We start from the raw sequence: 57,671 nt of genomic DNA on the forward strand, positions 1-57,671 counted from the left end.
GCGCGCGGGCTGCGGGGGTCTCGACAGGCTCGACCACCGGAAGCGCGCGGGCTGCGGGGGTCTCGACAGGCTCGACCACCGGAAGCGCGCAGGGTTGCGGGGGTCTCGACAGGCTCGACCACCGGAAGCGCGCAGGGTTGCGGGGGTCTCGACAGGCTCGACCACCGGAGGCGCGCGGGCTGCGGGGGTCTCGACAGGCTCTGACCACCGGGGGAGCCCGCCCAGCGGACGTGCGGAGACGCGGTGCGGGCGGGTGGGCTATCGTGAACGCGTCATGATGCGCCAGCTTCTCCTTCGCTGCCGCAGCGAGGTCTGAGCCAGAGCCGGACCCCCTCGCTGCGGAGTGATCGCGTGCGCCGGCCCCGCACCCACCAGTGACCCAGCGAGGATCCTGATCATGACCGACCAGCCGAACCTGGCCCCGCAGAAGCCTAGCGGGATGCCCATCGAGCGCTACCGCCCGTTCCCGCCGATCGACCTGCCCGACCGCACCTGGCCGACCCGCACGATCACCGAGGCGCCGCGGTGGCTCTCCACCGACCTGCGTGACGGCAACCAGGCGCTCATCGACCCGATGAACCCCGCCCGCAAGATGGCGATGTTCAACCTGCTCGTGAAGATGGGCTACAAGGAGATCGAGGTCGGGTTCCCGAGCGCGAGCGAGACCGACTTCGCGTTCGTGCGCCAGCTCATCGAGGGCGGCCACATCCCCGACGACGTGACGATCTCGGTGCTGACCCAGGCGCGCGAGGACCTCATCGAGCGGAGCGTGGAGTCGCTCGTCGGCGTACCCCGCGCCAACATCCACCTCTACAACGCATTGGCGCCGCTCTTCCGCCGCGTGGTCTTCCGCGCGAGCAGGGACGAGATCAAGGACATCGCGGTGCGCGGCACCGAGCTGGTCATGAAGCACGGCGAGGCGCGCCTCGACATGACCGTGATCGGCTACGAGTACAGCCCCGAGATCTTCACCAGCACCGAGCTGCCGTTCTCGGCCGAGGTCTGCGAGGCCGTCAGCGACGTCTGGCAGCCCGAGGACGGCCGCGAGATCATCCTCAACCTGCCGGCGACCATCGAGGTCGCGACCCCCAACGTGTACGCCGACCAGATCGAGTGGTTCGGGCGGCAGCTGACCCGGCGTCAGAACACCGTGATCTCGCTGCACCCCCACAACGACCGCGGTACGGCGGTCGCGGCGACCGAGCTCGCGATGATGGCCGGGGCCGACCGGGTCGAGGGCTGCCTGTTCGGCCACGGCGAGCGCACCGGCAACGTCGACCTGGTGACGCTGGGCATGAACCTCTTCAGCCAGGGCGTCGACCCGATGATCGACTTCTCCGACATCGACGAGATCCGCCGCACGGTCGAGTACTGCACCAACCTGCCGGTGCACCCGCGCCACCCGTACGCCGGCGACCTGGTCTACACGGCGTTCTCCGGGTCCCACCAGGACGCGATCAAGAAGGGCCTGGAGGACCTCGAGCGCCAGGCGGCCGAGCAGGGCGTCCCGGTCGAGACGCTGCCCTGGGAGGCGCCGTACCTGCCGATCGATCCGAAGGACGTCGGTCGCACCTACGAGGCGGTCATCCGGGTCAACAGCCAGTCCGGGAAGGGCGGCGTCGCCTACATCCTCAAGGCCGAGCACAAGCTCGACCTGCCGCGCCGTGCGCAGATCGAGTTCAGCCGCGTGGTGCAGGAGCGCACCGACACCGAGGGCGGCGAGATGACGCCGGAGGCGATCTGGGAGGTCTTCTCGTCCGAGTACCTCGACCGCGAGACGCCGCTGCGGCTCAACTCCGTGCACACGTCGTCCGCGGCCGGCGAGAAGGACGCCCTCGACGTCAACGTGTACGTCGACGGCGAGCTCACCAGCCTGCACGGCGAGGGCAACGGCCCGATCGCGGCGTTCGTCAACGCGATCAACGAGCTCCCGCACGACTGGGACGTCCGCGTGCTCGACTACGCGGAGCACGCGCTGTCGGCCGGCGGCGACGCGCTCGCGGCGGCGTACGTCGAGTGCCTCGTGCGCGACCAGGTCTACTGGGGCGTCGGGGTCGACGCGAACATCGTCACCGCGTCGCTCAAGGCCGTGATCAGCGCCGTCAACCGCGCCTAGGGCGAACCGTTCAGCGGCTGAGCTCCACCTCGGAGTCAGAGGAGACGGGCGCGGCGCCGAGGTCGCCGACGACCAGGTTCTCGAGGGTGACGAGCGCGGCGTCGGCAGTCCGCTGGGCACGTCGTTCGGCCTTCGGCCGGCCCCGGCGCGAGACGGGTGCCGGCGGCTCGGTCGTGTCGTCGCTCGGCGACGTGGACGGTGACGGCGTCGCCGGAGCCGGCGTCGGCTCGGTGGTGGGCTCGGGAGCCGGTGCCGGTGTCCGCAGGGCTGCGACCTGTTCGGCGACCCAGGCCCGCAGCGCCGCCACCGCCTGTCGCGAGAGTCGACCGGAGCTCCGGGAGGAGACGACCACCTGGTAGGCGACGCCGGTCGCCCGGCACGATCCGCACGCCGCGGTGACGGCGAGGGCCCGGTTGTTGGGCACGACCGCCGACACGCCGCGGAGGACGACCACCTGGACCGACAGCGCGGTCGCGGTGCAGTTCGCGCACGCCTGGGTCCACGCAGTGGCGGTGTTGTCCAGGCCTGCCTGCCGGGCATGGCTCACGTAGAGGACCTGCACGGCGGTGCTGGCCGCGTCGCAGCCGTCGCACGCGGCCGACCCGGTCGCGGTGACGTCCGACTTCACCGTGCGGAAGTACGAGACGACATCGGCGAACGCCTGGTCCGTCACGACCGGCTGGGCTGCGGACGGGTTGGCGCTCGCCACCAGATCGAGATCCCGCGTCAGGGGGTCCGGGTGGGCGGCCGGTGCCGACGTGCTCGCCGTCGTGCCGACCAGCACGGCAGCGAGTGCAGCGGCGGTCGCGGCGCGGTGGCGCGTCGGAGCCCCGCTCATGGCCGGTCGCCCATCTGGACGAAGTTGTCGGCCACGGCGGCGGCGATGTCCACCAGGCTCTCGCGGGTCTTGCGGTGCAGTGATGACATGTCGGTCAGTGCTCCTTGCTCGAGGGCGTCGTCCCACGGGACGGTCACCACGTGTTCGCATCGCTTCTCGAAGTGCCGCCGCATCAGGTCCGGCGGCGCGGCACCGTTGCGTTGGGCGTTGACGACGACGACCGCCCGGGAGACCAGGTCGTCGAAGCCGTGCTCGTCCATCCAGTCCAGGGTGAGTGCGCCGGCGCGGCCGCCGTCGATCCCGGAACGCACCACCAGCACGATCTGGTCGGCTTCGGTGAGGAGCCCCTGGTTGGCGCTGTCCAGGATGCCGGTCCCGGTGTCGAGCACGATCAGGTTGTAGAACCGGTCGAGCATCTCGACCAGCCGGTGGTAGTCGTTGCGGTCCAGCGCCACCCAGATCCGGGGGTCGTCGTCCGAGGCGAGCACCTCGAGGCGTGACTCGAACGCCTGCGCGGTGTACGACCGCAGCGTGGCGTAGCTGGTGATGGTGTCGAGGTCGCGCAGCACGTCCGTGATGGTGCGGTCGTGCGGTGGTGCCACCCGGTGGGCGAGGTTGCCCGCATCGGGATTGGCGTCGACGGCGATGACCCGGTCACCACGCAGCATGGCGAACGTGCTCCCGAGTGCCAGCGCGATCGTGGTCTTGCCGACGCCGCCCTTGCGGCTCATGACCACGACTCGGCGGGAGCCCGTGATCGGCGTGCGCAGGCGCCGCTCGAGCTCGCGTCGGCGCTGCTCGACGGCGCTGGGCCCGGGGTTGAGCAGGTGGCCGCTGCCGTCGTAGACGGCGCGGCGCCATCCGCGGCCCGGGACGGGCGCCAGCGGTTGGTACATGATCGCGTCGGTGAAGTCGGCGGCGGAGAGCACCGGAGGCGGCTCGGCGGGAAGGGCCGGGCTGTCGGTGTCCAGGCCCACCCGGTCATCCCAGCTCCCGATTCGTGCGGTGATCCGGGCGTGCACGAACGCGATCAGCGAGGTGGCGAGCCGCCACAGCACGACCGAGACGCCGACCAGCGGGACCAGGATCAACGCGATCGAGATGACCGCGAGGACCATCGCCGCCCAGTCGCGCACCTGCCACGCCAGGTCGAAGACCTGCTGCTGGAGGTGGATGCCGGCGCGCCCGCGGGCGATGAACTCGGGCAGGTTCCACAGCGTCCAGGCGACGGCGCCGGTCAGGAGCGGGACCACCACCAGGACCCAGGCGGCCACGAAGCGCCGCGCATACGGTCGAAGCTCGGTGACCCGGGGGTCGACGGGGTGGCCGGGCCGCAGGCTCCGCAGCACCGGACCGACCCTCGCGAAGAGATCCGGTACCCCCGCGACGTCGGACACGACGTAGTACCCGTCGAACCGGACGACGGGAATCAGCTGCTGCAACATCTGCACCTGGAGCACGAACGCGGCGAGGAGCAGCAGGCCCTCGCCGGTGGCGACGTACGCCGCCGCCAGGACCAGCACGGTCAGCACGTTGAAGTACAGGCCGCCGAGGTCGGTGCGCACCCGTCCGCCGCGGCTCAGCCGGTAGGAGTCGGTGACGTCGGTGTAGAAGGCCGGGAAGACGATGTAGATGCCGACGCCGATCTCGCCCGGCCGGGCTCCGCCGTAGCGGCACGCTGCCGCGTGACCCAGCTCGTGAACGACGGCGGCGAGGGTGAGCACGGCGTAGATCACCAGCGCCAGCGTCGGCTGGAGGAACACCTCGGTGACGGCGGGCCAGAATCCACCGCTGGTGACCAGCGCGACGTCCGCGACCACCAGGCCCATCAGCGCGGCGAGGATGAAGGGTGGCCACAGCAGCGCGCTGAGTGGCCCGGCGACCCGCCGGGTCCACCGCGCCGGCAGCAGGGTCGCCTTCACGGTCAGTGCCAGCAGCGGCCGGGCGCGCACCGGCCGGGCGACCTCCTCCGACTCCTCGGGCAGCACCAGTCCGAGGGGTTGCAGCTGGGTGGTGATCACGTGCTCGAGTCCCTCGACGGTCAGGGTGCGTCCGTACGACGCACTGACCGCCTCCGCGACGTCGGCCGCCGGACGGGGCGGTTCCACGTGGACGACGACCAGGTGGAGCAGCTCGGACAGCTGCACCACCTGGTCGTCGCTCCGTCGGACCAGGTAGGCCACGTCGCGCAGGCCCGATCCCTGGACCGGCCCGAGGAGCTGCAGACCCAGCGCGCGACGCCACCGCTGCTCGGCGGCGGGCAGCGTGTCGGCGTACTGGTCAGCAGTCCTTGGGTTCATCGCTCTGGTGTGCTCTGGGGTGGTGAGGCTGGAGACGGCGGGTGCGCCAGAGCAACACACCCACCGCCTGGTCGTGGTCGAACGCTGAGGTCCGACGCTGCGATCGGCGGGGCCCGGGTCAGTGCATCTGGACCGAGGACAGGTACTGCATCGCGAGCGCGTTCGCCTGCGAGTTGATGGTGGCGGCGTTGATCGCGATCGCGAGGTTGACGCCGACGACGTTGCTGACGTTGACGCACGCGAACTGGCAGCTCATCGTCTCCCGGCGGGGCAGCGGCACGGCTGTCTGCGCGTCGAGCTCGGCAAGGGCCATCTCTGGACGACGGGACATCCCGGTTCACCCCCTTTCGGGTCTCGGGTGTGAGGGATCGGTGCCGGCGTGACCTCCCGGTGTCCGGGAGGTCACGCGTCGTACGTCAGCCCTGGGTGACGGCGATCTGCTGGACAGCCGTGCTGTTGGCCACGGCGTACAGCGACGCCGCGTTCAGTGCCAGCGAGGAGTTGGACGCGAAGACATTCGCCCAGTTGGTGTTGCCGAACGTGAGCGTCTCCCGGGTCGGAAGCAGCTCGGTGTGCTCGGACTCGAGCTCTGCGATGGTCAGTTCCCTGCGCATTGGTGTTCACCTCCCCCGTGGCGCGATGGAATGAGGGGGACAGGAGAGCGAGCCCCGCGTGACACCAGCGTGACCGCGGCGTGACAGCGCCCTCCGGTCGTCGGTGGTGCCCGGCCCGCCGCCCAATGTTGGGTATGTCCCGGGCGCGTTCGACATCGGGCCAGCCGTTCTTGTCACTCTGGACGATCCCGTCTTGGCAGGAGTCGTGAAGTGTGGCGCCGCCGGGGGCCTCGCCGGCCTGGCCGCGAGGTCTCGGGCTCGGGGAGGCAGAGATGCCGCAGGACAGCAGAGCAGGGGGGCTGTACGCCAGCCTGCACTTGTTGGGCCGCTGGCAGCTGGTCGCCGACGGGAAGGACGTCGAGCTGGGCCACCGCGAGCAGCGCCTCGCGGCGCTGCTCGGCCTGGTCGGGCAGAGCGGCCGGCCGCACGTCGCCGGCATCCTGTGGCCCGAGAGCACCGATGCGCGAGCGCTGGCGAGCCTGCGCCGTGCCGTCCTCCAGACGCGGAACCGAAGTCCCGGCCTGCTCCGGGCCGACCGCCTCAGCGTCGGGCTGGACGCCGGCGTCGAGGTCGACGTGGACGAGGTACGGCGCGCCGCCGCTGCGACCGAGGGCGCGATGGCCGAGGGCGAGGCCGCGGCGCTGCTGGTCCAGCTGGTGGGGGAGGAGCTGCTCCCCGGGTGGTACGACGACTGGGTCCTGCCCGAGCGCGAGCGCCTCGAGCAGCTGCGGGTGAAGGCACTCCAGCGGATCGCGCGACACGCTCTCGAGGCACGGGACCTGGCGCTGACCATCGATGCAGCGCGCGCGGCCACCGACATCGATCCGTTCCTGGAGTCGGCCAGCGAGCTGGCCATCCGCGCCCACCTTGACCGCGGCGACCCCGGCAGTGCGCTGCGGGAGTTCGACCGCTACCGCGACGCCGTGAGGGACGAGCTCAACGCCCCGCCGTCGCGCACGATCCAGGAGCTGGTCGAGCCCCTCCTCGCGGTGGACGGCGCGGCCGCGCCGCTCCGTCGTCCCGCAACGCCGCCGCGGATCCGGGTATCGCTGCCGGCCCGAGCTCCGGTCCCTCGCAGGTCGCGGATCGTGGTGCCGGAGCAGCGCGGGGCGTCGCCGGAGGTCGCTGCCGCGACCCCGCCCGAGCGGTCGAAGTCCGTCCCGGTTCCGCCGCACGAACCACAGGAGTCGACCGGCACCCGGGGCGCGGTGGTGCGGCTCCTGGCCGTGGCGGCGCTGGTCCTGGCCGCCGCTCTCGCGGTCGTCGGAGTAGGTCCCGACCGCGATGGCGACGCGGGCGCCCCTGGCGACGCGACGCACGTGCCGATGCGGGTGCTCCCTGCCGACGGTGTGGTCCAGGCAGGCCAGATGGTGGTGCGCCCCGTCGCCGCCGCCGGTCGCGCTGCCTTCCTGGTGCGCGCCACGCAGCGGCCCGCCCGGGTCCGCCTCGAGGTGCGCGGACGCGCCGGCACCAACGTCGTCCGCAGCCTGCTGGTGCGCAGTCCCCAGGGTCGCCGCCTGGAGCTGAACGGCCTGGACCCCGGCACGTACCGGTGGCTGGCGACCTCGCCCGTCGCGTCCGCGGTGAGTGGTCGGCTGCGGATCCCCGACCCGCCCCTCGCGGACGACCCGGATGTCGCGCTCGAGGCTGCCGCCCCGCCACCGACGGCCACCGGGTCGACCGAACCTGCGCTGCCGCCCCCGAGCCCCAGCCAGTCTGCGGCCCAGCAGCCGAGCACGACCGGCCAGCCCGGTCCCAGCCACACCCCGGAGCCCCGTCCCACTCACGATCCCAGTCCCACCGGCCAGCCGAACGACCCCGGCGCGGAGCCGCCGACTCTCGTGGGCTGAGGAGGCAGCCATGTCGCAGATCATCACCACCACCCGCCGCGGTTCTGCCCTGCTCGTCGCCCTCGTCCTGAGCGTGGTCCCACTCGTCGCCGTGCCCGCCGTCGCCGTCGGGGCGCCGTCGAACCCGTCCGAGACGGCCGCTCGGTGGGCGGGCTACGAGATCCCTCGCACGGGACGGGCGGGCGGCGGCTGGATCGGCGGCTACCACCTCGGTGGCACGTCGCTGTTCCTGACCACTCCCACCAAGGAGCCCAACAGTCACGGCTACCGGCGCGCCCGCATCGTCGACGACCTCGGCGGTCGGCGCGGGTCGACGCACGGAGAGACCGAGCGCGCGGCCTGGATCCTGTCGAAGTACGGCGGCTACCGCGACGCCGCCCAGGCCGCCGCCGTCGACGCCAGCGTCTACGCCCTCGTGGTCGGTGGACCCTGGCGGACGACGGGCGACAGGGGCGCCCGCCGGATCCGCCAGGCGTCCGAGTCGGCGACCGTGCGTCGGTTCGCGCGGATCATGCTCGACCAGTCCCGCCGGCACGCCGGGAAGTACCGCGCGCGGGTGCGGGCCACGAGCGCCGACGTCGGCGGCACGATCGAGGCCAGGGTCACCGTCACCGACGGCGACGGCCGGCCGGCCGCCGGCCTGCCGGTGACCTTCCGCACCGCCGGTGAAGCGGCGGTCGACGCCGTCACCGCCGACGACGGGAGGGCGGTGGCGCGGTTCGCCGCTTCCCAGCCGGGGTGGCACCGGGTCATCGCCACCGTCCGGAAGGTCCCCGAGCACCGCCTGCACCTCCGCCCGCCGGTTCGGCACGGTCAGGCGACCGCCGCCGAGGGAGGCGTCCGGAGGACGCTCGTGGCCCGGACGCAGGCCGCCGTGCGAGGTCCGCAGGCGCTGGCGCTGGCCGCCAGCCCGGCCACCGTCCTGGCGGGTTCCCCGTCGCGGGTCACCGCCACCGTGACGGGCGACGGCACGGCGCGGGCCGCCGCCGCGACCCTGTACGGGCCCTTCACCTCGGCCTCGGCGACGCGCTGTGCGGGCGCGGCGGTGGGGACCGTCGGGACGACCGTGAGCGCGGACGGCGGGTACACCCTGCCGGCGCTGGCTCCGACGGCGCCCGGCTACTACGCGTGGTCGGCGGCGGTCGACGGGACGGCCACGTCCCTTCCCGCCTCGGCTTGCGGGGCGGTCACCACGGTCAAGGCGGTGGCCCGGGTCTCCGTGACTGTCGTGAGTCCGATGGTGCCCACCAACGCGGACGTCCGGCTGGGCCTGTCGGGCCTGCCCCGATACCCCGCCGTCACCGTGACCCTGAACGTGTGGGGCCCGTACCCCGACCCGGCGGCCCGGACCGCAGGACGGTGTTCGGGGGCGCCGGCCATGTCCGAGAGCAAACTGATGAACGGTGACGCCACTGGGGTGCCGCTGTCCCCCTACCTCAGCGCGGGGTATTACGCCCTGCAGGCGACCCTCCCGTCGGGCGAGCTCCACCAGGGCGCGCAGTCCACCTGCCTGGCACCCGGCACCGTGGTCGACGTCTCTGCGCCGTGATCAGCGCAGTGAACCGGAGCCGGCCCGCGCCAGGGGGAGCCTGACGGTGAACGTGGTGCCCTCGAGGTGGGCGGACCGTACGTCGATCCGCCCGCCGTGGGCCGCCACGATCGCGGCGACGATCGAGAGCCCGAGACCGGTGCCCTGGATCGCGCGCTCCTGGGCCGTCGACGAGCGGAAGAAGCGGTCGAACACCCCCGACTGCTCACCCTCGGGGATGCCGATGCCGGTGTCGGCGACGGCCAGCACCGCCTCGCCGTCCCGCTGGTCGACGGTGACCTCGATGCGGCCGCCGTCCTCGGTGAACTTGATGGCGTTGCTGAGCAGGTTGGTCAGCACCCGCTCGAGCTGACCGCGGTCGCCCAGCACCGGCACCGGGTCGTCGGCGGTGGTGACGACGAGCTCGAGGTCGCGCCCGACCAGCTGGGCGCGGACGGCGTCCTCCGCCCCGGCGACGATCGAGGCCAGGTCGAGGCCGCCGCGGTCCCAGGCGACGGCGCCCGAGTCGAGGCCGCTCAGCGTGAGCAGGTCGTCGCAGAGCAGGATGAGCCGCTGCCCGTTGCGGGCGATGCTGCCCAGCAGCGGGAGCTGCTCCGGCGCCGGATCGATGAAGGAGCCGTCCTCGAGCAGTTCCGTGTAGCCGACGATGCTGGTGACGGGCGTCCGGAGCTCGTGGCTCACCGTGGAGACGAAGTCGTTCTTGGCCGCGTCGAGCTCGCGCATCCGCTGCACCGCGAGCCGCTCCTTCTCGAGCGCCGCGATGAGCATCTCCTGGGCGGCCCGCGCCTCGGTGACGTCGCGTCCGATGCACAGGAAGCCGTAGCGCGCGTTGACGGTGTCGGTGACCGCGCTGAGCGTCATCGAGACCGTATGGCGCTGGCCGTCGGCAGCGATCCAGGTCCAGTCCCGGGCGGCGGTCCCGCCGCTGGCCTCGGCGTCGGCGGCGAGCTGGGCGAAGGCAGTCACGCCCGACGCCCCTCCCGTGCGCTCGGCGAGCTCGTCAGGGTCGAGCAGGTCGGTGAACGGCGTGCCGACGATGTCCTGCTGGTCGTGGCCGAGCAGGTTGACCGCGCCCGCGTTGAAGACCGTGATCCGGCCCTCGGCGTCCAGGCCGATCAGCGCTGTCGTGATGGCCGCCTCGAGGATGTGCCGGTTCAAGCCGGCGGCGCGGCGTTCCTCGGTCAGGTCGGTGCCCGTGATCACGACGTGGGTCGGCCGGTCGTGCTCGTCACGCACGTAGCCGGTGTTCCAGAGGATCCGCCGGCGCCTCCCGAGGTTGGTGATCAGGTTCGTCTCCCGGCTGACCTGGCCGTCGGGCTCGTCGGGCAGCCCGGCGGGGTACCCGGTCGACCCCGGCCCGGCGAACGGCATCTCCCAGATCGGGCGACCGACGAGGTCGCCCTCGACGTACCCCGTCACGGCCGCCACGCCGCCGTTGACGCGCACGAGCTCGCCGTACAGGTCGGTCACGAGGACCATGGTCGGGATCGTGTCGAGCGTGGCGTTGGTGAGCTTCTCGCTGCGGACCAGCTCGGTGATCAGCCGTCGGCGCTGGGCGGAGGCGACCGCGAGCGGGATCGTCAGCAGCGCCGCGCAGAGCAGGTAGCCCTGGACCAGGGTGCCCAGCGCCGAGGCCTCGATCGCGCCGCGCTCGTAGTCGAAGCCGAAGGGGCCCCAGCCGTTGGCGCTGAAGAGCGTGACGGCGACGCTGAAGGCGACGAGCTCCCACGTCAGGACCCACAGGTCGAGTCGCAGTGCCGCCCAGATCAGCACCGGCAGCGGGAGGTACGACAGCGACAGGTCCTGCGACGGCGCGAACACCACGAGGGTCAGCCCGGCCAGCAGGGCGGCCTGCCCGGCCAGCTCGGCCGGCCTCGACAGCGGCCGGTGTCGTTGAGGGAGGGTCAGCAGCGCCGAGACGATGATGAGGGTCGCCGCGGTGTGGCTGATGATGAAGGTCCGCGCGACCGGCAGCGGGTCGGCGCCTCCGGCGACGACCGTCGAGAGGGTCGCCGCCGCCGTGGCGGTGGCGCCACCCAGCACGGCGGCCACCAGCAGTCGGAGGACGACGTCGGTCGAGTCCAGCGCCGGCACCCGGTCACGGTCGCGGCCACGACGTACGACGCTCGCCGCGACGAACGCCTCGGCTGCGTTGCCGATCGCGAAGAGTGTCGTGATGCCGACGTCCCGACCGGCGGTGAGGCTCGCCAGGATGGTGACCACGACGACGGCGAGCGCGAGGACCGGCCACCGCCGGCGCGGCTGGACCACCAGGAGTCCCACCGACAACCCGGCAGCCGGCCACCAACCGGAGACACCTTCGGCCTCCGGTGCGAACGCGACCGCGAGGACGCCGGCGGCGTACACCAGCGCGAGCAGCGCGGCGGCGGCCGGCCAGCCGGCGAGGCGACCCGAGTGCGACATGCCGCACAGTCTCCGACACGCGGCCGCCTACCGGCGAGTACACGCCGGGCTACGGTGGTCCCATGCTGGTGTCGGAGCGGATCGGGCAGCTCTTCGTCGACAGCGACGCCGGGCGCGACCGCCTGGAGTTCACCGAGTACGGCGCGGGCGACGCGTGGGTGGTGCTCCTGCCGGCCGAGCTCATGCCGCGGCGGATGCTGCAGCCTCTCGGCCGGGCGCTGGCGGGCGCCGGCTTCCACGTGCTCACGCTGGACCCGCTCGGCCACGGCCGGTCGGACCGGCCGGCCGACCCGCAGGCGTACTCCGTCACGGCCTTCGCCGAGCAGGTCGTCGCGCTGCTCGACCGCGTGGGCGCTCCGCAGGCGGTGGTCGGCGGGGTGTCGCTGGGCGCCAACGTCGCCCTCGAGACCGCCGCGATCGCGCCCGGGCGGGTGCGCGGGCTGATCCTGGAGGCACCCGTGCTCGACAACGGCGTCGAAGCCGGGATCCTGACCTTCGGGCCGCTCCTGCTGACCGCCCGGTTCCTGCCGCTGGCGGTCACCGCGCTGCGGCGGACCACGAGGCCGGTGCCCCGCGGGCTCGTGCCCTTCTGGGCCGGCATCGCGCTCGACGCCTGCGACCAGCGCGCCGACGCCGTGGCGGCTCTCGTGCACGGGCTCTTCTTCGGGCGGGCGGCGCCGTCCGCCCGGGAGCGCCGGCGGATCGCGGTGCCGGCCCTCGTCGTCGGACACCCGCTCGACCCGCTGCGGCCGATGGCAGACGCGGAGATGCTGGCGGCTGAGCTGCCGCACGCGACGCTGCTGCGAGCGCACACGCCGCTCGAGTGGCGGCTGCGCCCGGGTCGCCTCGACGCCGCGGCGGTCGAGCTGGCCGAGCGCTGCTGGCGCGCGCCGCGCCGCCGCCGACGTACCGGTTCCTGACCCCGGCGCGGCAGAATGAGCACGTGCTCTACCGTGACGAGGCGATCGTGCTGCGCACCCACAAGCTGGGTGAGGCCGACCGCATCATCACGCTGCTGACCCGCAACCACGGCCGGGTGCGTGCGGTCGCCAAGGGAGTACGCCGCACCACGTCGCGCTTCGGCTCCCGGCTCGAGCCGTTCACGCACGTCGACCTGCAGCTCGCCGAGGGTCGCAACCTCGACACGATCACCCAGGCCGAGACGCTCACGCCGTACGCGAAGGGGCTGGGGCTCGACTACGACCGCTACACCGCCGGCACCGTCATGCTCGAGACGGCCGACCGGCTGGTGCCCGAGGAGCGGGAGCCGGCGCTCCAGCAGTTCCTGCTGCTGGTCGGTGGCCTCCGCGTGCTGGTCGCGGGCGAGCACGGGCCGGGCCAGGTGCTCGACTCCTACCTGCTGCGCTCGCTCTCGGTCGCGGGCTACGCCCCGTCCTTCGACCACTGCGCCCGCTGCGGCACCTTCCCGCCCGAGGACGGCCGGCACCGGTGGTTCAACCCCTCGATGGGCGGCGTGCTCTGCGCGACCTGCCGGGTCCCCGGCTCCGCCAACCCCGCACCGGAGACGGTCGGGCTGCTCGGCGCGCTGCTGACCGGCGACTGGGAGGTCGTCGACGCCGCTCACCAGCGCCACCTGCGCGAGGCGAGCGGCCTGGTCGCGGCGTACCTCGCCTGGCACCTCGAGCGGGGCCTGAAGTCGCTGGAGTACGTCGAGCGCTGAGCACCCGGCCTGACACCTCGCCCTGATTTCCCACTCAGGTCCGTCCGGAATGTGCCGATCGTGGCCACTGGACAGCTTCAGGAGGCGACGTTGCGCGGGTTCGGCCGACGGGTGAGGTGGGTGATCACCCATCTCTGCTGGCAGGGAGACGACCACGACCTGCGCGTGTTCCAGGTCGCCTTCGCGCTGCTCGTGGGCGGAGCGATCGCGGCCCGGGCGCTCGGCGGTCGCGCGGCCGATCTCGGTGCGTGGCAGGTGGCCGGCGTCGCCGTGCCCATCGCGGCAGCGGTGGTCGTCATCGTCGTCCCGTCGCACCGGCGGAGCCATGCCCTGACCCGCACGACGGCCGTGCTCGACATCGCCGCGCTCGGCATGCTCGGGGCGGGGGCCGACCTCGGCATGGCCGCTCCGCTCGCCGTGCTGCCCGCGCTCTGCCTCGGCGTCGACCTCGGCGTGCGCGGCGCCGTGCTGGCCGTCGGCGCGACGCTCGTCTTCATCACCGGCCCGGAGCTGGTCGCCCACGGCGTCGACGCGGTGCGGATCGAGCAGCTGGTGATCCTCCCCGTCATCGTCGGCATGGGCGCCCTCGCGATCACCTCCGGCGTGACCGCGGCCCGCAAGGCCCAGGCGCGGGCCGAGGCCAGGGAGGCCGAGCTCGAGAAGGCGATGTGGTCGATCGAGCGCAACCGGCGCTCGGCGCACGCGATCTTCGAGGTCGTCGACATCGGCCTCTCGCTCATCGACCGGCACGGCGAGCCGTTGCTGGCCAACCAGCGCCTCATGGAGTTCGCCGAGCTCGCCTACCCGAACGGCAACGTCGCCGACGGGTGGGTCTTCGACGAGCGCGGATCGACGCGGCTCGCGGTCGAGGACATCCCGACGACGCGAGCCTGCCGCGGTGAGGAGTTCGACGACGTCCGCGTGTGGATCGGGGAGGAGCCCGACACGCGCAAGGCCATGTCGATCTCGGCGCGGCGCGTCGACGACCAGGAGGGCGAGCTGTGGGGGGCCGCCATCTCCTACAGCGACATCACCGAGCTGATGCGCGCGCTCCAGGTCAAGGACGAGTTCGTGGCGCTGGTCTCCCACGAGCTGCGCACCCCCCTGACCTCGATCATGGGGTACGTCGCGGTCCTGCTCGAGCGCGACGACCTCGACCCCGCGCTGCGGCGGCACCTCGAGGTCGTCGCGCGCAACGCGCGTCGACTGCACCGGCTCGTGCGCGACCTGCTCGACGAGGCCCAGCTCACCTGTCGCACGGAGCCGCTGGTCGAGCGGCCGACCGACCTCGCGACGATCGTGCAGGAGTGCGTCGACGCCGCGCGGCCGCACGCCGATCGCGCCGGGGTCGTGCTGCAGATGGACGCGCCGGGCTCGCTGGCCTACGCCGGCGACGCCCAACGGCTGGGGCAGGTCGTCGACAACCTGGTCTCCAACGCGATCAAGTACACCGCTGCCGGAGGCAGCGCCACGGTCCACCTGGAGGGCAGCGACGGCTCCGCCGTGCTGCGCGTCCGGGACACCGGCGTGGGCATCTGCCCCGAGGACCGGGAGCAGCTCTTCAACCGCTTCTTCCGCACGCGTGAGGCGACCCTGGGCGCCATCCCGGGCGTCGGGCTCGGGCTCTCGATCGCCAAGGCGATCGTCGAGAGCCACGGCGGCGTGATCGAGGTCGAGAGCGAGGTCGGGCGCGGCAGCGAGTTCCGCGTCGTACTCCCCATCGAGGCGGACCGACTCGCCTCCTGACACCCCTCAGGACGCCGCCGGATCGGTCGATCTCCCCGACGAAACGTGCATGGGAGGTGCTCAGGTGGGACGACGGCACACGTCGGCGCGAGCCCTGAAGCGGTTGTTCTGGCTGAACGGTGAGCCGGACCCGCGTCTCCTCCAGCTCGAGTTCGTGCTGCTGATCGCCCTGGCCGGTCTGGCCGCAGTCCCGTTCGGGGGCTGGTCGGCGGTATCGGTCGCCGAGCAGGTCGCGCTCGTGCTCGCGCTGCTGACGCTCGTGGCCACGATCGTCGCCACCCACCACGTCGCGGACCCGCTGCGGACGACGTTCGTGCTCTCCATCATCGACCTCGGGATCGTCGGCGTGTCCGCGCAGAGGCTCGACGTCGGAACGCTGCCGTTCGTCGTGATCCCCTCGCTGTGGCTGGGCCGCCAGCTGCGGTGGCGGGCGATCCCGGTCGCCGGGCTCGCCACCCTGGTGCTGGTGACGATCCCCGCGCTGCTCGCGCACGGCAACGAGGACGGGACGGTCGCCCAGGTGGTCCCGCTGCCCCTCGTCGCCATGCTGGCCGCCCTCGCGATCGCCGTCGGGCTCGACGTCGCGGCCTCCGCGCAGGCGGAGGCCGAGCGCGCCCTTGCCGAGCTCGCCCGCCAGCGGAGGTCGTCCCAGGCGATCTTCGAGGCCGTCGACATCGGGCTGGCGCTGGTCGACACCGACGGCGACCCGACCCTGATGAACCGCAGCATGCGGCGCAACGCGGAGATGGCCTACCCGAACGGTGTCCGCGAGGCGCGTCGCGTCATCGCCGCCGACGGCGAGACCGTGCTCGCCATCGACCACACCCCGAGCAAGCGGGCCGGCCGCGGCGAGGAGTTCGACGACCTGCGGGTCTGGGTCGGCGACGACGTCGCCACCCGGCGAGCGCTGTCGGTCTCGGCCCGCCGCGTCGAGGACGACGACGGGACCGTCGTGGCCGCCGCGCTGGCCTACAAGGACGTGACCGACTACATGCGGGCTCTCGAGGTGAAGGACCAGTTCATCGCGCTGATCTCCCACGAGCTGCGCACGCCGCTCACGCCGATCTACGGCTACGTGACGATGCTGCAGGAGAACGACGACCTCCCCGAGCTCGCCCGCAAGCAGCTCGCGGTGGTCGCACGCAGCACCGACCGGCTGCGGGGGCTCGTCGACGACCTGCTCGAGGCGGCGCAGGTGGCCAGCGGCGGCCTGAGCCTCGCCCCCGGACCGGTGGACCTCGCGGCGATCGTCGCGGAGTCGCTGTCCTCCGCCCAGGTGCAGGCCGAGGACGCCGGGATCGTGCTCGAGAGCGCCGTCCCGCCCGCGGTGCCGCTCGTCGGCGACCCGGTCCGGCTGGCGCAGGTCGTCGACAACCTGCTCTCCAACGCCGTCAAGTACACCCCGCGCGGCGGCACGGTGCGCGTCGACCTGGTCCGCCACGACCGGTCCGTCGAGCTGCGGGTCCGCGACACCGGCCTGGGCATCCCCGCCGACGACGTCGCACACGTCTTCACGCGGTTCTTCCGCACCAAGGAGGCGACGAACCTCGCGATCGGCGGCATCGGCCTGGGCCTGTCGATCACCAAGGAGATCGTGGAGGGGCACGGCGGCGCCATCGCGGTCCACAGCGAGGTCGGTTGCGGCAGCGAGTTCCGTGTCAGCCTCCCTTCCTCCGGCGTGGCCTGACTAGGCTCCCCACCGTGAGACGCGCCGTACGCCGACCGACGCCCCACCCCTCGGGAGCGCGACCGCCGGCGATCCCGCGGTCGCTGGTCCCCAAGCACGTCGCGATCGTCATGGACGGCAACGGGCGCTGGGCCAAGGAGCGCGGACTGCCCCGCACGAAGGGCCACGAGCAGGGGGAGCACTCGCTGTTCGACGTCGTCGAGGGCGCCATCGAGATCGGCGTGAAGGCGATCTCGGCGTACGCGTTCTCGACGGAGAACTGGTCGCGGTCGCCGGACGAGGTGAAGTTCCTGATGGGCTTCAACCGCGACGTCATCCGGCGCCGCCGCGACGAGATGCACGAGCTCGGCGTCCGGGTGCGCTGGGCCGGGCGCGCGCCGCGGCTCTGGAAGTCGGTGATCGAGGAGCTCCGCATCGCCGAGGAGCTGACCCGGAAGAACGACGTGCTCACGCTGACGATGTGCGTCAACTACGGCGGGCGGGCGGAGCTCGCGGACACCGCCCGGAGCATCGCGCGCGAGGTCGCCGCCGGGCGGCTCGACCCCGAGAAGATCACCGAGAAGACCTTCGCCCGCCACCTCTACGTGCCCGAGGTCGCCGACGCGGACCTGGTCTGGCGGACGTCGGGGGAGCAGCGGCTGTCGAACTTCATGCTCTGGCAGGCGGCGTACTCCGAGCTCGTCTTCACCGACGTGCTCTGGCCCGACGTCGACCGCCGGAACCTCTGGGACGCGATCGACCTCTACGCGCGCCGCGACCGGCGGTACGGCGGCGCCGTACCGAACCCGGGATGAGCACCGCGGCGCGGTTCGCCCCGCGGTGGCGCCTGGGCACGTTCATCGAGCCCGCCACCTTCCAGATCGCGTTCACGTGCTTCTACGCCCTCGACGCGGCGCTCCGCTACCTGGCCGGGGTCCGCTTCGAGCTCGTCAGCGGTCCCGGCCTGGCCGCGGTCGCCGCCATCGTCCTGCTCATCGCGGCGCTCGCCCTGCCCTGGGAGCGGCTGGACCCGCGGGCCAGCCTGCTGCTGGCGGTCGCCGACTTCGCGATCATCGGCGTGACCCGGCTGAACCCGGAGGGCGGCAACGGCCTCCTGGTGATCTTCCCGGCCCTGTGGCTCGGCCGCACCTGGGGGCGGACCGGGGTGTGGACGACGGCGATCTCCACGGTGCTGCTGGTCACCGTCCCCGGGATCGTCCACGACGCGGGCGACGGGATCCTGATGGGCCGGGCGATCTTCTTCCCGATCGTCGCGACCGCCGCGGCGCTCGTCATCGCCGACGGCATGGAGCGGGTCCGGCTCGAGCGCGCCGAGGCGGAGCAGCAGCGCGACCGGCTGGCCGAGGCGCTGGACACGATCGACCACCAGCAGCGGGTCAGCCAGGCCATCTTCGACACGACCGACGTCGGCCTGATCCTGCTGGACCGCACCGGCGAGTACGCCGGGATGAACCGGAAGCACCAGGAGTTCCTCGAGCTGGCCTTCCCGGACGGCCACCGCGGCCGGGCCGGCCAGCTGGGCAACGTCTTCGCCGCCGACGGCAAGACGCCGCTCGAGATGGAGGACATGCCGAGCTACCTCGCCAGCCGGGGCCAGGAGTTCGACGACATCCGCATGTGGGTCGGCGACGACCCGGCCGAGCGGCGGGCCCTGTCGGTGTCCGCCCGGACCGTGCGCGCTGAGGACGGCTCGTTCGCCGGGGCCGCGCTCGCCTACACCGACGTCACCGACTTCATGCGCGCGCTGCGCGTGAAGGACGAGTTCGTGGCGCTGGTGTCCCACGAGCTGCGCACCCCGCTCACCTCGATCGTGGGCTACGTGCAGATCCTCGAGGAGGACCCGTCGCTGTCCCGGCGGGCGCTCGACCAGCTCCAGGTGGTGCACCGCAACGCCGACCGGTTGCGGCGGCTGATCGCCGACCTGCTCGACACCGCGCAGCGTGATGGCCGGCCGATGCCGATCAAGCGGACCGCCACCACCGACCTCGCCGCGATCGTCGCCGAGGCGGTCGAGGCAGCACGACCCGCGGCCGACCGGGCCGGCGTGAAGCTCACGCTGTCGGCCCCGGACCGGCTCCTGCTGGCCGCGGACCCGCAGCGGATCGCCCAGGTCGTCGACAACCTGGTCTCCAACGCCGTCAAGTACACCGAGGCGGGCGGCGTCGTCGAGGTCCGGCTGTCGATGGACGGCGAGCGCGTCGAGCTCGAGGTGGTCGACGACGGCATCGGCATCTCGGCCCAGGACCGGGAGCGGCTCTTCACCCCGTTCTTCCGGACCGCCGACGCCGCGAGCCGTGCCGTCGCGGGCGCCGGTCTCGGGCTCAGCATCACGAAGGCCATCGTGGAGAGCCACGGCGGCCGGATCGAGGTCGACAGCGAACCCGGCCGGGGGAGCGTCTTCCGGGTCCGCCTGCCGCTGGCCTGACGGCGTACGCCGTCCTCAGGCGCAGGCCGGGCAGGTGCCGAAGATCTCGAGCGTGTGGCTGACGTCGGCGTACCCGTGCTCCGCCGCGATGCTCCGGGTCCACCGCTCCACGGTCGGCCCCTCCACCTCGACGGTGGCCCCGCAGGAGCGGCAGACGAGATGGTGGTGGTGGCTCTCCGAGCAGCGCCGGTAGATCGCCTCGCCGTCCTCGGTGCGCAGCACGTCGACCTCGCCGGCCTCGGCCAGCCGCTGCAGGGTGCGGTAGACGGTCGCCAGGCCGACCTGCTCGCCGCGCTCGCCGAGCAGCTCGTGGATGTCCTGGGCCGAGCGGAAGTCGGCGAAGGAGGACATCGCGTCGACGACGGCCCGGCGCTGCCGGGTCGGTCGCATGCCGGGCTGGTCAGTGCTCGTCATAGTGCCTCCCGTGAGCGGCGTGCCGGTGGCCGTCGTGGACGTAGTCGACGTGGTCGCCGTGGGGCACCGCCATGTGGCCGCAGTCCTCGCCGTGCTCGTGCGGGTGCGGGTCGGTCTCCTGATGCGCGACGGCGGGTACGACGGGGAACGGCTGCCGCAGGCGCTGCCGACGGCGCACCCAGATGCCGGCCGGCCAGGCCAGGACGAAGCCCCCGAGCGCGAGCAGGACGATCGTCGGGCCGGAGGCCACGCGGGCGTCGTAGGAGAGGTACGCCGACAGCAGCAGTCCGCCCACGGAGGCGGCGGTGCCGAGCGCCATCGCCGCGCCGAGCGTCGTACGGAACGACCGGCTCAGCTGCTGCGACGTCGCGACGGGGACGACCATGAGCGCGGAGACCAGCAGCAGCCCGACGGTGCGCATCGCGACCGTCACGGTCACGGCCGCGAGCACCGCGATCAGCAGGTTGTACCCGCGGATGTTGAGGCCGGCGACGCGGGCGAACTCCTGGTCCTGGGCGACCGCGAACAGCTGCGGGGCGAGGCCAACGCAGATGAGCACGACCACTGCCGCGAGGATCATCGTGACGACCACGTCGGAGTCCGAGATCGTGGTGATGGAGCCGAACAGGAACTGGTTGAGCCGCGAGCCGGTCTCGTTCGCGAGCCCGGTGATCAGCACACCGCCGGCGAGACCGCCGTAGAACAGCAGGGCGAGCGCGACGTCGCCGTTCGCGTGGCCGCGCTCGCGGATGACCTCGATCGCGATGGCCCCGGCGATCGCGACGATCACTGCGGTCCAGGTGGGGGAGGCGCCCGTGAAGAGCCCGATCGCCACGCCGGTGACCGCGACGTGGCCGATGCCGTCACCCATGAGCGCCATCCGGCGCTGGACGAGGTACGTCCCGATCGCCGGTGCGGCCAGGCCGGTGAACACCGCGGCCAGCAGGGCGCGCTGCATGAACTCCATCGAGAGGAGGTCGAGGTACGCGCTGAGGCTCATCGCTCACCGTCCAGCAGGGAGGAGACGTGCGGCGCGTGGTCGTGGTGCGCCGGCTCGCGGTGGTGATGGTGGTGGTGCCCGTCGAGATGGGCGGTCGCCACCTGGTCGCTGGCGAGCGGCGGACCGTCGTACGCGATCCGGCCGTCGCGCATCACCACCGCGCGGTCGATGAGCGGCGCCATCGGGCCGAGCTCGTGGGCGACCAGCACGATCGTGGCGCCGCGCTCCGACATGGTGCGCAGGGTGTCCGCGAGCACCTGCTGGTTCGGCAGGTCCACGCCGGCGGTCGGCTCGTCGAGGAAGAACAGCTCCGGCTCGCCTGCGAGCGCGCGGGCGATGAGCACCCGCTGCTGCTGGCCGCCGGACAGCGAGGAGACGCTCTCCTTGGCGCGGTGCCCGAGCCCGACCACGTCGAGGGCGTCGGCGATCGCGGCGCGGTCGGCGCGGCCGAGTGGCCGCAGCAGCTTGCGCCTGGTCAGCCGGCCGGACGCAACGACCTCCCACACCGAGGCGGGTACGCCGGACGCCGCGCTGCCGCGCTGCGGCACGAACCCGACCCGCTCCCAGTCGTGGAACGACCCGAAGGGCGTGCCGAACAGGCTGAGCGAGCCGGTCGTCAGCGGCCAGAGGCCGGTCAGCGCGCGGACCAACGTCGACTTGCCGGAGCCGTTGGCGCCCATGAGCGCCACGAACTCACCGGACCGCACGGTCAGGTCGATGTGCCGCAGGATCGGGCGGCCGGCGATCGCGACGGCGCCGTTCTCCAGCTCGACGACCGTGTCAGTGGGGGAGGTGGTCAACAGCCGTTCGCCTCCTCGAGCGCCGCCAGGTTCTGCTCCATCAGGGAAAGGTAGTCCTCGTCGGCCGTCTCGTCGGTGAGGCCCTCGATCGGGTCCAGGACGCCGACCTTCGCCCCGGTGTCGTTGGCGAGCTGCTCGGCGATGTCCGGGCTGACCAGCGACTCGTAGAAGACCGTCGTGACGCCCTCGTCCGCGATGACCTCCTGGAGGTGCGCGAGGTCCGCCGGTGTGGGCTCGGCGTCGGGGGAGAGGCCGGCGATCGGCTCGAACTCCAGGCCGTAGCGGCCGAGGTAGCCGAACGCGTCGTGCGCCACCACGACCGTGTGCCGCTCGCAGTCGGCCAGGCCGTCGGCGTACGCCGCGTCGAGCGCCTCGAGGTCGCCGCGCAGGTCGGCCGCGTTGTCGCGGAACTCGTCGGCGTGGTCGGGGTCGATGTCGGCGAGCTGCTCGGCCATCGCGTCGCCGAGGTCGGCCATCAGCAGCGGGTCCTGCCAGAAGTGCGGGTCGGTGTCCCCGTGGTCGTGCTCCTCCTCGCCCTCCTCCTCGTGCGCGTGGTCGTGGTCGGCCTCCCCGGCGGGGCGCAGCTCCACGGCCTCCGACACGTCGAGCGCTGCGCCCTCGGCGACCGTCTCGACGGCCTCGTCGACCGACGGCTGGAACCCGTCCAGGTAGACGACCAGGTCGGCCTGCGCGACCTGGGCGGTCTCCTTCACGGTGAGCTCGAGGTCGTGCGGCTCGCCGCCCGGGGCGGTGAGGTTCGCGACGGTCGCGCGGTCGCCGGCGACCCGCTCGGCGACGTACTGGAGGGGGTAGAACGCCGCCGCGACCTCGACCCCGTCGGCGGAGGAGCCGGAGTCGTCCTGGAACGCTGCGCACCCGCTGACGACCGGGAGCAGGAGCGCGGCACCGACGGCCGCGACGGCGAAACTCTTCATGAGAACCATTCTCAGGTCAGTTGAGAACGGTTGTCAACTGACGGCGCCGCTACGATCGGGGCGTGCTGGTGGTGAACAGGTTCCGCGTGCCGGCGGATGCGGCGGACGGGTTCCGGGTCGACCTCGAGACCGCGCGCGAGGCGCTGGCCGCGTGTGCGGGGTACGCCGGGGGCGAGATCGGCCGCAACGTCGACGATCCCGAGCTGTGGGTGCTCAGCACCCGCTGGGAGAACGTCGGGAGCTACCGGCGGGCGCTCTCGTCGTACGACGTGAAGCTGCGCGCGGTCGCGGTCCTGTCGCGGGCGATCGAGGAGCCGTCGGCGTACGAGCGGGTCGAGCCGGGAGGCGCCCTCAATATCGCGTCGCACCGGTCGTTAGGCTGACGTCTTCAGACCAGACCGGCAGCCAGCCGGCCGACCAGCAGGAGCTCCATCGTGGCCAAGCCGCCGCCGTCCACCGTCGACCACGTCGTCTCCCTCGCCAAGCGCCGGGGCTTCGTCTACCCGTGCGGCGAGATCTACGGCGGCACCAGGTCGGCCTGGGACTACGGTCCGCTCGGCGTGGAGCTCAAGGAGAACATCAAACGCCAGTGGTGGAAGTCCATGGTCACCATGCGCGACGACATGGTCGGCCTCGACTCCAGCATCATCCTGCCCCGCCAGGTGTGGGAGGCCAGCGGCCACGTCGACACCTTCACCGACCCGCTGACCGAGTGCCAGTCCTGCCACAAGCGGTTCCGCGCCGACCACCTCCAGGAGGAGGTCGCGGAGAAGAAGGGGATCGACGACCCCGACGACGTCGACTTCGCGACCGTTGCGTGCCCCAACTGCGGGACCCGCGGCGCCTGGACCGAGCCGCGCCAGTTCTCCGGCCTGCTGAAGACCTACCTCGGCGTCATCGAGAACGAGGAGGGCCTGCACTACCTCCGCCCCGAGACCGCCCAGGGCATCTTCATCAACTTCCAGAACGTCGTGACCTCGAGCCGGCAGAAGCCGCCGTTCGGCATCGCCCAGATCGGCAAGAGCTTCCGCAACGAGATCACGCCCGGCAACTTCATCTTCCGCACCCGCGAGTTCGAGCAGATGGAGATGGAGTTCTTCGTCAAGCCGGGCGAGGACGAGGAGTGGCACCAGTACTGGATCGACGAGCGCACCAGGTGGTACGTCGACCTGGGCATCGACCCCGACAACCTGCGTCACTACGAGCACGCGCAGGAGAAGCTCAGCCACTACTCGAAGCGGACCGTCGACATCGAGTACCGCTTCCGGTTCGCCGGCTCGGAGTGGGGTGAGCTCGAGGGCATCGCCAACCGCACCGACTTCGACCTCTCGACCCACGCGAAGCACTCGGGCCAGGACCTGAGCTACTTCGACCAGGCCAACAACGAGCGCTACACGCCGTACGTCATCGAGCCGGCCGCCGGCCTCTCGCGCAGCCTGATGACCTTCCTCGTCGACGCGTGGACCGAGGACGAGGCGCCCAACACCAAGGGCGGCGTCGACAAGCGCACCGTGCTGCGGCTCGACCCGCGCCTGGCGCCGGTCAAGGTCGCGGTGCTGCCGCTGTCGCGCAACGCCGACCTGTCGCCCAAGGCGAAGGACCTCGCGATGCGGCTGCGCACCGCCGGCTGGAACGTCGACTTCGACGACTCCGGCGCGATCGGCCGTCGCTACCGTCGCCAGGACGAGATCGGTACGCCGTACTGCGTGACGGTCGACTTCGACACCCTCGACGACCACGCCGTGACCGTCCGCGAGCGCGACACCATGCAGCAGGAGCGGATCGGTCTCGACGGGGTCGTGTCGTACTTCGCTGAGCGTTTCGTCGGTTGCTGACGCCCCGGCGAATGCACAATGACGGCATGATCCTGCGTCGGCTCGGATCCCTGGCGCTGAGCGCCGCGCTCGTCGCGGCGCTCGCCGCCTGCTCGGGCGACGACGACCCGGCGGCCTCGGGGGAGACCGACGCTCCGGCGGGGACGGAGAGCGCCTCGCCGTACCTCCCCGTGCCCGACGGCGTCGCGCTGACCCCGCAGGGCACCCACCTCGAGGTCGGCGACCAGGGCGTGGTGGCGTGGGAGCCGCGTCAGGACGAGGTCGGCGTGCTCGACCTGACCGTGACGAAGCTGGAGCGCACCACGACCGCAAAGGCGCTCTCGGCCTGGCAGCTCACCAAGGAGCAGGAGCGCTCCACGCCGTACTTCGTGCACGTCACGGTCGAGAACGTCGGCGAGACCGACCTCGGCGGCCGCCGGGTGCCGCTGTACGTCGTCAACGAGGACGACCTGCTCCTCGAGTCGACGCCGTTCGCGAGCTCGTTCACGCCGTGCCCGAGCACGCCGCTGCCGGAGAAGTTCCGCCCCGGCGCTCGCAAGGACGTCTGCCTCGTCTACCTCGCCCCCGACCGCGGCTCCCTCGAGGCCGTCAGCTTCCGTCCCGACGAGACCTTCGACCCGATCATCTGGACCGGCGAGGTCGAGCGGTACGTGCCGACGAAGCCGGAGAAGAAGCCGAAGGGCAAGAACGACGGCAAGGGCCCCAACGACTGATTCAGTGGTCACCACTGGGATAGTCCGTCACGGAATGGCCGCCCGAACGGCCGGGACGGCGGCCAGAACGTGACGGACTATCATCCCCGGGTCACCAGAGGACGGAATTTGGGCCGCCCGGCACCGCTCACGGACAATGACGGCATGACCACGCTGCCGACCTCGCTGACCCTCGGGTCGCTGACGGTCGACGTCCCGGTGGTGCTGGCGCCGATGGCGGGCATCACCAACGCGGCGTACCGCCGCCTGTGCGCCGAGCAGGGCGCCGGCCTCTACGTGTGCGAGATGATCACGAGCCGCGGCCTGGTCGAGGGCGACCAGCACACCCGCGACATGCTCGTCTTCGACGAGCTCGAGACCACGCGCTCGGTGCAGCTCTACGGCACCGACCCCGTCTACGTCGGCAAGGCCGCCGGGATCCTCTGCGCGGAGTACGGCGTCGCGCACATCGACCTGAACTTCGGCTGCCCGGTCCCGAAGGTCACCCGCAAGGGCGGCGGCGGGGCGCTGCCGTGGAAGCGTGGGCTGCTCGCCGAGATCCTCGAGCACGCCGTCGCCGCGGCCACGCCGTACGACGTGCCGGTGACGATGAAGACGCGCAAGGGCATCGACGACGACCACCTGACCTACCTCGACGCCGGCCGGATCGCTCAGGAGGCCGGCTGCGCGGCGATCGCGCTGCACGGCCGCACCGTGTCGCAGGCCTACTCCGGCCGCGCCGACTGGGACGCGATCGGCGAGCTGGCGGCGAGCGTCGACATACCGGTGCTCGGCAACGGCGACATCTGGGAGGCGGCCGACGCGCTCCGGATGGTCGAGCAGACCGGCGCCGCGGGCGTCGTCGTGGGCCGCGGCTGCCTGGGCCGCCCCTGGCTGTTCCGCGACCTGGCCGCCGCGTTCCGCGGCGAGGAGGTCGCCACGCTGCCGACGCTCGGCGAGGTGACCGCGATGATGCGCCGGCACGCCGAGCTGCTCTGCCAGCACATGGGGGAGGAGCGGGGCTGCAAGGAGTTCCGCAAGCACGTCACCTGGTACCTCAAGGGCTTCGCCGCCGGTGGTGAGATGCGCCGCTCGCTGGGGCTCGTGCACACGCTCGCCGACCTCGACCGGCTGCTCGCCGAGCTCGACCCGGACGAGCCGTTCCCGGTCAGCGAGCTGGGCGCCCCGCGGGGGCGCCAGGGCTCGCCCCGCGACCGGGTCGTGCTGCCCGAGGGCTGGCTCGACGACGCCGACGGCGCCGGCTGCCACCTCCAGGAGGACGCCGACGAGACCACCGGCGGGTGACCGGAAATACTTCCCGCAGACCGTTTGAAGATTGCACCACCGCGGGAAGCGTGTGGTTGACTCGACCGTCGTTGCCGATCCGTGACCTACCCCGAGCGGTCCGGCGACAACCGACCTGACAGCAACCGCAAAGGATCAGCGCTGTGGCAGAACACCGCCACAAGCGGGAGACCAGCGCCCGCCGCCCACCCAGGGCCGCCTTCGTGGCGGCCCCCATCGCCCTCCTGGCGACCGGCTCCGCGGTGACCCTCGGTGTCGTGTCCAGCGACCCCGTGCGGGACCTCCCGGTCGCCCAGGACGCCTCCAGCATCTCCGGCGTGACGCGCGGCGCGACCACCTCGCGCAGTGAGTCCCGGCTCGACCGCAAGGAGAGCAAGAAGGACCGCCGCAAGGACGACCGCAAGGAGAAGGCGCTCCAGAAGGCCGTCGAGCGCAGTGCCCGGCTCGTCGCGACCCGCGCCGCGGTCCGCGCCGCCGACACGCGCCTGTGGACGACCGAGGTCCTCAACCTCTGGTCCGGCTCCGGCGAGGACGCCGAGAACACCGGCGAGATCGACGCCGGCAAGCGCGTGCTCGTCACCGGTCGCGATGCCTCCGGCCGCGTCGAGATCGTCGTCGACGGCGAGTCCCGGTGGGTCACCGAGGGCTACCTGAGCGAGGAGAAGCCGGTCGCCGCCGCCGCCGGGCTCTCGATGGCGCCCTGCCCCGACCCGGGCGTCGAGAGCGGCCTGACAGACGACGCGGTGTACGTCTACCGCTCCGTGTGCAACGCGTTCCCGCAGATCACGTCGTACGGCGGCTGGGACGGCCACGGCGAGCACGCCTCCGGCCGCGCGCTGGACATCATGACCAGCGACGTCGAGCTCGGCGACGCGATCGCGGCGTTCCTCCAGGCGAACGCCGCCGAGCTCAACCTCTACGACATCCTCTGGCGGCAGCGGATCTGGACCCAGGAGCGGTCCGGCGAGGGCTGGCGCTTCATGCCCTCGCGTGGCTCGGCCACCGCCAACCACTACGACCACGTGCACGTCGCGACCAACGGCTGATCCTCCCGCGGTCAGGCGACCGGTGTGAACTGGCGCGCCACCACCCACCAGCCGTCGGCTTCGCGGAGCAGCGTCCAGGTGACGACCGTCGGCGGGCGCTCGAGGTCGACGGCGACGCCGGGCGCAGCCCGGTAGGCGCCCGTGGTGGCGATGGCGAGGCCCGGCCGCGGGAGCGCAAGGTCGAGCAGCTCGAACCGGGCGGTCGGCGGCGGGCCGCCGGCGGCGAACGCCCGCACGTGCGCCTCCCGGATCGCTGCGCGGCCGTGGGCTCGCGACCCGTTGGCCACCACGAAGACGGCGTCCGGAGCGACCCGGGCGACGCAGCGGTCGGGGTCGCGGGTGGTCACCCCTGCCGCGACGTCCTCGATGACGGCGCGGATCTCGTCGCGGACCTCGATGTCGATGTGGTCGGTGGTCATGGGACTCGTCTGTGTCATGGGAGAAGCAGACGACTTCAAGCACGCTCGAGGTCAAGCGCCCGGCTGGCCGTGTCGCGACGACCCGGGGTGGCACCACCTAGGCTCGCCCTGCGATGGAGATCCAGGACCTGTACGACGACCTCGCCCGCGAGCGGATCGTCGAGGAGCCGCCCAAGCGGGTGGACGCGCCGATCCGCACGCCGTTCGAGCGCGACCGGGCCCGGCTGGTGCACGCGGCGTCGTCGCGGCGGCTGGCGGCGAAGACGCAGGTGGTCGGCCCGCAGAGCGACGACTTCGTGCGCAACCGGCTCACCCACAGCCTCGAGGTCGCCCAGGTCGCCCGCGACCTGTCCCGGGCGCTGGGCAGCCAGCCCGACATCGCCGAGACGGCGGCGCTGGCCCACGACCTCGGCCACCCGCCGTTCGGCCACAACGGCGAGCGCGCGCTCGCCGAGCTGGGGGAGTCCTGCGGGGGCTTCGAGGGCAACGCGCAGACCCTCCGGCTGCTCACGCGCCTCGAGGCCAAGACGGTCGACGCCACCGGGGCCTCGGTCGGCCTCAACCTGACCCGCGCCACGCTCGACGCCTGCACCAAGTACCCCTGGCCGCGCACCGCCGCCGGCGAGCCGCGCGGCGTGCACGCGGACGGGTCACCCCGCACGGTGCTCAAGTTCGGCGTGTACGACGACGACCGGCCGGTCTTCGACTGGATGCGGCGCGGCGCCGACGGCACCCGGCAGTGCCTCGAGGCGCAGGTGATGGACCTCGCCGACGACGTGGCCTACTCCGTCCACGACGTCGAGGACGGCATCGTCGCGGGCCGGATCGACCTGACGGGTCTCGACGGCGCGGCGGTGTGGGAGACCGTCCGCGACTGGTACCTCCCCGACGCGACCGACGACGCCCTCGACGCCACGCTCGCCGATCTCCGGCGCGTCGGCAGCTGGCCGGCCACGCCGTACGACGGCAGCCGGCGCTCGCTCGCGGCCCTGAAGAACCTCACCAGCGACCTGATCGGGCGCTTCTGCGGCACCGTGCAGCACGCGACGTTCGCCGCGGGCGACGGGCCGTTCGTGCGCTACCGCGCCGACCTGGTCGTGCCCGAGGCGACCCGCCTCGAGATCGCCGTGCTCAAGGGCATCGCGGCCCACTACGTGATGCGGACCGACGACCGGGTCGCGCTCATGGAGCGCCAGCGACAGCTGCTCGGCGAGCTGGCTACGGTCCTGGCCGATCGCGGGCCGGACGCCCTCGACCGGCCCTTCGCCGACGACTGGCACGCCGCGGCCGACGACGCGGGCCGAATGCGGGTCGTCATCGACCAGGTCGCGTCGCTCACCGACGCGAGCGCGGTCGCCTGGCACTCCCGGCTCTGCGGCTGAACCCGAGGGTCAGCGCTGCAGGGCGACCTCGAGGGCCTGGTCGGCCGGGCACGGGAGGTCCGGGACCACGCCCGTGCCCTCCCAGTTGGTGCCGGTCACCGCGTTGACCGACCGGGCAGTCGGGATGTGCAGCTGGAGGTGGGGCGTCAGGTCGAAGGCCTTCCGCGGGTGCGCCCCGCCGCCGGTCGTCTCGCCGACCACGCGGGCCCGGCGGAGGGACTGCAGGTCGTAGGTCAGCTCCTCGCCGCCGCTGAACGTCCGGGGGCTGGTGAGCACATCCACGGGCACGTCGGCCGGGACCTTGGGCGAGACGTCGGGGGTCGTCCACGACGGAGTGACGGTGCCGTCGCGTTCGACGAGGTCCTGCAGATGGACCGGTTCCTCGCCGGTGAAGTGGCTGACGAGCAGCGCGACCGACTCCGGGACGCCGCCGACGCAGCCCCGCAGGTCGAGCACCATGCGCCGTATGCCCGAGAGGAGCGTGAACGCCGCCGCGGCGGCCGGGGTGAGGTGGTCCGGCGTCAGGATGATCGGGCCGAGGACGATCAGGCCGGTGTTGTCCTCGAGGCGTCGCACCTCGGCGATCCCGGCGCCGTGCCGGCGCGCCTGGTCGGCGAACCACGCCTGGACCGACACCTCGTCGTCCTCCGGCGGAACGCCGTCCGGGTAGTGCCGCACCCGCAGGTGCAGGTCGCGGTTGACCGACTGCAGCATCTTCGTCAGCTGGGCGGCGGCCGTGGCCGGGTCCTCGTCGAGATGGAGGTCGTCGAGCGCGTCGGCGATCTGGTCGGCGACGTCGGCGAACACGTAGTGGGTGCGGACGTGGTCCTGGACGCGGGTGATCATGCGAGGAGTGAATCCGGGGGCTTGACCAAGCGTCTACTTCTCTTGACGCTTGATTCATGGATCCGGACCAGAGCGCCACCGACGCCCAGCTGCGCGCCTTCGCCCACCCGATGCGGCAGCGGATCTGGCGTGAGGTCGGGCGGGACGGCGCCACCGTCAGCCAGCTCACGCACCGGCTCGCCACCAACAAGGGCAACGTGGCGCACCACGTGAAGGTGCTGGTCGCCGCGGGCCTCCTCGCGCCGGGACGCACCCGCACGGTCCGCGGCGGCACGGAGCAGTACTACGTCACCACCGCGCGGCGCATCCGCCTCGGCACTGGTGCCGGCGCGGCCAGACGGGCGATGTTCGCCGTGGTCGCCGACGAGGTCGAGGCTGCACGCGACCCGCTCCTCAACCACCGCACGATCCGCCTCACGCGGGCGCAGGCGGAGGCGCTGGCCCGCCACCTCGACCGCGTCGTCACCGAGCTCGAGCCGGCGAGCGACCGCGAGACGTCGTACGGCGTGCTGGTCAGCGTCTACCCGCGCTGAGCCGCCACTACGGTGGGGACCGTGAGCGACCGACTCGTCTGGCTGCCCTTCGACCCGTCCGAGATGGGGGATCCGCCCGACGGCCTGCGCTACGAGGTGGTCGACCCCACCGAGCACGTGCCGGACGGCGTCGGCGAGGTCCGGTTCTACGTTCCGCCCTACCAGGTCGGCCCGCGGGTCGCCGAGGTGCTGCCCCGGATGACCGGCCTCGAGGTGATCCAGACGCTGACCGCCGGCGTGGAGAACATCCGGCCGCACGTCCCCGACGGCGTCCTGCTCTGCAACGGCCGCGGCATCCACGACACCTCGACCGCCGAGCTCGCGCTCACCCTGATCCTCAGCAGCCTGCGCGGCGTGCCCCGCTTCGTGCGCGACCAGGACTCACACCGCTGGCGCCCGGGCTGGCGCCCGGCGCTCGCCGACAAGCGGGTGCTGATCGTCGGGTACGGCGCGGTCGGGGAGGCGATCGAGCGGCGGCTGATGCCGTTCGAGACCGCGGTCGTGCGGGTCGCCCGCAGCGCCCGTGACGGCGTGCACGCGATCGACGAGCTGCCCGGGCTGCTGCCGGAGGCGGACGTCGTGGTGCTCGTCGTACCCCTCACCGACGAGACCCGCGGCCTGGTCGACGCCGGGTTCCTGGCCGCGATGAAGGACGGCGCGCTGCTGGTCAACGTCGCCCGCGGCGCCGTCGTCGACACCCCCGCACTGATCGAGGCCCTCGACAGCGGGCGCATCCACGCGGCGATCGACGTCGCCGACCCCGAGCCGCTCCCCGAGGACCACGCGCTGTGGGACGCACCGCACCTGCTGGTCACCCCGCACGTCGGCGGCGCGAGCAGCGCGATGTGGCCGCGCGCCCACCGGCTGGTGCGCGACCAGCTGCACCGCTACGCCGCCGGCGAGGAACTTGTGAACGTCATGTCCGGCGACTACTGACCGGACCGTAGGATCGCCGCGTGGCAGGACGGATCCGCGAGGAGGACATCGCCGAGGTGCGCGACAAGGCGCGCATCGACGACGTGGTCTCGCAGTACGTCACGCTCCGCAACGCCGGCGGCGGCTCCCAGAAGGGCCTCTGCCCGTTCCACGACGAGAAGTCGCCGTCGTTCAACGTCAATCCGGGCCGGGGATTCTTCCACTGTTTCGGCTGCGGAGAAGGCGGCGACGTCATCACGTTCCTGATGAAGATCGACGGCCTCAGCTTCGGCGAGGCGGTCGAGCGGCTGGCCGACAAGGTCGGCGTCGTCCTGCGCCGCGAGGACGACGACGGTCGGGAGGAGCGCCCCCAGGGGCCGCAGCGCGGCCGGCTGATCGAGGCGCACAAGGTCGCGCAGCTGTACTACGCCGAGCAGCTCGGCACCCCGGACGCGCTGGTCGCCAGGCAGTTCCTGGCCGAGCGGGGCTTCGACCAGGCCTCGGCCGAGCGCTTCGGCATCGGCTTTTCCCCCCGCGAGGGCGAGGCTCTCTTCCGCCACCTGCGCGGTCGCGGGTTCAGCCAGGAGGAGACGGTCGAGGCGGGGCTCGTGGCGGTCGGCCGCTCGGCGTACGACCGCTTCCGCGGACGCCTCCTGTGGCCGATCCGCGACGCGAGCGGCGACACCATCGGCTTCGGCGCGCGCCGGATCTTCGACGACGACCGCATCGAGGCTAAGTACCTCAACACCCCCGAGACCAAGATCTACAAGAAGTCCCAGGTGCTCTACGGCCTCGACCTGGCACGCCGCGAGATCGGTCGGTCCTCGCAGGCGGTGATCGTCGAGGGCTACACCGACGTGATGGCCTGCCACCTCGCCGGGGTCGGTACGGCGGTCGCGACCTGCGGCACGGCCTTCGGCGACGACCACGCCCGGGTGCTGCGGCGGTTCCTCAACGACCACGAGGAGTTCCGCGGCGAGGTGATCTTCACCTTCGACGGCGACGCCGCCGGGCAGAAGGCCGCGCTGCGCGCCTTCGGTGGCGACCAGAACTTCGTCTCCCAGACCTACGTCGCGGTCGAGCCCGACGGCCTCGACCCGTGCGACCTGCGCATCAAGCACGGTGACGCCGCGGTGCGCGAGCTGGTCGCCCGGCGGGTGCCGCTCTACCGCTTCGTGCTCTCCAACGTCGTGAGCAAGTACGACCTCGATCGTGCCGACGGTCGCGTCGACGCGCTCCGCGAGGGGGCGCGCCTGGTGTCGAGCATCCGCGACCGCTCGAAGGTCGACGCGTTCGCCCGCGAGCTCGCCGGCATGGTCGGCGCCGATCCCGACGAGGCCCGCGCGGAGGTCCGTCGCGCCGCCAACCGCCGACCGGGCCAGGAGACGGTCGCGACGTCGGCCACCCCGCCGCCCCGCTCGAACGTCCCGGACCTGCGCGACCCGCGCTTCGCCATCGAGCGCGAGACGCTCAAGCTCGTCGTGCAGCACCCGATGACCATCGGTCGCCTCACCTCCGACGTCGGGCCGGACGACTTCACCCACCCGACGTTCCGCGCCGTCTGGGAGATCGTGGCCGCCGCAGGAGGCCCCGGCGCGGGCGCCGGCGACCCCGGCTGGGCGACCCGGCTGCGTGACGCCGCGACCGACCCGGCCGTCTCGTCGGCGATCAGCGCGCTCGGCGTCGAGCCGCTGATGAAGGCGCCCGACGCGGCGTACGTCACGCAGCACCTGCTCCGCCTCCAGGAGCTCACCGTCGCCCGGCGGATCGCCGCCATCAAGTCCAGGCTCCAGCGCACCAACCCGGTCGAGAACCCCGACGCGTTCAACCGGATGTTCGGCGAGCTCGCCGCCCTGGAGGCGCACCGCCGCGCGCTGCGCGACCGCATGGTCGGCGCCGAGTGAACACCCCACGAGATCGCGGGCTTCCCCCGCTGCGCTCCTCCAGCCCACGATTCCGCGGGGACCCCGAGTGAGCCCGCTCTTCCGTCGGGAGCGTCCGCCGGTCCGGGTCGAGCGCGGCGAGAAGCTGCTCGCCGACGCGTCGGCCGACGAGGCCCACCTCGGCGGCACCCGGGACGCGCTGTACGTCGTTCGCCGGCTCGGCCACGACCGGGTCGGCCTCGAGGAGACCGTCCGGATCCCCTGGGAGGAGATCCAGGCCGCGGACTGGGACAAGGACTCCGCCGTCCTGCGCGTCAGCGAGGTCGGGGCCTGGGGTGAGCAGCGCCCCGAGCACATCTTCACCGTCGCCGAGCCCGGGCGCCTGCTGGAGCTGGTGCGCGAGCGGGTGACCGCGAGCGTCGTGCTCCAGCGGCACGTGCCGGTCGACGGCCGGCGCGGCGTCCGGGTCATCGCCCGTCGCGCGCCCGCGGGCGACCGGCCGATCGCGTGGTTCTACGAGTACGACGAGGGCGTCGACCCCGACGACCCGTTCGTCCGGCAGGCCGCCCAGGAGGCGCTGGCCGAAGCCCGCACCGAGGTCGGCGCAGACTGATCGGCGTGGCGGATCGGCTCAATTTTTGTTGGCGGCGGCCGATTGCTAACCTGTGCGGGCTGCACCCGATCCCCTGTAGCTCAACTGGCAGAGCATTCGGCTGTTAACCGGAGGGTTGTTGGTTCGAGTCCAACCGGGGGAGCAGAGAAGAGGGCCTGACCTGCGGAGACGCGGTCAGGCCCTCGTCGCATGTCACGAGTCCCGGGTCTCGGGCGTGAACCGCTCGAGGGCGACGCCGTGCCGCAGGCCGCGGTCGCTGGTCGTCATCGCGTCCTGGCCCGTGACGGTCAGGATCGTGCGCACGATGCAGGCGCCGGCGAGGATCACCTCGGCGCGGGCCGGCTGCAGCCCGGGGATCTCGCGCCGTTCCACGGTCGACCGGAGCCGGTACGTCTCGATCTGGCGGTCCACCTCGGCCAGGTCGACGACCGTGCCGTGGACCACGTCGGGGTCGTACGCCGGGAGTGCCCGGCTGACTGCCGCGAGGTTCGTGGCGGTGCCGCCGATCCCGATCACGAGATCGGGGCGCGGGTGCCCCGCCAGCCCGGCCAGCTCCATCTCGATCGCGGCCAGGGCCTCGCGGATCGTGTCGAGCGGGACGGCGCGGCCGAGCGCGAACCGCTCCGTGATGCGCACCGCGCCGACGTCGACGCTGAACTGTTCCTCGATCGCGTCCGGGTTGCCGAAGGTGAACTGGCTGCTCCCGCCGCCGGAGTCGAAGACGAGCAGGCGCCCGCTGGTGCCGGGCAGGGTGGAGACGGCCGCGCGGTAGGCAAGCCGGGCCTCCTCGGGTCCCGTGATCACCTCGACCAGCAGGCCGCAGCGGGCCAGCACCAGGTCGAGGAAGACGTCGCGGTTCGACGCCTGGCGCAGGCCGGCCGTGCCGACCGCGACGATCTCGGCCGGTCCCTGCCGGCGGACGTTCTCGACCAGGCGCGCGATCGCGTCGACGGTCCGTCGCATCGGCTCCGGTTGGAGCACGCCGTCCTCGCCCATGCCCTCGCCGAGCCGGGTGACCACGGCAGCGTCGTGCTCGGTGCGCGGCACACCACCGCCACGGTCTCCGACGGTGAGCTTGACGGAGTTCGTGCCGACGTCGACGACCGCGAACCTGGCCGGCTCCCACCCGAGCAGCGACCTGAGCCCTGCGGGGACGCAGGTGTTGCGCCGGCCCTCCAGGCCGAGCCGGCGGATCGTCGCCGTCACCAGCTCCCGATCCGGGGACTCCACTGCGACGGTGCGAACGCTGGTCCCGTCGACGGTCAGGTCGGTGTACTCCACCATGCACCCGTCGAGCACGGCGCGCCGCCGGGCCTTGTGCACGTCGACGACGCGGACGTCCTCGCTTCGCGCGTGGACCTCCTGCACGAGCTCGTCGTAGCTGTACCGCGGGCGTCGGGGAGCGGGCAGGCCGAGTGCCTCGAAGGTCATCGCGAGAGTGCTCTCCGCGACCGGGAAGGCGGCCTTCGACTTCGGCACCCACAGCTGCAGCCCGGCTCCGTCCACGTGCTGCAGGAGCTTGACGTCCAGCAGTCCGCCGCGGACCTTGACAGAGGCGTCCCGGGTCCGCGACAGCAGGTAGACCTCGTCGCTCCTGGTTGCGGCGATGGCCCGCAACGACGCGAGAGTCGCGTTGGCGTCCGCGAAGTCGCCGAAGGTGCGCCATTCCCACCGGGGGACGATGGCGGCCGGTGCTGGGGGAGAGGTGGGTTCGGTCATCTCGTGTCGTCCTCGGGTGGTCGGTGCGGCGGCGTGACTGCGGTCAGCGCAGCCACGGCTCGGTGGACGTTTCCGTGGAGGCGATCGGCACCCAGGCGCTCGACGACACCGTCGCGCTCGAGCATGCGGCGTACGCCGGGCCGGACGGCCGCGAGCCGCAGGTCGACCTCGGACTCCTCGGCCAGCCCGACGATCTCGGCGATGGTCGCCGTGCCCTGGGAGTCGATGAAGTTGACGCCCGCGAAGTGGAGCACGACGCCGTGCACGTCGGCGTCGGCCATCAGGGCGCGCACCCGGTCCTGGAGCGTGTCGGCCGTGGCGAAGAAGAGGCCGCCGTCCATGCGCAGCACCACGACTCCCGGGATCGTCTCGTCGTCGGGATGCTCGTCGAGGCCTCGGAACACCTGCGTCCCGGCCTCCCTGCCGAGCACCGACAGCCGCGGATGGGTGGCGGCGTGCACCAGCCAGAGCAGGGACAGCGCGATCCCGATGGCCACGCCCGCGAGGATGCCGAAGACGAGGGTCGCGAGGATCGCTGCTGCCGCGACCCAGAAGTCGACCCGGGACACCCGTCGCATGCGACGCATCTCCGCGAGGTCCATCATCCCCATGACCACCGCCTCGATGATGAGCGCGGCGAGGACCGGCTCGGGCAGCGAGGAGAAGAGCGGCGCCAGGATGAGGAGGGCCAGCACGACGGTGACACCCGAGCTGAGGCAGGCGAGGTTGCTGCGGGCACCGGTGCGGTCGTTCAGCGAGCTGGCGGACAGGCTCGTCGACACCGGCATGCCGTTCAGCACGCCGGCTCCGATGTTCGCCGCCGCCTGGGCGACGGACTCCTGGTCGATGTCGACCTGGTAGCGGTGCTTGCTGGCGAAGGCCCTGGCGTCACCGGCGGTCTGGGAGAACCCGATCATCACCAGGGCGAAGGACGCGAGCAACACGGTGCCGGCATGGTCCGCCAGCAGGCCGACGTCCGGTACGTCGAAGGACGGCAGCCCCCGAGGGATGTCGCCGACGAGGGCGACACCGCGGTCCTGGAGGTCGAGCAGGGCGGCCGCGAGCAGGCCGCCCACCAGGAGCACGAGCGACCCCGGCACCCGCGGCGCGACCCAGCGCAGCCCGAAGACGACCGCGAGCGCGGCCGCGCCGACCACCGCCGTCGCCGCATGCGTCCCGTCCAGGGACGACAGCCATGACCGGAGCTCCTCGAACGAGGTGCTGCCGTCGGCATCGGTCCCGGTGAGCTTGGGCAGCTCCCCGATCACGACGTCGATCGCCGCGCCGAAGAGGAACCCGGTCACCACGGCACGCGAGAGGAACTGCGAGAGCCAGCCCATCCGGAACACCGCGAGCACGAGGAACAGCAGGCCGCTGACGAGCGTGATCCCCGCGACCAGGGTGATGACGTCGGCGGAGTCGGTCAGGCCCGCGGCGAGCACCGCGCCGCCGGCAACGGCCGCGAGCCCCGAGCTCGGCCCCATCGAGATCTGGCGGCAGGTCCCGAACACCGCGTACAGCACGGCGCCCGCCGCCGCGGCGTACAGGCCGTGCTCGAGCGGGATCCCGGCGATGCCGGCGTACCCCAGGTTCTTGGGGATGATCAGCGCCGCCACGACGACTCCGGCGAGGAGGTCTCGCCGCAGCCACGTGCGTTGGTAGGTCCGCAGCTGACCGACGATCGGCACGAGCCCGTGGCGAGGCGCCAGCCGCCGCGAGCCGGCGTCGGCCTCGTCCACGGGCCACCACTCCCTCCCCTGACATCCGCCCCGCGTGGTCCGAGGGTCGGGCCCGAGCAGGTGGCCCCGCACCACCCCTGCGCGGGTGGCATCGCCGGCGTCAGCCGTGGGGCAGCCGGACCGCCACCGTGGTGCCGCCCCTGGCGCTGTCGAGCCGGACCGTCCCGCCGTGCGCGGTCACGATCGCCTGCACGAGGGCGAGCCCGAGGCCCGCGCCACCGTTGCGGTGCCGCGCGGCGTCACCCCGGGTGAACCGCTCGAACGCCCGGTCGAGCAGCTCGGGCGGGAAGCCGGGGCCGTCATCGTGGACGTCGAAGCCGTCCGGGTGGGCGGTGACGGTCACCGTCGTCCCCTCGGGGGTGTACTTGCGGGCGTTGGTGAGCAGGTTGGTGACGACCTGGTGCAGCCGGTGGGCGTCCCCGGTGACCTCGACCGGCTCGCCGTCCGCCGGGAGCACCACCTGCCAGCGGTGACCCGGGTCGACGACGCGGGCGTCGTCGACGGCCTCGACGAGCAGCCGGGTGATGTCGACCGGCTCGCGGACCAGCGGCCGACCGGCGTCGAGTCGCGCGAGCAGCAGCAGGTCCTCGACCAGGGCGGTCATCCGCCGGGACTCGTCCTCGATCTTCGCGAGCGCGGTCTCGGTCGTGTCGGTGTCACCGCGGCGCCGGGCCAGCTCGGTGTAGCCGGCGATGGTCGCGAGCGGGGTCCGGAGCTCGTGGGAGGCGTCCGCGACGAACTGCCGCACCTGCTGCTCGCTGCGGTGCCGCGCGGAGAGCGATGACTCGACGTGGGCGAGCAGGGTGTTGAGGGCGGTGCCGACCTGGCCGACCTCGGTGCGCTCGTCGGTGAGGTAGTCGGGCACCCGCTCGGTCAGGTCGACCTCGCCGGAGTCGAGCGGACGCTCGGCCACCGCGTTGGCGGTCGCCGACACCTCGCGCAGTGGCCGGAGCTGACGGCGTACGACGACCAGCGCGGTGGCCGCCGCGACCACGACCGCGAGCAGGGCGAGCAGGACCTCCCACCAGATCAACGCCGACAGGGCGGCGTCCACGTCGTCCATGGGGAGCCCGACCGCGCCCGTGCCGTTCGCTCCCTCGACGCCGATCACGCGGTAGTTGCCCAGCCCGGCGATGTCGACCGTGCGCGGCTCGTCGTCAGCAGGCACGGAGGCGAGGTCGTCGAGCGCCGCGTCGGAGAGGTCGACGCTGGCGAAGCGCCGGTCCTCGTCGGCCTCGATCACCCAGCCCGTCGGGTCGCTGCCATCGATGAACTGGCCCACGACCGTCCCGGGTCCCGTACCCGGACCGGGGCCGCGGACGAGCTGCGGGATCGCCGCCCGGACGTCCTCGTCGACCTGGTCGGTGAGATAGCTGCGCATCGCCAGCGACGTCGCGGCGCCGATCATCACCGACACCAGGAGCACGATCGCGACCGTCGTCAGGACCAGCCGTGAGGTGAGCGAGGCGAGGTGTCGCCTCACGTCGGCTGCTTCAGGACGTAGCCGGCGCCGCGGACCGTGTGGATCATCGGCTGACGGCCGGCGTCGACCTTCTTGCGGAGGTAGGAGATGTAGAGCTCGACGACGTTCGCCTGGCCCCCGAAGTCGTAGTTCCAGACGCGGTCCAGGATCTGCGCCTTGCTCAGCACGCGGCGCGGGTTGCGCATCAGGTAGCGCAGGAGCTCGAACTCGGTCGCGGTGAGCTGCACCTCCGCGCCGGCCCGGGAGACCTCGCGGCTGTCCTCGTCCAGCTCGAGGTCGCCGACCACGAGCACGGAGCTGCTCTCGGCCGCCATCGCGACTCCGGCCCGGCGGACCAGCGCGCGGGCGCGGGCGACGAGCTCCTCCAGGGAGAAGGGCTTGGTGACGTAGTCGTCGCCACCGGCGGTGAGCCCGGCGACCCGGTCCTCGACCGCGTCGCGTGCCGTCAGGAACAGCACCGGCACGGTCGGGTGCAGGGCGCGGACCCGCCGCATCACCTCGGGGCCGTCGAAGTCGGGGAGCATCCAGTCGAGCACGACGACGTCGGGTCGCTCGGCCCGGGCGGCGTTGACCGCCTGGATGCCGGTGTGTGCGGTGTCGACCGTCCACCCCTCGTAGCGCAGGGCCATCGCGACCAGCTCGGCGATGTTGACCTCGTCGTCGACGACGAGGGCGCGCAGCGGCGTTCCGTCGGCGCGGGTGAGGGGCGTGTTCGGGACGTTCGTCGGCACGGCCCGAGTCTGCCCGCTGTTGCTGTGAACAGGCTGTGACCCGCCTGTGCGGTCAGCCGGTCAGCCGGCGGTCCCGGGAGCGACGAGCCCGGACTGGTAGGCGAAGACCACGAGCTGCGCGCGGTCGCGGGCGCCGAGCTTGGTCATCGCCCGGCTGACGTGGGTCTTGGCGGTCATCGGGCTGAGCACCATCCGCTCGGCGATCTCGTCGTTGCTGAGGCCGTGCGCGACGAGGGCGACGACCTCCCGCTCCCGGTTGGTGAGTACGCCGGGGTCGGCGGAGTCCAGCGCCGTCGCGGGGCGGGTGGCGAACTCGCTGATCAGCCGCCGGGTGACGCCCGGCGACAGCAGCGCCTCACCGCGGACGGTGACCCGCAGCGCCTGCAGCAGGTCGGCGGGCTCGGTGTCCTTGACGACGAAGCCGGAGGCGCCGGCGCGCAGCGCGTTGAAGACGTACTCGTCCAGCCCGTAGTTGGTCAGCATCACGACCTGCACGTCGCCGAGGTCCTCCTCGGCCACGATCCGACGGGTCGCCTCGATGCCGTCCATCGTCGGCATCTGCACGTCCATCAGCACGATGTCCGGCCGATGCTCGGCCGCGAGCTCGACGGCGGCCTCGCCGTCGCCGCCCTCGGCGACCACGGCGATGTCGTCCTCGGCGTCGAGCAACGCCCGGATCCCGCTGCGGATCAGCGGCTGGTCGTCGACCAGCACGACGCGGATCATCCGGCGGCGCCGTTCGCCGGCAGCTCGACCAGCACCGCGAACCCTCGGGTCGCGAGCGGAGCCGCGCTGAGCGTCCCGCCGAGCGCCGTCACCCGTTCGCGCATCCCGATCAGGCCGTAGCCCGGCACCGGCGGCGTCCTCGATCCCGAGCCGTCGTCCTCGACGCGCACGGTGAGGCTGTCCGGGCCGTAGGTGATCTGCACCGACGCGGTCGCGGCCCCGGCGTGCCGGCTGACGTTGGTCAGGGCCTCCTGCACGACGCGGTACGCCGCCTGGTCGACGTCCGCCGGGAGCGTCCGCGTCCTGCCTCGGACCGTGAGGGTGGCGGGCAGGCCCGACGACCGGGCGCGCTCCACGAGCGCCGGGAGCCGCTCCAGCCCGTTGCCGTGGTTGTCGTCCTCGCGTCGCAGCACCTCGAGCGTCGACCGCAGCTCGCGCGCGGCGTCGGTGCTGGCCTCCTCGATCGCCAGCAGGGCCGCCGACGGCTCCTGGCCGTTCTTCCGGGCCAGGTGTGCCGCGACCCCCGCCTGCACCTTGATGACCGAGATGCTGTGGGTGAGCGTGTCGTGCAGCTCCCGGGCGATCCGGAGCCGCTCCTCGACCGCGTGCCGGCGGGCGACCTCGTCGCGGGTCCGCTCGGCCTCCTCGAGGCGGCGCTCGACCTCGCGCACATAGATGTGCCACTGCACGAACGAGACGACGCCGACCGCGCCCGACACCAGCCAGCCGATCCCGTAGAACCGCCGCCATCCACGATCGGTACGCATGCCCCGAGCCTAGGGCGACACCCGGCGCCGGGCATCCGGCTTTGGGAGTACCTCGCGCCTACTCCGCCCGAGGTAGCGGCGGGGCCGGGCTTGTCACGTTTGCCCTCGCTCACTCGTCGTCGGGGAGAGGGGGTGCGACCGGAGTAGGTCGCGACTCCGCCCCACGCCGTACCTGCAACGTCCCGGCGCACCCACCGGAGCACGAGGAGGAGACGCCCCACGGACGACGCGGTCACGGCGCGGGCGGGCGCAGGATCGACGGACCGAGAAGGACGAACGAGGAGAGAGCAGATGAGTGTGCAGGCAACGAACCTCCGGGGCGACGTGGTGCGGCCCGGCGACGACGGGTACGACGAGGCGGCGCGGGTCTTCTTCGCGACCGGCGCGCCCGCGCTCGTCGTACGGCCCCGCGACCCGGACGACGTCGCGGCCGCCGTGACCCACGCCGTACGCCACGACCTGACGGTGTCGGTGCGCTCCGGGGGTCACAGCCCCGTCGGGCACGGCACCAACGACGGCGGCATGGTGATCGACCTGGGCCACCTGGCCGGGGTCGAGGTGCTCGACGCCGACCGCCGCATCGTGCGCGTCGGCGGCGGCGCGACCTGGGGCGCGGTGGCCGCGGCGCTCGAGCCGCACGGCTGGGGACTGACCGCCGGCGACACGACCCACGTCGGCGTCGGCGGGCTGACGCTCGGCGGCGGCATCGGCTGGATGGTGCGCCGGCACGGCCTGGCGATCGACAACCTGGTCGGGGCGCGGGTCGTGACGGCCGACGGCCGCCTGGTCACGGCGTCCGACGACGAGAACTCGGACCTGTACTGGGCGCTGCGTGGGGGCGGGGGCAACTTCGGTGTCGTCGTCGACTTCGACTTCGTCGCGCAGCAGGTGACCACCGTGCACCACGGGACGATCACCTACCGGCTCGACGACACCGCCGCGCTGGTCCGCCGCTGGCGGGATGCCATGCGGGTCGCGCCGGAGGAGCTGTCCAGCACGCTGGTCCTGGCGCCGGCGATGGCCGGCAACCCGCCGATGGCGATGGTGCTGCTCTGCTACGCCGGTGACCCCGGCAGCGGGCAGCTCGAGGCCGACGCCGCGATCGAGCCGCTGCTCGAGCTGGGCGACATCGTCGAGGCGAGCATCGCCGAGCGGCCGTACGCCGGGATCCTCGAGCACGCCCAGCACCCGCCCGGCCTCCGGATGGTCGCGCGCAACACCCTGGTGCCGGAGCTGGACGAGACGATCATCGATGCGATCGCGGCCGCCCACCCCGGTGGCGCGCCCACGGCGTTCGCGCTGCGCAGCCTCGGTGGCGAGTTCGGCCGGGTGCCCGCGGCGGCGACGGCGTTCGCCCACCGCGACGCGGAGGCGATGATCGTGTGCGGCGTCATGCTGCCGGCGGCGGCCGCCGACGAGCAGGTCGAGCAGGCGCTGACGGGCTGGCGACGGGTCGCGGCTCTGGGCAGCGGCACGTACATCAACTTCCAGGGGTCGGCCGGCGCCGAGGACGTGGCGGCGGCGTACCCGCCCGCGACGTACGACCGGCTGGCCGCCGTCAAGCGCAGCTACGACCCCGGCAACGTCTTCGCGCGCAACCACAACATCGCGCCGGCGACGGCTGACGCGGAGGGGCCGGCGGCGTGAGGGCGCCTACTCGCCCCAGCCCATGGGGAACACCTCGAACGACGCCGCGAGGGTCGTCCCCAGCCGCTGACCGGTCTGCCGCGAGAATCCCTCCAGGAACTCGCGCGGGTCCCAGTTCTCCCAACCCAGTCCCTCGATATAGGCACGGTGTGCCTCGAGCGAAGCGACGCCAGCGTCGAAGGTCTCGGTCGTGTCGACAGCGTGGGTCGCCTGCGGCGAGCCGGCCGCCCAGACGGCGCGGACGCCGCCCCAGGGCTCGAGCCCGTCGGTGAGCTGCTCGGGGAAGACCCACCGGTTGCCGGCGTCGCGCACCGCGTCGACCACGGCGCGGCCGGTCGCGATGTGGTCGGCCTGGTTGAGGTTGAGCCCGCCCCAGGTGTCGCGGAAGTTGCCGGTGATCACGATGTCCGGCCTGTGCCGGCGGACGACCTCCGCGATCGCGCGCCGCAGCGGCACGCCGTACTCCAGGATGCCGTCGGGCTGGCCGAGGAACTCCACCTGCGACACCCCGACGATCCGCGCCGACTCGACCTGCTCGGCCTCGCGCACGCGCCGGCACTCGTCGGGTGCCATCGAGTCGATGCCGGCCTCGCCGGAGGTCACCATGCAGTAGACGACGTCCTTGCCCTGCCCGGTCCAGCGGGCGACGGCGGCCGCCGCGCCGAACTCCAGGTCGTCGGGGTGGGCCACCACGCACAGCGCGCGCTGCCAGTCCTCGGGGAGCGCTTCGAGCTTCTCGGGTTCCATGCTCCGAGCATGGCAGGCTGCGACCATGTCGAGCGAGGGGCCGAGCGAGGGGCCGGGCAAGCGGTACGCCGACATCGCCCTGCGGCTGCCGCCCGCGAGCCACCGCTGGCGCGGCGCCGCCTTCCGCGCGGAGCTGGAGGCGTGGGTGGCGAACGTCGTGGGGGAGCCGATCTCCCTCGAGCCGCTGAAGGTCCGTGCGTGGGCGACCGTCTGGCGCGTCGAGACGCGCAGCGGCGTCTTCTACGCGAAGCAGAACTGCGCCACCCAGGACTACGAGGCGCGGCTGATGGTCACCCTCAACGACCTGGCCGCGCGGCACGTCGTCCCGGTCGCCGCCGCAGACCCCGGTCGTGGGCTGCTGCTCACGCCCGACCAGGGCGAGGTGCTGGGGGAGCGCACCGACGACGTCGACGCCTGGTGCCGGGTCACCGCGGCGGGCGCGCAGCTCCAGCTCGAGCTGGCGCGGTACGCCGACCACCTCGTCGACGCAGGGCTCACGACGCTCGCGCCGGCCGACTGCCCGGCGTACGTCGAGGAGCAGCTCGCCGCGTTCGACGAGCTGCCGGACGGCGACCCGCGCGCGATGGAGCCGGGGGCCGGTGAGGCGGTGCGCGCGCTCCTGCCGACGGTGCGGGAGTGGGCCGACCGGGTCGCCGCGCTCGAGCTTCCGCTCACCCTGTGCCACAACGACCTGCACGGCCACAACGTCTTCGACCGCGCCGGCGAGCTGCGCTTCTTCGACTTCGCCGACGCGCTGGTCATGGAGCCGCTGGCGGCGCTGCTCATCCCGCTCGCCGCGCTCCGGGGCACGCTGGACGCCGCCCCCGCCGACCCGCGCCTGCGGCGGGTCGCCGACGCGGCGATCGAGGTGTGGACCGACTACGCACCGGCCGCGGAGCTGCGGGCCGCGCTGCCCGCGGCGCTCCAGCTCGCCCGGCTCGCCCGCACGGAGTCGTGGATCCGCTGCATCGCGCCGATGGACGACGAAGAGCTCGCGGAGTGGGGCGCCGCCGCGGCGTACTGGCTGGCCTCGCTGACCGCGGAGCCGCCCCTGCTGCCCGCGGGCTGAACCGGGTACCCGCGCACCATGGGCGAGATCCGGGTCGGCATCTCCGGCTGGACCTATGCGGGATGGCGCGGTGACTTCTACCCGCGCGGTCTGCGGCAGCGCGACGAGCTTGGGTACGCCGCAGAGCGCCTCGGCACGATCGAGATCAACGGGTCCTTCTACTCGCTGCAGCGGCCCACGTCGTACGCCGCCTGGCGGGACGCGACGCCCGACGACTTCGTCTTCGCCGTCAAGGGCGGTCGCTTCGTCACCCACATGAAGCGGCTGCGCGACGTCGAGGCACCCCTCGCCAACTTCTTCGCCTCCGGTGTCCTCGCCCTCGAAGGGCGACTCGGACCGGTGCTGTGGCAGCTGCCCGCGCGGCTGCCGTACGACGCCGCACTGCTCGCGGCCTTCTTCGACCTGCTCCCGCGCACCGTCGGCGACGCCGCCGCCCTGGCGCGCCGGCACGACGGCAAGGTGCCCGAGGACCGCGCGCTCACCCGGGCCCCGCACGGGTACGCCGACCAGCCGATCCGGCACGCGCTGGAGTTCCGCCACGAGTCCTACTGCACCGACGAGGCGTTCGCGCTGCTCCGCGAGCACGACATCGCCTGCGTCGCGGCGGACTCCGCCGGCCGGTGGCCGCGCGCCGAGGTCGTCACGAGCAACCTCGCCTACGTCCGGCTCCACGGCGACGAGGAGCTCTACGCGAGCGGCTACTCCGACCGCGCCCTCGACGCCTGGGCCGACCGGATCGACACCTGGTCCCGCGACGCCGACGTCGTCGTCTACTTCGACAACGACGCCAAGGGCTACGCCCCGCACGACGCCCTCCGCCTCATGGACCGCCTGGGCCTCCACTAGGCTCTCGACCCCGAGGGGCAGCCCTCGAGGGGCGGTAGCTCAGTCGGTCAGAGCAGAGGACTCATAATCCTTGGGTCGTGGGTTCGAGCCCCACCCGCCCCACCTGCCCCACCTGCCCCACCTGCACCAGTCGCTGCAGCCGGCATACCCCGGGCATGAGTCAGCCCGCTGGCGTCTCGGGTCACCAGCGGGCTGACAACACGACGGTAGCCCGCGCCTCCAAGGCGGGTGCCGTCTTGAGGAAACCTTGCGCCTGCGGAGGCCGGACTGTCGAGGCCGACGGACGCCGGGGCCAGAGTTGTGCGGTACGACGAACACGCACCCGGTTCCCGTTTCCTACGGTGAGCGCCATGAGCACCCTGCCCGAGGTGAAGGCCTGGATCGCCGAGCAGCTGCCGGCGCTGATCGCGAAGTACGACGTCCCCGGCGCCGCCGTGGCCGTCCTCGCAGGGGGCGAGGTCGTCGACCACGCCGCCGGCATCCTGCACAAGGGGACCGGTGTCGAGGCCACCACGGACTCGATCTTCCAGATCGGGTCCGTCACCAAGCTCTGGACGAGCACGCTGGTGATGCAGCTCGTCGACGAGGGCAAGGTCGAGCTCGACGAGCCGGTCCGCACCTACCTGCCGGAGTTCGTCATCGGCGACGACGACGCGGCCCGGCAGATCACGGTGCGGATGCTGCTCAACCACACGTCCGGCTTCGAGGGCGACATCTTCACCGACACCGGGGTCGGCGACGACTGCGTCGAGAAGTACCTCGGCGTCCTGGGCGAGGTGCCGCAGCTGTTCCCGCCGGGGGAGCAGTTCTCCTACAACAACGCCGGCTACTGCGTGCTCGGCCGCCTGGTCGAGGTGCTCCGCGAGAAGCAGTACGACGCGTGCCTGCGCGACCACCTGTTCGCCCCGCTGGGCCTGACCCACGCCGCCACCAACCCGTACGAGGCGATCATGTTCCGCGCCGCGATGGGTCACGTCGAGCTGGAGCCGGGCACCGGCCCGCAGCCCGCCCCGGTCTGGGCACTCGCCCGCTCCAACGCCCCGGCCGGCGCGATGCTCGCCATGCGCCCGCGCGACCTGCTGAAGTTCGCCGAGATGCACCTCAGTGACGGCAAGGCCGCCGACGGCACCCAGGTGCTCGCCCCCGGCACCGCCGCCCGCATGCACGCGGCCGAGGTCGACCTGCCGTACCTCGGCGTCATGGGCGACTCGTGGGGGCTCGGCTTCGAGCGCTTCGACATCCCGGACGGCGAGATCATCGGCCACGACGGCAGCACGATCGGCCAGAACGCCTTCCTGCGGATGGTCCCCGGAGCCGGTGTGGCGGTCGCGCTGCTGACCAACGGCGGCGACGTCCTCTCGCTCTACCACGACATCGCGGGCCACGTGCTCGCCGAGCTCGCCGGCGTGACGCTGCCGCCGCTGCCCACGCCGCCGGAGTCACCGGAGCGCATCGACGCGAGCCGGTACGTCGGCACGTACGCCTCCGAGGTCGCCGACCTGGTCGTCAGCCAGGACGACGACGGCCGGATCTGGCTGGAGCAGACCCCGAAGGGCCTCTTCGAGGAGCTCGGCGAGAAGCCGGAGCGCCGCGAGCTCGTGCACTTCCGGGGTGACAGCCTCATCAACGTCGAGCCCGAGCAGGGCATGCACATCCCGCACGCCTTCGTCGGTGACGACGGCGACGGCCACGCCCTGTACCTCCACATCGGTCGCGCCGTCCGGCGCGCCGGAGCCTGAGAACGAGGAATCGCGCATGAAGCTCAAGGCAGCCCTGCACACGTCGCTGGGCATCTGCGTCACCGCCGCCCTGCTCGCCGGTTGCGGCGGGAGCGACGAGCCCTCGGCCAACGGAGGGGGAGGCGACAGCGAGTACGCCGACGGCGGGACGTTCACCATGGCGCTGAAGGGCGACCCGGGCAAGCTCGACCCGCAGTCCTCCGCGGGGACCCAGCTGTTCACGGTCAACCAGCTCGCGTACGACAACCTGCTCTCGATCGACGCGGAGACCGGTGAGATCCAGTCCCAGCTCGCGATCGACTGGGAGGTCGACGGCAAGACCGTCACCATCACGCTCGGCGAGGGCATCACGTGCTCCGACGGCAGCGACCTCACGGCGACCACCGTCGCCGACAACGTCGCGTACGTGGGCGACCCGAAGAACAAGAGCCCGTACCTCGGCGTGTTCCTGCCCGCCGGCGCCACGGCGGAGGCGGACGACGCCGCCGGCACCGTGACGATCACGCTGGCCGAGCCGGCGCCGTTCGTCCTCAACGGGCTCGCCAGCCTGCCGATGGTCTGCGACGCCGGCATGAAGGACCGCAAGTCGCTGGCCGACACGACCGTGGGCACCGGCCCCTACGTGCTCACCGAGGCGGTCCCCGGCGACCACTACACGTACGAGATCCGGGACGGCTACACCTGGGGCCCGAACGGCGCCACGACCGACGAGCAGGGCATGCCCGACACCGTCGTCATGAAGATCATCGAGAACGAGGGCACGGCCGCCAACCTGCTCGTGTCCGGCGACATCAACGCGGCCCAGGTCATCGGCCCCGACGTCAAGCGTCTCGACGCCCAGGGCCTGTTCGCCGCCGAGACGACCGCGCTGCAGGGCGAGCAGTGGTACAACCACGACAACGGCCACGAGACCAGCGACGCCGACGTGCGGATGGCCCTCACCCAGGCACTCGACCTCGCCGAGCTCGCGTCGGTGTCGACCGCCGGTGCGGGCACGCCGGCCACCACCCTGGCCGCGATCGAGCCGGTCTCGTGCCCGGGTGACTCGGTCTCGGGCGTGCTTCCTGCCCAGGACGTGGATGCGGCGAAGTCCGTCCTCGACGGCAAGACGTTCACGTTCCTCTACTCCAGCGCAGCCGGCAGCGGCGTGGCCGCTGCCGCGGAGCTGGCCGTCCAGCAGTGGGAGGCCGCCGGCGCCACGGTGACGGCGAAGGGCGTCGACGAGACCGCGCTCCAGGGCGCCATCTTCGGCACCGGCGACTGGGACATCTCGTGGGTCCCGCTCAACGTGAACAGCCCCGACCAGCTGGTCCCGTTCCTGTCCGGCCCCGGCCTGGCCGACGGCGGCACCAACTTCTCCGGCATCGACAACGCCGACTACACGGCCGGAGTGGAGGAGGCGAGCGCCATGAACGGCACCGAGGGCTGCGACACCTGGCTCGAGGCGGAGTCGGCGCTGGTCGCCGCGGCCGACATCGTCCCCTTCGCCAACAACCTGGTGAAGACCTTCGGCAACGGCGCCGAGTTCGAGACCCCGGGCCAGCTGGTTCCCACCAGCATCCGGATGCTGGCGAAGTGAGCTGGGGCAGCCCATGACGCAGGCGAGCTCGGTCGCCGCGCCCCCACGGGTGGGAGTGCTCTCCCGCCCGTGGGTCCGGTTCGGGATCCGTCGTCTCGGCCGCCTGCTGGTCTCGCTGTGGGTGCTGGTGACGGCGTCGTTCCTGATGATCCACCTGATCCCGGGAGACGCGGTGCGGGCGGCCCTCGGCCCGACCGCACCGGCCTCCCTGGTCGCGGCCAAGCGCGAGGAGATGGGGCTCGACGACCCGATCCTGGTGCAGTACTGGCACTATCTCCAGGGCCTGCTGACCGGTGACCTCGGCACCTCGATCGTGTCGCAGCTGCCGGTCGCCGACGTCGTCTCGCAGCGCCTGCCCGCCACGCTCGCGCTGGCGCTGCTGGCGTTCCTGTTCGCGGTCGTCGTCGCGGTGCCGCTCGGCGTCACGATGGGTGTCCTCACCCGGCGCGGCCACGGACGTCGTACCGAGCTCGCCTTCACCACGACCAGCGTGATCCTGGGGATCATCCCCGACTTCCTCGTCGGCGTCGCCCTGGTCTACGTCTTCGGTGTCAGCCTCGGCTGGCTGCCGGTCGCCGGCAACGACACCGCGAGTGCGTACGTGCTCCCGGTGCTCGCCCTCGCGATCGGCCCGGCCGCCATCCTGTCCCGGATCATCCGGGTCGAGATGGTCGCGGTGCTCGGGGCCGACTTCGTCCGTACGGCGCGCGCCAAGCGGCTGCCGGCGCGCACCGTCTACCTCGGTCACGCGCTCCCGAACGCGCTCACCGCCTCGCTCACCCTGGGTGGACTGATCCTCAGCGCGATGGTGGCCGGCACCGTGCTGATCGAGAACGTCTTCGCGTGGCCTGGTCTCGGCAGCACGATCGTCTCGTCGATCCTCAACAAGGACTACCAGGTCGTGCAGGCCGTCGTCCTGGTGTACGGCGTCGGCGTGCTGCTCGTGAACACGATCGTCGACGTGGCGCTCGCGCTCCTCGATCCCCGCTCGATGATCAGGGAGGACTGACGTGCGGCGCTGGACCAGAGTGCTCCGCACTCCCGTCGGGCTGACGGCCACCGTGCTCACGGTCGGCGTCCTCGTGCTCGCGGTGATCAGTCCGATCCTGTGGACCGACGACGCGGACGCCGTCGACACGAGCAACATCCTGGCCGGACCGTCCGCCGAGCACTGGGCCGGCACCGACAACCTGGGCCGCGACATCTTCTACCGCACCTTGGTCGCCACCCGGCTCTCGGTGGAGCTCGCACTCGCCGCGACGGCCATCGCGGTCGTCGTGGGCCTGCTGCTCGGCACCGCGTCGTTCGTGCTCGGCCGCCGCACCGGCCGGCTCGCGAACGCCGGCATCAACATCGCCGTCGCGTTCCCCGGCCTGCTGCTGGCGCTGTTCCTGGCGGTGGTCTTCGGCGTCGGTGCGATGGGCGCGGTCCTGGCCGTCGGGCTCGCCGGCGCCCCGGCGTTCGGCCGCTTCACCCAGACCCTGGTCGCGTCCGTCGCGTCTCGTGACTTCGTCGACGCGGCCCGTGTCGCCGGCGTCGGCCGCGTGCGCATCCTCTTCCGGCACGTGCTCCCCAACATCGCCGAGCCGCTCGTCGTCAACGCCACGATCGGTGCCGGCGGCGCGCTGCTCTCGTTCACCGGCCTGTCGTTCCTCGGCCTCGGTGTCCAGCAGCCCCACTACGACTGGGGTCGGCTGCTCTACGACGGCGTCCAGTCGATCTACGTCAACCCGGCCGCCGCCCTCGCCCCCGGCATCGCCGTGGTCATCGCCGGCCTCGCCTTCAACCTGTTCGGAGAGTCCGTGGCCAAGGTCCTCGGGGTGGGCGTGGTCGGCGGCATCCCCGCGCTGCCGCCGACGGTGGAGTCGCTCGACACCGAGGAGGTCGTCGCCGAGGAGCCGCATCACCTCCGCGACGACGTCGTGCTCGACGTCCGCGACCTGCAGGTCGCCTTCCCGGGCACGGACGGACCGATCCGACCCGTGCGCGGCGTCTCGTTCGCCGTACGCCGAGGCGAGTCGGTCGGCCTGGTCGGCGAGTCGGGCTCCGGCAAGTCGCTGACCGCGCTGGCCGTCTCGCGCCTGGTCGACGACCCGGGCCGTGTGGACGCCGAGCGCCTCTCGCTCCTCGACATCGACCTGCGGGCGGCCGACACCAAGGCGCAGCGGCAGCGGCTCGGCACCTCGCTGGCGATGGTGTTCCAGGACCCGATGACGTCCTTCAACCCGACGCGTCGGATGGGTGGTCAGCTCGCGGAGGTCGCCCGTCACCACCAGGGCATGGACCGCAAGGGTGCGCTGGCCCGCGCGGTCGACCGGATGCGCGCCGTCCGGATCAGCGAGCCTGAGCGGCGGGCACACCAGTACCCGCACGAGTTCTCCGGCGGCATGCGCCAGCGCGCGATGATCGGCATGGGCCTGATGGGCACACCCGCGCTCATCGTGGCCGACGAGCCGACGACGGCGCTCGACGTGACCGTCCAGCAGCAGGTGCTCGACCTGCTCGCCTCGATCCGGGCGACCGACGACGTCGCGCTGCTGCTGATCAGCCACGACGTCACCGTGGTCGGCGAGGTCTGCGACCGGGTGCTCGTCATGTACGCAGGCCAGATCGTCGAGGACCTGCCCGCGACCGAGCTCACGTCCGGAGCCCGGCACCCCTACACGCGGGCGCTGGTCGCGGCCGTGCCCGCGATGGACACGCCGCTCGACCGGCCGCTCGCCGTCATCCCGGGCCGGCCGGTCGACCCGTCCGACGTACCGACCGGGTGCGCGTACGCCGCCCGCTGCCCGCTCGCCACCGAGCGCTGCCGCACCGAGCAGCCACCGCTCGAGACCGACGCGGCCGGTCGGCGGGTCGCGTGCTGGCACGCCGGCGAGCCGCTCGATGTCGCGATCGAGGACCGGCTCGACGACTGGGAGGAGGTCGAGGTCCGATGACTCACCCCACGCCGTTCTCGGCCTCCCCCGCTTCGCTCCTCCGACCGACAACGCCGAGGGGACCCCGATGAAGGAGTTGCGCTTCGACGACGTCACCGTCCGCTACGGCCACACCACGGCCGTCGACGGTGTGAGTCTCACCGTGCCCGCGGGGGAGGTGGTCGGGCTCGTGGGGGAGTCCGGCTCCGGCAAGTCCACCCTCGCCCGCGCCGCCGTCGGGCTGGCTCCGGTCTCCGAAGGCCGGATCCAGCTCGACGGTGAGCCCGTGCCGACCCGCGGCCGGCACCGCCCGCTGCAGATGGTCTTCCAGGACCCCTACTCCTCGCTCGACCCGCGCATGAGCATCGGCGAGAGCGTCGCCGAGGCGATCCCGCCGGGCACCTCCCGCGCCGAGCGGCGGGCGGAGGTCGCGCGGCTGCTGGAGCTGGTCCACCTCGACCCGACCCGCGCCGACGCCCGCCCGTCCGAGCTGTCCGGCGGGCAGCGTCAGCGCGTCGCGCTCGCCCGCGCGCTCGCCGGCCGGCCGGCCGTGGTCATCGCGGACGAGATCACCTCCGCGCTCGACGTGTCGATCCAGGGCGCGGTGCTCAACCTGGTGCGCGAGCTCCAGCGCGAGCTCGGCCTCTCGATGCTGTTCATCTCCCACAACCTCGCGGTCGTCCGCTACGTCGCGACCCACGTCGCGGTCATGCACGACGGCCGCATCGTCGAGGAGGGACCCACCTCGCAGGTCCTCGCCCGACCCGACCACGACTACACGCGCGAGCTGCTCGCCGCCGTACCAGGACCCAACACATTCCCCGGAGGGAGCACCCGATGACCCGACGCCCGAGCATCGACGACCTGCCCGCGATCGCCGTCCCCTCGCAGCCCGCCATCTCGCCCGACGGCAGCCGCGTCGCCTACGTGCTCCGCGCCCTCGACGGCGAGGGCGACCGGAACGTCGACCAGCTGTGGACGGTCCCGACCGGCGGTGGCACGCCGCGCCGCCTGACGAACGGCAGCACCGACTCCGCCCCGGCCTGGTCGCCGGACGGCAGCCGCCTCGCGTTCCTCCGCGACAACCAGGTGCACCTGCTCGCCGCCGACGGGGGCGAGCCCGAGCGGGTCACCGACCAGCCGCTCGGCGCCGGTGCGCCCGTCTGGAGCCCGGACGGCGCGCGGCTGGCGTTCACCGCCCCGGTCGACCCCACCGACGGCACGGGGCCGCTGGTCAGCAGGCGCGTCGACTACCAGGCCGACGGGGCGGGCTTCTTCGGCGCGCTGCGCAACCAGCTGCACGTCGTCGAGCTCGAGAGCGGCGCCGTACGCCGGGTCACCGACGGCGACCACGCCGGTCGCCCCGCGTGGGCGCCGGATGGTCGCACCCTCGCCTTCACCCGCAGGGTCGGCAGCGACAGCGACCTGAGCTTCCGCACCGCCGTGCACCTCCTCGACGTCGACGACCCCAAGGCGACGCCACGGGCCGTCGCGCTCGAGGACGGCATCGCCGTCACCGTGTCCTTCGCCCGCGACGGCGAGAGCCTGCTGGTGGTCGGGCACCCGGCCCTCCGGCTCGGGCACGCCCACCTGCTCCGGGTCCCGCTCGGCGGCGGCGAGCCGGCCGACCTCAGCGCGCACCTCGACCGCAACGTGATGCCGGGCGGCCCGGCGTACCCGGGCGCCCTCCCGGTCGAGACCGAGGACGGCCGCCTGCTGTTCGCCGTCCGCGACCGCGGCTGCTCCCACCTCTGGGACGAGGACGGCCCGGTGCTCGCCGGAGCCGGCCGGGTCGTCTCCGGGCTGTCGGTCGCCGGCGGCACGGCAGTCGTCGTGCTGACTACCCCGACGTCGTACGGCGAGGTCGTCGCGCTCGACCTCGGGTCCGGTGCAGAGACGGTTCTCACCGACCACGGAGCCGCCCTCGCGGACGTCGAGCCCTTCGCCCGCGAGGAGCGGACGTTCACGATCTCCGACGGCACCGAGGTGCAGGCGTGGCTGGTCCGCGACCCCGATCGCGAGGGCCCGCTCCCGCTGCTCCTCGACATCCACGGTGGTCCGCACAACGCCTGGAACGCCGCCGCCGACGAGATGCACCTCTACCACCAGGCGCTCGCGGCGCAGGGCTGGGCGGTGCTGCTCGTCAACCCGCGCGGCAGCGACGGCTACGGCGAGACGTTCTACAACGGCGTGCGGGGCGCGTGGGGCGTCGCCGACGTCCGCGACTTCCTCGAGCCGATCGACACTCTGGTCGCCGAGGGGCTCGCCGACGCCGGCCGGCTCGCGGTCACCGGCTACAGCTACGGCGGCTTCATGACCTGCTGGTTGACCGGCCACGACGACCGGTTCAAGGCCGCGGTCGCGGGCGGCGTCGTCTCGGACCTGACGAGCGAGTACGGCGCCAGCGACGACGGTCCGCTCATGGGCCGTTACGAGCTGGACGGCACACCCTGGACCGCGGCGGAGCAGTACGCCGCGATGTCGCCGATCTCGCGCGTGCACGCGGTCACGACCCCGACGCTCGTGCTGCACGGCCGGGACGACCTCACCTGCCCCGTCGGCCAGGCCCAGCAGTGGCACACCTCGCTGCGCGAGCGCGGCGTCCCGACCGAGCTGGTGCTCTACCCGGCGGCCTCGCACGCGTTCATCCTCTTCGGCAAGCCGTCGCAGCGGATGGACTACAACCGTCGCGTGGTCGCCTGGCTCGACCAGTACGTCGAGCGCGACGGCCGCCCGCGCCTCGACGCCGCCCACTGGCAGCGCCGCCTCGAGGTGCTGGCAGCCAAGCACCACGTGCCCGGCGCCCAGCTCGGCATCCTCGAGGGCGACGACGTCGTCGAGGCGGCGTACGGCGTGCTCAACAACCGCACCGGACAGCCCGCCACCACCGAGTCGGTGTTCCAGATCGGCTCGATCTCCAAGGTCTGGACCGCCACGGTCGTCATGCAGCTGGTCGACGAGGGCAAGATCTCCGTCGACACCCCCGTCGTCGAGGTGCTCCCGGAGCTCCGGCTGTCCGACCCCGAGGTCACCAAGCAGCTGACGATCCGGCACCTGCTCACCCACACCAGCGGCATCGACGGCGACGTGTTCACCGACACCGGTCGCGGCGACGACTGCCTGGAGAAGTACGTCGCGCTGCTCGCCGACGTCGCCCAGAACCACCCGCTCGGCGTCACCTGGTCCTACTGCAACTCCGGCTGGTCGCTGCTCGGCCGCGTCATCGAGGTGCTGACCGGCCAGACCTGGGACCAGGCCATGAAGGAGCGGCTGTTCACGCCGCTCGGCCTGACCCACACCGTCACGCTGGCCGAGGAGGCGATCCTCTTCGCCGCCGCGGTCGGTCATGTCGAGGCCGAGGGCGAGCAGGTGCCCACCCCCGTCTGGGACCTGCCCCGCTCGGTCGGCCCCGCCGGCCTGATCAAGTCGACGGTCCGCGACGTCCTCGGGTTCGCCCGGCTGCACCTCTCCGGCGGGCTCGCGCCCGACGGCAAGCGCGTTCTGTCCGCCGAGTCGACCGAGGCGATGACCCGGCACGAGGCCGACCTCCCCGACAAGTTCATCCTCGGCGACTCGTGGGGCCTCGGATGGATCCGCTTCGACTGGCACGGGCGCCGGCTCATCGGTCACGACGGCAACACGCTCGGGCAGGCCGGCTTCCTCCGCGTGCTGCCGGACGCCGAGCGCGGGGGTGTCGCGGTCGCGCTGCTCGCGAACGGCGGCAACACCCGCGACCTCTACGAGGACCTCTACCGCGAGGTCTTCCGCGAGGTCGCCGGTGTCGAGATGTCGCAGCCGTTCACGCCGCCCGCCGAGCCGGTCGAGGTCGACATCACGCCGTACGTCGGCACGTACTCGCGCTCCTCGGTGCGGATGGACGTGCTGGCGCCCGTGGACGGCGGGAGCCCGACGCTGCGCACCGAGGTCCTCGGCCCGCTCGCCGAGATGGTGCCCGACCCGGTCGACGAGTACCCGATGGTGCCGGTCGGACCGGCGCTGTTCGCGGTCAAGCCGCCGGAGGCCGACACCTGGGCGCCGGTGACGTTCTACGAGCTGCCGACCGGCGAGCGCTACGTGCACTTCGGGGTGCGGGCCACGCCACGGGTGGAAGCATGAAGCCCGACCCGGCCGAGCTCCTGACCGAGCTCCTCGCCGACACCCGCGCGATGGTCGAGTGCGAGTCGCCGTCGGACGACCTGGCCGCGGTGGCCCGGTCGGCCGACCTGGTGGCCGCGATCGGCACCGCCCGGCTCGGCGTCGAGCCGGAGCGGATCGTCCTCGACGGCCGCACGCACCTGCGCTGGCGGCTCGGTGCCGGGCCGTCCCGGCTACTGGTGCTCGGCCACCACGACACGGTGTGGCCGCTCGGCTCCCTGGCGACCCGCCCGTGCACGGTCGAGGACGGCGTGCTGCGCGGCCCGGGCTGCTTCGACATGCTGGCCGGGCTCGCGATGGCCTTCCACGCGCTCGCGGGCGCCGAGGGCGTGACGCTGCTGGTCACCGGCGACGAGGAGCTCGGGTCACCCAGCTCGCGCGGGCTGATCGAGGACGAGGCGCGCGCCGCCGAGGCGGCACTCGTGCTCGAGGCCTCGGCCGACGGTGGCGCGCTCAAGATCGAGCGCAAGGGCGTGTCCCTGTACGACGTACGCGTCGACGGCCGCGCCGCCCACGCCGGTCTCGACCCGGAGCGCGGCGTCAACGCCACCCTCGAGCTCGCCCACCAGGCGATCGCGGTCGCCGCGCTGGCCGACCCGGCCGCCGGCACCACCGTGACGCCTACGGCCGCGCGGGCCGGCACGACCACCAACACGGTGCCCGCCGGTGGCTCGTTCGCGGTCGACGTCCGGGTCCGCAGCGTCGCGGAGCAGGACCGGGTCGACGCCGCGCTGCGCGCGCTCACGCCCGCGCTCGACGGCGCGACCGTGACGGTCTCCGGCGGGCCGAACCGCCCGCCGCTGGAGGCCTCCTCGTCGGCCGCGCTGCTCGCGCGGGTGCGGACCGTCGCCGACCGGCTCGGCCTGCCGGAGCCCCGGTCGGCCGCGGTCGGCGGAGCCTCCGACGGCAACTTCACGGCCGGCGTCGGAACGCCGACCCTCGACGGGCTCGGCGCCGTCGGCGGGGGAGCGCACGCCGACGACGAGCACGTGCTGGTCGACCATCTCGTCGACCGCACCAGGCTGCTCGCCGGCCTGGTCGCGGACCTGCTGGCGCAGCCGACGAACATCCCCGAGCCGACTGGTGCGGCCCGACCATGACGAGCGCGGAGGGCCTCAGCAGCATGAGCACCGTGACGAACCCGGCCCGGATGGATCGCGCCGCCGACGCGCACCGTGCGGTGCAGGCGGCCGACGCCGCTGCCCTCGACGCGGGCGTCGTCGTCCGGGAGGTGACCGACCTCGCCGACCTCGCGACGGTCGTGGAGCTGTACGCGACGATCTGGGGCCGCTCGGACAACCCGCCGGTGACGCTCGAGCTGCTGCGCGCCTTCAGCAAGGCCGGCAACTACGTCGGTGGCGCGTTCGAGGGCGACCGCTTGGTCGGCGCCTGCGTGGGCTTCTTCCACGCGCCCGCCGAGGACGCGCTGCACAGCCACATCGCCGGCGTCGCCGCCGACCTCGCCGGACGGCACGTCGGCTTCGCCCTGAAGCTCCACCAGCGCGCGTGGGCGCTGCTGCGCGGGGTGTCGGAGATCGCCTGGACGTTCGATCCGCTGGTGAGCCGCAACGCCTGGTTCAACCTGGCCAAGCTCGCCGCCCGGCCGGTGGAGTACCTGCCGAACTTCTACGGCGCGATGGCCGACACCATCAACGGCGCGGACGAGTCCGACCGCCTGCTCGTCCACTGGGAGTTGCTCGACCCGACGGTGGTCGAGGCCTGCTCGGGCGCCGGCGTGGGGCTGCGGGCCGACGAGGAGCTGGCCGCCGGAGCCGTCGTGGGGGTCGGCATCGGCGCCGACGGCGGGCCCGCCGCCGGGTCGCTCGACGGCGACACCGTGCTGGTCGCCGTACCGCCCGACATCGGCGCGCTGCGCGCCACCGACCCCGCGCTGGCCGCCCGTTGGCGCACCGCGGTGCGGGAGGCGCTGTCGACGCTGGTCGGCGACGGCGCGATGA

General features: G+C 72.8%; 48 protein-coding genes and 2 tRNA genes (1 of these 50 running past the window's edge). 32 read left to right on the forward strand and 18 right to left on the reverse strand.

Annotation, left to right across the window (positions count from 1 at the left end):
• The first annotated feature begins 397 nt into the window (after positions 1–397).
• Complete coding sequence (gene leuA / locus ACFQQI_RS00005) at positions 398–2,116, forward strand: 2-isopropylmalate synthase (RefSeq protein ID WP_378556006.1); 1,719 nt, start codon at positions 398–400, stop codon at positions 2,114–2,116.
• A gap of 10 nt (positions 2,117–2,126) precedes the next feature.
• Here leuA and ACFQQI_RS00010 read toward each other — a convergent pair whose 3' ends face one another.
• The 4 genes from ACFQQI_RS00010 to ACFQQI_RS00025 form a co-directional block, all read right to left on the reverse strand.
• Positions 2,127–2,954: a hypothetical protein gene (locus ACFQQI_RS00010; RefSeq protein WP_378556009.1), complete on the reverse strand. Its 828-nt coding sequence runs from the start codon at positions 2,952–2,954 to the stop codon at positions 2,127–2,129.
• Entirely contained in the window at positions 2,951–5,254 is a 2,304-nt protein-coding gene (locus tag ACFQQI_RS00015; RefSeq protein ID WP_378556012.1) for an AAA family ATPase, read from the reverse strand. Before ACFQQI_RS00015 ends, ACFQQI_RS00010 begins: the two co-directional genes overlap by 4 nt.
• A 118-nt stretch (positions 5,255–5,372) precedes the next feature.
• Positions 5,373–5,585 carry a hypothetical protein gene (locus ACFQQI_RS00020; protein ID WP_378556015.1) on the reverse strand — a complete coding sequence of 71 codons (213 nt, stop codon included), beginning with the start codon at positions 5,583–5,585 and terminating at the stop codon, positions 5,373–5,375.
• An 85-nt stretch (positions 5,586–5,670) separates the two neighbouring features.
• Entirely contained in the window at positions 5,671–5,868 is a 198-nt protein-coding gene (locus ACFQQI_RS00025; protein ID WP_378556018.1) for a hypothetical protein, read from the reverse strand.
• Positions 5,869–6,140: 272 nt separating this feature from the next.
• On the opposite strand from ACFQQI_RS00025, the gene ACFQQI_RS00030 reads away from it, so the two are divergent.
• Positions 6,141–7,718, forward strand: coding sequence for a BTAD domain-containing putative transcriptional regulator (locus ACFQQI_RS00030; protein ID WP_378556021.1), 1,578 nt, complete (start codon positions 6,141–6,143; stop codon positions 7,716–7,718).
• A 10-nt stretch (positions 7,719–7,728) separates the two neighbouring features.
• The gene (locus ACFQQI_RS00035; protein ID WP_378556024.1) at positions 7,729–9,267 is read left to right on the forward strand and encodes an Ig-like domain-containing protein; all 1,539 of its coding nucleotides are present in this window, start codon (positions 7,729–7,731) and stop codon (positions 9,265–9,267) included.
• Here the strand turns inward: ACFQQI_RS00035 and ACFQQI_RS00040 are convergent, their stop codons facing one another.
• Positions 9,268–11,691: an ATP-binding protein gene (locus ACFQQI_RS00040; protein WP_378556027.1), complete on the reverse strand. Its 2,424-nt coding sequence runs from the start codon at positions 11,689–11,691 to the stop codon at positions 9,268–9,270. It abuts the gene before it with no gap.
• A gap of 62 nt (positions 11,692–11,753) precedes the next feature.
• Between ACFQQI_RS00040 and ACFQQI_RS00045 the strand changes: the two genes are divergently transcribed.
• The 6 genes from ACFQQI_RS00045 to ACFQQI_RS00070 all read left to right on the forward strand — a co-directional run bounded on the left by ACFQQI_RS00045 (position 11,754) and on the right by ACFQQI_RS00070 (position 19,230).
• Positions 11,754–12,611, forward strand: coding sequence for an alpha/beta fold hydrolase (locus tag ACFQQI_RS00045; RefSeq protein ID WP_378556030.1), 858 nt, complete (start codon positions 11,754–11,756; stop codon positions 12,609–12,611).
• A 23-nt stretch (positions 12,612–12,634) separates the two neighbouring features.
• Complete coding sequence (gene recO / locus ACFQQI_RS00050; RefSeq protein ID WP_378556033.1) at positions 12,635–13,372, forward strand: DNA repair protein RecO; 738 nt, start codon at positions 12,635–12,637, stop codon at positions 13,370–13,372.
• 120 nt (positions 13,373–13,492) lie between these two features.
• Positions 13,493–15,118 (forward strand): sensor histidine kinase, encoded by a 1,626-nt coding sequence (locus ACFQQI_RS00055; protein WP_378556035.1) that lies wholly within the window; start codon positions 13,493–13,495, stop codon positions 15,116–15,118.
• A gap of 64 nt (positions 15,119–15,182) precedes the next feature.
• Complete coding sequence (locus ACFQQI_RS00060; RefSeq protein WP_378556037.1) at positions 15,183–16,805, forward strand: sensor histidine kinase; 1,623 nt, start codon at positions 15,183–15,185, stop codon at positions 16,803–16,805.
• A 14-nt stretch (positions 16,806–16,819) separates the two neighbouring features.
• Positions 16,820–17,599, forward strand: a complete 780-nt coding sequence (locus ACFQQI_RS00065) for an isoprenyl transferase (RefSeq protein WP_378556040.1) — start codon at positions 16,820–16,822, stop codon at positions 17,597–17,599.
• Complete coding sequence (locus ACFQQI_RS00070) at positions 17,596–19,230, forward strand: sensor histidine kinase (RefSeq protein ID WP_378556042.1); 1,635 nt, start codon at positions 17,596–17,598, stop codon at positions 19,228–19,230. Before ACFQQI_RS00065 ends, ACFQQI_RS00070 begins: the two co-directional genes overlap by 4 nt.
• 15 nt (positions 19,231–19,245) lie before the next feature.
• Here the strand turns inward: ACFQQI_RS00070 and ACFQQI_RS00075 are convergent, their stop codons facing one another.
• The 4 genes from ACFQQI_RS00075 to ACFQQI_RS00090 are packed head-to-tail and all read right to left on the reverse strand — an operon-like array spanning position 19,246 to position 22,379.
• Positions 19,246–19,644 carry a Fur family transcriptional regulator gene (locus ACFQQI_RS00075; RefSeq protein WP_378556044.1) on the reverse strand — a complete coding sequence of 133 codons (399 nt, stop codon included), beginning with the start codon at positions 19,642–19,644 and terminating at the stop codon, positions 19,246–19,248.
• Entirely contained in the window at positions 19,631–20,644 is a 1,014-nt protein-coding gene (locus ACFQQI_RS00080) for a metal ABC transporter permease (protein WP_378556047.1), read from the reverse strand. Before ACFQQI_RS00080 ends, ACFQQI_RS00075 begins: the two co-directional genes overlap by 14 nt.
• Positions 20,641–21,444 carry a metal ABC transporter ATP-binding protein gene (locus ACFQQI_RS00085; protein WP_378556050.1) on the reverse strand — a complete coding sequence of 268 codons (804 nt, stop codon included), beginning with the start codon at positions 21,442–21,444 and terminating at the stop codon, positions 20,641–20,643. Before ACFQQI_RS00085 ends, ACFQQI_RS00080 begins: the two co-directional genes overlap by 4 nt.
• Positions 21,441–22,379 (reverse strand): metal ABC transporter substrate-binding protein, encoded by a 939-nt coding sequence (locus tag ACFQQI_RS00090; RefSeq protein ID WP_378556053.1) that lies wholly within the window; start codon positions 22,377–22,379, stop codon positions 21,441–21,443. Before ACFQQI_RS00090 ends, ACFQQI_RS00085 begins: the two co-directional genes overlap by 4 nt.
• 62 nt (positions 22,380–22,441) lie before the next feature.
• Between ACFQQI_RS00090 and ACFQQI_RS00095 the strand changes: the two genes are divergently transcribed.
• The 5 genes from ACFQQI_RS00095 to ACFQQI_RS00115 all read left to right on the forward strand — a co-directional run bounded on the left by ACFQQI_RS00095 (position 22,442) and on the right by ACFQQI_RS00115 (position 27,257).
• Positions 22,442–22,762 (forward strand): antibiotic biosynthesis monooxygenase family protein, encoded by a 321-nt coding sequence (locus ACFQQI_RS00095; RefSeq protein WP_378556057.1) that lies wholly within the window; start codon positions 22,442–22,444, stop codon positions 22,760–22,762.
• 51 nt (positions 22,763–22,813) lie between these two features.
• Positions 22,814–24,214 (forward strand): glycine--tRNA ligase, encoded by a 1,401-nt coding sequence (locus tag ACFQQI_RS00100; protein ID WP_378556060.1) that lies wholly within the window; start codon positions 22,814–22,816, stop codon positions 24,212–24,214.
• 26 nt (positions 24,215–24,240) lie between these two features.
• The gene (locus ACFQQI_RS00105) at positions 24,241–24,927 is read left to right on the forward strand and encodes a hypothetical protein (RefSeq protein ID WP_378556063.1); all 687 of its coding nucleotides are present in this window, start codon (positions 24,241–24,243) and stop codon (positions 24,925–24,927) included.
• Positions 24,928–25,071: 144 nt separating this feature from the next.
• Positions 25,072–26,211, forward strand: a complete 1,140-nt coding sequence (gene dusB / locus ACFQQI_RS00110; RefSeq protein ID WP_378556066.1) for a tRNA dihydrouridine synthase DusB — start codon at positions 25,072–25,074, stop codon at positions 26,209–26,211.
• Positions 26,212–26,354: 143 nt separating this feature from the next.
• Positions 26,355–27,257 carry a mucin-2 protein gene (locus ACFQQI_RS00115; RefSeq protein WP_378556069.1) on the forward strand — a complete coding sequence of 301 codons (903 nt, stop codon included), beginning with the start codon at positions 26,355–26,357 and terminating at the stop codon, positions 27,255–27,257.
• Between the two features lie 11 nt (positions 27,258–27,268).
• Here ACFQQI_RS00115 and ACFQQI_RS00120 read toward each other — a convergent pair whose 3' ends face one another.
• Positions 27,269–27,676, reverse strand: a complete 408-nt coding sequence (locus tag ACFQQI_RS00120) for a YybH family protein (protein ID WP_378556072.1) — start codon at positions 27,674–27,676, stop codon at positions 27,269–27,271.
• A gap of 113 nt (positions 27,677–27,789) precedes the next feature.
• On the opposite strand from ACFQQI_RS00120, the gene ACFQQI_RS00125 reads away from it, so the two are divergent.
• On the forward strand, positions 27,790–29,058 hold the full coding sequence (locus tag ACFQQI_RS00125) for a deoxyguanosinetriphosphate triphosphohydrolase (RefSeq protein ID WP_378556075.1): 1,269 nt from the start codon (positions 27,790–27,792) through the stop codon (positions 29,056–29,058).
• A gap of 9 nt (positions 29,059–29,067) precedes the next feature.
• Here the strand turns inward: ACFQQI_RS00125 and ACFQQI_RS00130 are convergent, their stop codons facing one another.
• Positions 29,068–29,904, reverse strand: coding sequence for a S41 family peptidase (locus ACFQQI_RS00130; RefSeq protein ID WP_378556078.1), 837 nt, complete (start codon positions 29,902–29,904; stop codon positions 29,068–29,070).
• A gap of 56 nt (positions 29,905–29,960) precedes the next feature.
• Between ACFQQI_RS00130 and ACFQQI_RS00135 the strand changes: the two genes are divergently transcribed.
• From ACFQQI_RS00135 to ACFQQI_RS00155, 5 genes are all read left to right on the forward strand, one after another.
• The gene (locus ACFQQI_RS00135; RefSeq protein ID WP_378556081.1) at positions 29,961–30,437 is read left to right on the forward strand and encodes a helix-turn-helix domain-containing protein; all 477 of its coding nucleotides are present in this window, start codon (positions 29,961–29,963) and stop codon (positions 30,435–30,437) included.
• A 21-nt stretch (positions 30,438–30,458) separates the two neighbouring features.
• Complete coding sequence (locus tag ACFQQI_RS00140) at positions 30,459–31,373, forward strand: 2-hydroxyacid dehydrogenase (RefSeq protein WP_378556084.1); 915 nt, start codon at positions 30,459–30,461, stop codon at positions 31,371–31,373.
• Positions 31,374–31,393: 20 nt separating this feature from the next.
• Positions 31,394–33,256, forward strand: a complete 1,863-nt coding sequence (dnaG, locus tag ACFQQI_RS00145; protein ID WP_378556087.1) for a DNA primase — start codon at positions 31,394–31,396, stop codon at positions 33,254–33,256.
• A gap of 67 nt (positions 33,257–33,323) precedes the next feature.
• Positions 33,324–33,848, forward strand: a complete 525-nt coding sequence (locus ACFQQI_RS00150) for a hypothetical protein (RefSeq protein WP_378556090.1) — start codon at positions 33,324–33,326, stop codon at positions 33,846–33,848.
• Between the two features lie 69 nt (positions 33,849–33,917).
• Positions 33,918–33,990 (forward strand) — tRNA-Asn (locus ACFQQI_RS00155).
• A gap of 50 nt (positions 33,991–34,040) precedes the next feature.
• Here the strand turns inward: ACFQQI_RS00155 and ACFQQI_RS00160 are convergent.
• The 6 genes from ACFQQI_RS00160 to ACFQQI_RS00185 form a co-directional block, all read right to left on the reverse strand.
• Positions 34,041–35,567 (reverse strand): Ppx/GppA family phosphatase, encoded by a 1,527-nt coding sequence (locus ACFQQI_RS00160; RefSeq protein ID WP_378556094.1) that lies wholly within the window; start codon positions 35,565–35,567, stop codon positions 34,041–34,043.
• On the reverse strand, positions 35,564–37,306 hold the full coding sequence (locus ACFQQI_RS00165) for a SulP family inorganic anion transporter (RefSeq protein ID WP_378556097.1): 1,743 nt from the start codon (positions 37,304–37,306) through the stop codon (positions 35,564–35,566). Before ACFQQI_RS00165 ends, ACFQQI_RS00160 begins: the two co-directional genes overlap by 4 nt.
• Positions 37,307–37,406: 100 nt before the next feature.
• On the reverse strand, positions 37,407–38,789 hold the full coding sequence (locus ACFQQI_RS00170) for a sensor histidine kinase (protein ID WP_378556100.1): 1,383 nt from the start codon (positions 38,787–38,789) through the stop codon (positions 37,407–37,409).
• Positions 38,786–39,520, reverse strand: coding sequence for a response regulator transcription factor (locus ACFQQI_RS00175; RefSeq protein WP_378556103.1), 735 nt, complete (start codon positions 39,518–39,520; stop codon positions 38,786–38,788). The genes ACFQQI_RS00170 and ACFQQI_RS00175 overlap by 4 nt, the downstream gene beginning before the upstream one ends.
• Before the next feature lie 60 nt (positions 39,521–39,580).
• Entirely contained in the window at positions 39,581–40,246 is a 666-nt protein-coding gene (locus ACFQQI_RS00180) for a response regulator (protein WP_378556106.1), read from the reverse strand.
• Entirely contained in the window at positions 40,243–41,013 is a 771-nt protein-coding gene (locus ACFQQI_RS00185) for a sensor histidine kinase (RefSeq protein ID WP_378556109.1), read from the reverse strand. The genes ACFQQI_RS00180 and ACFQQI_RS00185 overlap by 4 nt, the downstream gene beginning before the upstream one ends.
• A gap of 291 nt (positions 41,014–41,304) precedes the next feature.
• Between ACFQQI_RS00185 and ACFQQI_RS00190 the strand changes: the two genes are divergently transcribed.
• Complete coding sequence (locus ACFQQI_RS00190) at positions 41,305–42,660, forward strand: FAD-binding oxidoreductase (RefSeq protein WP_378556112.1); 1,356 nt, start codon at positions 41,305–41,307, stop codon at positions 42,658–42,660.
• Positions 42,661–42,666: 6 nt separating this feature from the next.
• On the opposite strand, the gene ACFQQI_RS00195 is transcribed toward ACFQQI_RS00190, so the two are convergent.
• Positions 42,667–43,407 carry a PIG-L deacetylase family protein gene (locus ACFQQI_RS00195; RefSeq protein WP_378556115.1) on the reverse strand — a complete coding sequence of 247 codons (741 nt, stop codon included), beginning with the start codon at positions 43,405–43,407 and terminating at the stop codon, positions 42,667–42,669.
• A gap of 25 nt (positions 43,408–43,432) precedes the next feature.
• Between ACFQQI_RS00195 and ACFQQI_RS00200 the strand changes: the two genes are divergently transcribed.
• The 11 genes from ACFQQI_RS00200 to ACFQQI_RS00250 all read left to right on the forward strand — a co-directional run.
• Complete coding sequence (locus ACFQQI_RS00200) at positions 43,433–44,476, forward strand: hypothetical protein (protein WP_378556118.1); 1,044 nt, start codon at positions 43,433–43,435, stop codon at positions 44,474–44,476.
• Positions 44,477–44,494: 18 nt separating this feature from the next.
• Entirely contained in the window at positions 44,495–45,322 is an 828-nt protein-coding gene (locus ACFQQI_RS00205) for a DUF72 domain-containing protein (RefSeq protein ID WP_378556121.1), read from the forward strand.
• Between the two features lie 28 nt (positions 45,323–45,350).
• A tRNA-Ile gene (locus ACFQQI_RS00210) sits at positions 45,351–45,424 on the forward strand.
• Positions 45,425–45,672: 248 nt separating this feature from the next.
• Positions 45,673–47,061, forward strand: a complete 1,389-nt coding sequence (locus tag ACFQQI_RS00215; RefSeq protein WP_378556124.1) for a serine hydrolase domain-containing protein — start codon at positions 45,673–45,675, stop codon at positions 47,059–47,061.
• Between the two features lie 16 nt (positions 47,062–47,077).
• Positions 47,078–48,640: an ABC transporter substrate-binding protein gene (locus tag ACFQQI_RS00220; protein WP_378556127.1), complete on the forward strand. Its 1,563-nt coding sequence runs from the start codon at positions 47,078–47,080 to the stop codon at positions 48,638–48,640.
• Between the two features lie 13 nt (positions 48,641–48,653).
• On the forward strand, positions 48,654–49,649 hold the full coding sequence (locus ACFQQI_RS00225) for an ABC transporter permease (RefSeq protein ID WP_378556130.1): 996 nt from the start codon (positions 48,654–48,656) through the stop codon (positions 49,647–49,649).
• Position 49,650: 1 nt separating this feature from the next.
• Complete coding sequence (locus ACFQQI_RS00230; protein WP_378556133.1) at positions 49,651–51,579, forward strand: dipeptide/oligopeptide/nickel ABC transporter permease/ATP-binding protein; 1,929 nt, start codon at positions 49,651–49,653, stop codon at positions 51,577–51,579.
• Between the two features lie 67 nt (positions 51,580–51,646).
• Entirely contained in the window at positions 51,647–52,399 is a 753-nt protein-coding gene (locus tag ACFQQI_RS00235; protein WP_378556136.1) for an ABC transporter ATP-binding protein, read from the forward strand.
• Positions 52,396–55,674: a serine hydrolase gene (locus ACFQQI_RS00240; RefSeq protein ID WP_378556139.1), complete on the forward strand. Its 3,279-nt coding sequence runs from the start codon at positions 52,396–52,398 to the stop codon at positions 55,672–55,674. Before ACFQQI_RS00235 ends, ACFQQI_RS00240 begins: the two co-directional genes overlap by 4 nt.
• On the forward strand, positions 55,671–56,813 hold the full coding sequence (locus ACFQQI_RS00245; protein WP_378556142.1) for a M20/M25/M40 family metallo-hydrolase: 1,143 nt from the start codon (positions 55,671–55,673) through the stop codon (positions 56,811–56,813). The genes ACFQQI_RS00240 and ACFQQI_RS00245 overlap by 4 nt, the downstream gene beginning before the upstream one ends.
• Before the next feature lie 23 nt (positions 56,814–56,836).
• Positions 56,837–57,671 carry the 5' portion of a GNAT family N-acetyltransferase gene (locus ACFQQI_RS00250; protein WP_378556145.1) on the forward strand. It continues 50 nt past the right edge of the window, so only the first 835 of its 885 coding nucleotides appear in the window; the start codon lies at positions 56,837–56,839; its stop codon lies off the right edge, out of view.

The organism is Nocardioides sp. GCM10030259 (assembly GCF_042666375.1).
Classification (GTDB): Bacteria; Actinomycetota; Actinomycetes; order Propionibacteriales; family Nocardioidaceae; genus Nocardioides.

Bases quoted from the DNA above. Each gene is read 5' to 3' on its own strand.
- ACFQQI_RS00080 (WP_378556047.1), bottom strand. From the start codon at position 20,644: ATGAGCCTCAGCGCGTACCTCGACCTCCTCTCGATGGAGTTCATGCAG.
- ACFQQI_RS00180 (WP_378556106.1), bottom strand. From the start codon at position 40,246: ATGATCCGCGTCGTGCTGGTCGACGACCAGCCGCTGATCCGCAGCGGG.
- ACFQQI_RS00030 (WP_378556021.1), top strand. From the start codon at position 6,141: ATGCCGCAGGACAGCAGAGCAGGGGGGCTGTACGCCAGCCTGCACTTG.
- ACFQQI_RS00045 (WP_378556030.1), top strand. From the start codon at position 11,754: ATGCTGGTGTCGGAGCGGATCGGGCAGCTCTTCGTCGACAGCGACGCC.
- ACFQQI_RS00225 (WP_378556130.1), top strand. From the start codon at position 48,654: ATGACGCAGGCGAGCTCGGTCGCCGCGCCCCCACGGGTGGGAGTGCTC.
- ACFQQI_RS00025 (WP_378556018.1), bottom strand. From the start codon at position 5,868: ATGCGCAGGGAACTGACCATCGCAGAGCTCGAGTCCGAGCACACCGAG.
- ACFQQI_RS00200 (WP_378556118.1), top strand. From the start codon at position 43,433: ATGTCGAGCGAGGGGCCGAGCGAGGGGCCGGGCAAGCGGTACGCCGAC.
- ACFQQI_RS00035 (WP_378556024.1), top strand. From the start codon at position 7,729: ATGTCGCAGATCATCACCACCACCCGCCGCGGTTCTGCCCTGCTCGTC.
- ACFQQI_RS00185 (WP_378556109.1), bottom strand. From the start codon at position 41,013: ATGCGTACCGATCGTGGATGGCGGCGGTTCTACGGGATCGGCTGGCTG.
- ACFQQI_RS00195 (WP_378556115.1), bottom strand. From the start codon at position 43,407: ATGGAACCCGAGAAGCTCGAAGCGCTCCCCGAGGACTGGCAGCGCGCG.
- ACFQQI_RS00075 (WP_378556044.1), bottom strand. From the start codon at position 19,644: ATGACGAGCACTGACCAGCCCGGCATGCGACCGACCCGGCAGCGCCGG.
- ACFQQI_RS00120 (WP_378556072.1), bottom strand. From the start codon at position 27,676: ATGACCACCGACCACATCGACATCGAGGTCCGCGACGAGATCCGCGCC.
- ACFQQI_RS00205 (WP_378556121.1), top strand. From the start codon at position 44,495: ATGGGCGAGATCCGGGTCGGCATCTCCGGCTGGACCTATGCGGGATGG.
- ACFQQI_RS00015 (WP_378556012.1), bottom strand. From the start codon at position 5,254: ATGAACCCAAGGACTGCTGACCAGTACGCCGACACGCTGCCCGCCGCC.
- ACFQQI_RS00020 (WP_378556015.1), bottom strand. From the start codon at position 5,585: ATGTCCCGTCGTCCAGAGATGGCCCTTGCCGAGCTCGACGCGCAGACA.
- ACFQQI_RS00090 (WP_378556053.1), bottom strand. From the start codon at position 22,379: ATGAAGAGTTTCGCCGTCGCGGCCGTCGGTGCCGCGCTCCTGCTCCCG.
- ACFQQI_RS00040 (WP_378556027.1), bottom strand. From the start codon at position 11,691: ATGTCGCACTCGGGTCGCCTCGCCGGCTGGCCGGCCGCCGCCGCGCTG.
- ACFQQI_RS00135 (WP_378556081.1), top strand. From the start codon at position 29,961: ATGGATCCGGACCAGAGCGCCACCGACGCCCAGCTGCGCGCCTTCGCC.
- ACFQQI_RS00070 (WP_378556042.1), top strand. From the start codon at position 17,596: ATGAGCACCGCGGCGCGGTTCGCCCCGCGGTGGCGCCTGGGCACGTTC.
- ACFQQI_RS00105 (WP_378556063.1), top strand. From the start codon at position 24,241: ATGATCCTGCGTCGGCTCGGATCCCTGGCGCTGAGCGCCGCGCTCGTC.
- ACFQQI_RS00220 (WP_378556127.1), top strand. From the start codon at position 47,078: ATGAAGCTCAAGGCAGCCCTGCACACGTCGCTGGGCATCTGCGTCACC.
- ACFQQI_RS00130 (WP_378556078.1), bottom strand. From the start codon at position 29,904: ATGATCACCCGCGTCCAGGACCACGTCCGCACCCACTACGTGTTCGCC.
- dusB (WP_378556066.1), top strand. From the start codon at position 25,072: ATGACCACGCTGCCGACCTCGCTGACCCTCGGGTCGCTGACGGTCGAC.
- ACFQQI_RS00010 (WP_378556009.1), bottom strand. From the start codon at position 2,954: ATGAGCGGGGCTCCGACGCGCCACCGCGCCGCGACCGCCGCTGCACTC.
- ACFQQI_RS00160 (WP_378556094.1), bottom strand. From the start codon at position 35,567: ATGACCGAACCCACCTCTCCCCCAGCACCGGCCGCCATCGTCCCCCGG.
- leuA (WP_378556006.1), top strand. From the start codon at position 398: ATGACCGACCAGCCGAACCTGGCCCCGCAGAAGCCTAGCGGGATGCCC.
- ACFQQI_RS00215 (WP_378556124.1), top strand. From the start codon at position 45,673: ATGAGCACCCTGCCCGAGGTGAAGGCCTGGATCGCCGAGCAGCTGCCG.
- ACFQQI_RS00235 (WP_378556136.1), top strand. From the start codon at position 51,647: ATGAAGGAGTTGCGCTTCGACGACGTCACCGTCCGCTACGGCCACACC.
- ACFQQI_RS00125 (WP_378556075.1), top strand. From the start codon at position 27,790: ATGGAGATCCAGGACCTGTACGACGACCTCGCCCGCGAGCGGATCGTC.
- ACFQQI_RS00245 (WP_378556142.1), top strand. From the start codon at position 55,671: ATGAAGCCCGACCCGGCCGAGCTCCTGACCGAGCTCCTCGCCGACACC.
- ACFQQI_RS00240 (WP_378556139.1), top strand. From the start codon at position 52,396: ATGACCCGACGCCCGAGCATCGACGACCTGCCCGCGATCGCCGTCCCC.
- ACFQQI_RS00190 (WP_378556112.1), top strand. From the start codon at position 41,305: ATGAGTGTGCAGGCAACGAACCTCCGGGGCGACGTGGTGCGGCCCGGC.